Source organism: Leptospira tipperaryensis (genome assembly GCF_001729245.1).
GTDB lineage: Bacteria > Spirochaetota > Leptospiria > Leptospirales > Leptospiraceae > Leptospira > Leptospira tipperaryensis.
In genome coordinates, this window is sequence record NZ_CP015217.1 from 3,725,594 (window position 1) to 3,783,264 (window position 57,671).

Sequence of the window (57,671 nt, forward strand, 5' to 3'; positions counted from 1 at the left end):
GCGTCCTTTACGGTCTCAAAAGTCCGGATCTTTTTCGTAAAATACATAAGGTCCATCGTATCCCTTACTTCTTTTTTTATATTCGAAAAAACTAATTCTCCGGATTTCTCTTTTAGGAATTTAAGAATCGAGTTCAAAACTCCGATCCCTGCCGAAGCGATATAAGAAACTCCCGAGAAATCGCAGACGATCTGAATGGAACCGTTTCCGATCGAAGACTCCAATTTGAGCTTGAGATCCGGCGCCGTCTTTGCGTCAATCTCACCTTGAATCTGAAGAATCAAAAGATTCCCTTCTTTTTTTTCCTGAATAGTAAGTGTCGCCATTTTAAATTCCCTTTTTAATATCTTTCATTATATCTTTTTCACGTATGATGGCGTAGAGTCTTCGTTCCAATCCGTCGATTTCGTAATAATATTTTGAGTTCGGATCGCCTTCGAAAATATGCGCGTATTTCCTGATTCCTTGAATCGCCTTTTTGAGATTTCCCTCGAGAATTCCTTTTGTAATCAGATAGTAGAGTTCGATCGCCAAGGAATCCCTAAGATTTTCTTTAAAAAACTGATCTCGTTTTTCCAAAGCGCCAATCAGATTCTCCACCTCGGGCAAATTGTATTCCTCGGAATCGCTGAATTTTATAATATACGAAGATAATAATTTTTTACATTTGGGAAGATCGTTCGACTTCGTCGCCGTAAGAATCATATTGTAGAGACGATGCACTTCCGTGTTCAAATAAACTTTCTGTCGGTGTGTATCAAGTTTTACGGGTTCTAAAACGCTCTTCAATTCTTCGGGAGAAAAATTTTTGATCGAATCTTCAAAGAGTTTTTCACTTTTGGATCGATTGAGTTCCCTGAATTCCGCGAGAGGTTTTTCTATGACCGAAAAAAATTCCAAAGACTCTTTGCTTTCCGCAACCGCTTCTTGTTCTTGAATCTTTTCTAAAAAGAAAATACAACTGTCTCCGACTGCTGACAAATTCTCACCCAAGGAATGCGAAACCAAACGTTTGCAGTGTAATCCGATCGTATGTACGTAAGCCGGATCTTGAGAATCGGATTGTATCTTGTCGATGATCTTGCCCGAGGTTTGAGCAGAATGCGATTTTTCTCGCTCCCAACCCGCATACATCAACGGATCGATCAAATACTTTCGAAAATTCTTTTTTCCGGATAAGGCAAGAAGGCGAATCGTCTTGATAAATTCTAAAGCGAGGGGTGGAGGGATTGTGTTTCTTAGATTCGGCATGGGGAAGACGGGCGTTGGATGAATCGACGAAATTTTTCCTTAATTTCCGTTCGTACCGTTAGGTGTTAACGGTACGGAAGAATCCCGACTTATTTAAGAGAGTTCTGCAAATTGTAAAGTAAAAAGAAACCTCGTTGAGAAAATCAAACGATAGAATGAGAGGACATATTTCCGTTTCAATTTTATTAGAGAAATACGTCGAAACTCAACATATCAATTCCACGAGATATCCATCGGGATCCTTGAAGTAAATCGAACGAACCAAACCGTGATCCACTATTTCAGAAACTTCCATTTCCAATCGATGAAGTTCGTCCTTGGCTCGGTCAAAAGAATCCGGATCTACTCGAAAAGCGATATGATCCAAGAGATGTCTTGACGTATTCTCCTCTCCTTTTTTTAGACTCGATATCACCAGAGAAATATTATCTAATTTTAATGTTTTAATATTCTTTTGATCTGAGTCCTCGAGACTCATTCCGAAAAGCGTCCTGTAAAAAGCGACGCTCGTTTCCGGATTTTCGGAGGAGATTCCGATATGATCCAAGTATTGTAACTTCAACATCTTATCTTTCCTCTTTCGATCCTCTTCCTTCCATACGACGGCGAACTCTTTGTTTCCAACGTCTTCCCCTTCCATGTCCTCCTCCCCTGTGCCATCCGAATCCAGGTTTGATCAAGAGGTGAGACAATACGAGAAGCCCGCAAGCCTGCCAATAATCGATCGTAGTCAAACCGAAAATCGCGGGCATAAGCCAATTCCAGAGCTGCCAAACGAGAGCTCCGATACCGAAAACGATGATCGGTATAAAAAGGATTCTTCCTAAAAAGAAACCTTTTCTGCAATGGTGATGTTTCATTTCTGATTCCATATAAAATTCTATCCTTTAAAAATTTTCGAGGAATAAGGATTTTAAATCTTTGAGCCTTCGATTTAAGAATTCTTTTGCGTAAGTCTTTCGAGCCGAAAGAGTTCCTTCGGGAATTCCCGTTTCCAATGAAAGTTCTTGGAACGTCTTTCCTTCAAAAGAATTTTGAACAAAGGCAAATTTCTGATCCGCGGGAAGTTCATCGATCGCGATCGCTAATTCTTCCAAGAGCAGAGTTCTATAAAATTCTTTTTCCGGATTGGGAGCCGTATCGGGGAGATAAGAGTCCAACAAAAATTCTTCACCTAACGCGGATTGACGATACTGTCCGGATTTTCGTTTTCGATACCAATCCTTGACCTTATTTCTCAAAACTGCGTACGTGTAAGCGATAACGTTCTCTATCTCGCCGGCGGCGTTCATTTCACCGAGAGCGGATACGAAAGATTCTTGAAGCAGGTCTTCCGCTTCTTCCGGATCCGCGACGCGGTACCGTATCCAAGCGAGAATCTTCCTTCTTTCTCTGCGGTAGAATTGTTCCAATGAAGCCAAAGTTTTTCTTGATTCCTCGAAATCGAAGTCGTTTGAAACGGGAAATCCCTGGATTTTTTTAATCCGAAATCGGAATTTTTCAAAAAAATCGATTTTGTTTTATAAGGCTTATGACCGAAGGATTCTTATCAAAGTGGAAAAAATTTTACAAACTCGGTCCCATTCCTTTAGGATCGCAGATTTTCCAATTTAGGGTCTTCTATCAAAATCTCAGACTTTAAACCGAACAAAACATCGATTGATTCTCTTCAAATGAGGAAGTTTTTTTGAGAAAGTATTCCTTTCGAAAAGGCCTTTCTTTCTTGAGATTCGAATGAAAAAGGAAACTTCATTCGATAAATTGAATCACGTCTCCAAATCCCGAAGAATTTTCTTTTTCGTAAAAAACTGAGGATAAAAAAGAGTTTGTTCTCTCCGGTTTACGAAGAGAATTTTTGGACGGAACTCCGAACTCTTGAAGAAAGTTTCCTCCAAAAGAAAAAACAAAAGTCCCAGGATATCTGAAATCGGACTTCAAGTCCGCTGCAAGAAGAATTTCAGAAGAACCCCTTTGTCGGAACAACGACAAAGAAGAGAATTCAAACTCCGAGAACAGGCATTTCCGCCAAACCATCCCGAACGGTAAGAAGAGGTTTGTAACCAAGATCCTTTTTCGCGTTGTCGATTTTGATCGTGCAGTCTCTCGACATGATACTCGCGCTAAAACGGGTAAGAGGCGGCTCGTTTTGAATTCTAAAAAGTTTCCAAACTCCTTCTATGATTCTCGCGAGAGAACGAGCAAGCCAGCCCGGGATGGAACGATTTGGTGGAACGATCTTCTGAGTCAAAAGAAGAGAACTTAGAAAATTACGAAATTTGAATGTTTCATCGTCGGTAATAAAATAAGCTTTTCCACCTTGTCCTTTCGAAAGAGAAAGGTCGATCGCGTGAACTAAATTATAAATATGGGTAGTGTTCGTAAGTGCGTTTCCTTGATCGATCCAAGAAAAACTACCGTCGTTGATCATCTTTAAAAGAACGGGAAGTACGGTTTTATCACCGGGACCCCAGATCAAACGAGGTCGAAGAGAAAGAGTTTGCATCTCCGAAGAGTTGGCTTTGAGAACGAGTTTTTCAGCTTCTGCCTTTGTGCGAGAATAAGGAAAGGGAGAATTTTTTTCCGGATAAGGATACGATTCGTCGATATCAATCATCGCTTGTCCGTAAAAGAGAGCGGCCTCGGTTCCGATGAAGATAAATTTTTTGACGCCTGCTTTTTTAGCCGCCTCCAGAAGTTGCACCGTTCCTTCCACATTGACTTTCCAAAAATCTTCGAAAGGTCCCCATTGCTCCACATACGCGGCGCTGTGAATCACGACGTCGATCCCTTTCAAAGAATCCGGCTTCACGGAATTCAACTCAGAACGGATCGGTTCACCCCCCGCTTTTCGAATCACAGCGTCGGTCTTTTCCGAACGGGACATCGCCTTTACGGAATGATTTTTAGATAGAATGCGAGTTGCGGCCTCTCCTACAAAACCGGAAGCGCCTGTGATAAATAGATTCATTCTTTCTCCTCAAAATTAACTAGATAGATCGCTCTACCAACTGGATTCTAAAAGTAAAATCAGTCAAGAAAATTCTCTCAAATAGGAATCAATGTATTCAGAACCACTTCCAATTGCTTCCGAACGGCGTGTAAGGGCGCAATGCTACGATGAGCCCGACAAAGCACCAAGGCGCCTTCGACGGCCGCCAAAAGCAAGGTTGCTACGGATTCTACTCGAGTTTCTTCCAATCCCGATTTCAGAAGAACGTTTTGGAGAAGGTTTTGCCACTTGAAATATGTCTCCGAACAAACCTTCTGAATTCGATCATTCTCCGCGGCAACTTCGAGGACGACCGTCGCGATCGGACAACCTTTTTGAAATCCGGATTCTTCCAATTCCTGCGCGAGGTGATCGGTAAATTCCTGAAGCACTCCAAAAAGATCCGTGTGATGTGCGACGGCGGCTTCGATCTGTTTTTCGAGCCTTTCTCCCGCGCTCGAAATCGCCGCGGCAGTCAATTCTTCCTTTCCATTTGGAAAATGGTGATACAAAGAACCGCTCGGTGTGTCGCTTAACTTTAAAATGTCTTTCAACCCCGTCCCGTGATATCCCTTCTCTTGTAAAAGTTGGGCCGTAGTTTGGATCAATCGTTCCCTGGAGCTGAGTGGTTCCATTTGTTAACGATGCGAGTTGGTCGATTTTTCTGTCAAGGTGAGTTCGAATTCTTCAAATTCTCCCGCATCCAACGACCAATAGTTTTGGAATTCTCGTCCGGCATTTTTTCGAGTTTATCCGCCACTCGGGTCTGAAATTCGACGGATTTATTCTGACTCAGTTTAAACTTTCCTTCCAACTTCGTGACTTCGATTTGAAATGCAACGAGACCTTTGATCGTCCTTAAAAAGTAAGGATCTTCGAAATCCAATTTCCAGTCCGGCGAAGGTTTGATTTCGTAAGAAGCGACGAGTTGGGTAATTCTCTCCTGAGTTTGAAGATCATCCAAAAAACTTAGATTCCCCGCTACATGAACGGCAGCGTAATTCCAAGTCGGAACAACATGCGCTTCCCCGGTCCAGGCTGGAGAAACGTAACAATGGGCCCCCGGAAAGACGACCAAAACCGGTCCTTTGATTTTTTTCCAGTGATCGTTGGCGCGAGCGAAGTGCCCAAAAAGAAAAAGTTTTCCGGATTCATTCTTCTCGGGATGAAATACGAGATGACTCGCTTCCAAAGAAGCATCCGAACCGGAGGTAACAATTCCGAACGGATTTTCTCGGATAAAGGAGATCAATTTGTTTTCGTCTGTTTCTTCAAACGCTTTTGGAATATACATAAACTCAAAACTCCTTTATGCAAAAATCTAAATTGAGATTTTTTTTATTCTATAAGGATTAAGGATCGATCCTACTTTCATTTTCATTTTTTTAAAAATTAATTTAATCGATTCATAATACGATAAGAATCCGTTTTTCAAAATGAAAACATCTCTTCCGAGGTAAAATCCACCTTTGCGAGAACTCCTAAGAAAAGAATCCATAGAATACAGGAAGATCCGATTCTTCCAAAGAAGTTTTTCTCGAACCCAAGTGTACAATTGAGATTTTGGAAGCTGAAATTACGAGAGAAAATTCCTTGTACGAATTCGGAGATCTTGGCAAAAAAGCACTGAGAGAAGGAGAAGGTGCGAATTCGAGAACTTCTTGGGTCTAAGGAACAACCTGAAAGAGGCTCTTCTCGAGTCGTATCTTTAAACGTTGAAAAAAGGATGAGAAAAATTCTATTTCTTGTCTACGATCCATAAAAATGGAATCTTACACTTACGGTATTGAATGGAATTTGAAGTCACCACTCTTGTCTTATCCGGTCTGATCATTCTCAGTATCGGTCTTTTACGCATTTCTTCTAAGTTCGGACTCCCCTCTCTTCTTCTCTTTCTCATGATCGGAATGGCCGCCGGATCGGACGGTCCCGGAGGAATCGACTTTGACAATCCTCTCCTTGCAAGACAGGTCGGTTCGATAGCGCTCGCCTACATCCTCTTTTCCGGAGGATTGGAAACCGAATGGCTAAAGATCAAACCGGTTCTCTGGAAAGGAATTCTTCTCGGGAATTTGGGAGTTTTGATCACAGCCGCGGCGATGGGTTTCTTTTCGGTTTATGTTCTCGGATTTTCACCGATCATCGGATTCTTATTGGGCGCAGTTGTTTCTTCCACGGATGCGGCCGCGGTATTCAACGTACTTCGAACCAGAAATACGGGGATGAAAAAAGGACTGACCTCTCTTTTAGAACTCGAATCGGGAAGCAACGATCCGTTAGCCGTTCTTTTAACGGTGAGCATCTTGAGTCTTTTGGGGCCCAATCCTCCGCAAGCCGGAGAATTGGCGCTTCATATCTTCATGCAGTTTTCGATCGGAACCGGAGCCGGTCTTCTCTTCGGATATCTGATCTTCAAAGGACTCAATCGGATCAAGTTGGAATACGAAGGATTGTATCCCGTCTTGATCGCCGCTTCGGTGCTCTTTGTATATTCCGCGACGGAATTGATCGGAGGGAACCCGTTCTTAACCGTTTACATCGCGGGGCTTGTGTTAGGAAATCAATCCTTCGTACACAAACGAAGTAATCTCAGATTCTTAGATGGAATCGCTTGGTTGATGCAGATCATCATGTTCTTAACGTTAGGCTTGCTTGTATATCCGAGTAGAATACCTCCTCTGTTCGGAACTGGAATTCTATTCTCGCTCTTTCTTGTATTCTTCGCAAGACCGATGGCCGTTTTTATCTCACTCTTTCGATCGGGATACAATATAAGAGAAAAACTTCTAGTCTCTTGGATCGGACTTCGAGGCGCCGCTCCGATTATCTTGGCGACGTTTCCATTCGCGCAAGGAGTGGAAGGTTCGGAAAAAATCTTTCACCTCGTATTCTTTACCGTTTTGATTTCGCTTCTATTTCAGGGAACGAGCGTGCCCCAGGTTGTAAAATGGCTGGGACTCGACGCGCCATTGGAACAGAGGGCCTCTTATCCGTTTGAATTTGAAAATCGGGAGCAGAGCGATTCCAATCTTTTGGAATTTATCGTTCCTTACGGATCGAGCGTCGTAGGAAAGTTTGTCTATTCCTTAAACTTTCCCGAAAATTCTTTGATCACGTTGATCTATCGGGGCGACGGTCATATAGTTCCAACAGGAAAAACTAAATTAGAAGAAGGTGATGTTCTTCTGATTCTAACTCCGAAAGGAAGCGAAGAAAAAATTCGAGAAATTCTTTCCAAGATCGAAACCGTCTCTTAATTTTTTTCGGGCGGCTCCTGCTCGAATTGTCCGAAAAAGACGGGATCGGATTTTAACAGTCGCAGGAACGAGCTTGTTCCGCGCTTCGGCTAACGCCTACGGTCGTCTCTTACGAGACGACTGCTTCGCACGCTTCACATCTCTGCCGCGTTGGTCTCACTCCAAAAAAAGGAACACCCACGGAAAAGAAACCACTCAAAATGCTCGCCATTCGAATTGGAAGCGAACTGGAAGTCCGAATGCAAAGAAAATTTCAGAAAAGCATTCCTTGTTTTGTGGGAACTATGACAAAACCAAAAATACTACAAAGGCAAAAATCATTTCTCCAGATGATCTTTTAGGATTTTCAGAGAATGATCCCATCCCGAATTCGAATGTTCAAAGGAAGTTTCCGTAGGAAAATTTTCCTGTGTTAACGAAAGAGTCGTCGAAGTTCCGTCCACGCTCAACTCCATCGTGATCACGGAATAATTTTCCGGAATATCGGGAATCCCCGAGAAAGTGCTCCAATAGTTATACTGAAAAACCTTTTCTTTTTCAAACTTCAAAATCGTTCCGTGATCCCGATAGGTTTGATTTTCCCAAATTCCCGTAAAAACGATCGGACTTCCGACCTTCCAATCGGAAATCGCCTGTGTTCCGTAAAGATAAAGCTTGATCACTTCCGGATCGATCATCGCGCTCCAGACTTTAGAGATAGGGGCTTGAATGGAAATATTTTTCTTGAGCACTAATTTTGGATTCATCTTTTCCTCTGAACAAATTGAGAATTCTTTATAACATAAAATCGATGGAAAGAATTGTAAAAACGCGACTCATTCAAAATTTTTAGAAACTTTAAGAAATGATCAAAACAAAACTCGTTCCGATAACTTTCTTTCCTATCTTGACGGAACCAAACCGTCGGTGATTCTTGGAAAGAATCCGATCGAATCCCTATGTGTAACAAATTTGCGCAATCCTCCCGATGGTCCAAGGCAAACTCATTTCGCTTTGCAAAATCAATAAACGAAGCACCCGATCGATATAACGTTTCCTTTACGGAAGGCGCATTGATCATCTTAAAACCCGGAATCGATTATACGGTAGAAGACGCGATGTTCTGGCTGGTTCCTTCTTGGTCTTCCAGTTTAAAAAATGCATTCGAATTCACTACGTTCAATGCAAAATCCGAAACCATCTTCGAACTCAAATCCTTTCGGGAATCGATCCTCCACAGTCGTTGTATCATACCCTGCGACGCGATTTACGAATCGAAAGGACCATCCGGAAACAAACAACCCTACGCGATCCGAATGAAAGACGACGAACCGTTCGGCATGGCGGGAATCTATTCTCGTTGGAAAGATCCGCAAACTCAAGAATCGCTTCAGACTTTTTCCATCATCACAACTCCGGCGAACGAACTCTTTGCGCTCTATCATGATAAAAAGAGAATGCCCGTATTACTTCCGCCTGAGAGTTACGAAGCTTGGCTCGATGAAAAAATAAACACGAAAGAATCCATTTCCCGATTCTTTCAAACGTTTCCTTCCGAAAAGATGAGAGCGTATCCCGTTTCCAAACAAATTCATTCCCGTAACAATCGACTTCAAGGAGAACGTTGTCTCGAAGACATTTCTTCCTTAGAAAAATCGGAAAGTCTTTTTTAAAAAACAATCTGTCTCGGATGGGCAGATTTTTTATTCGCGGTTCTTCTTTTCCTGAAGTTGATTCTTACGATAAAGCGCCGGTGAAAATCCGGTTGCTTTCAAAAATTGAGAGTTGAACGCCGACTTCGAATTAAAACCGACTTCAAAGCCGATATCCAAAACTCCCTTGTGAGGTTCTTCGATCAAAAGTTTGCAAGCTTCCTTTACTCGATAATGATTTATGAGTTCGTAAAAACTCATCCGGTGAACTTCGTTGAGATAACGAGAAGTCTGATGTAAACTCAAGCCCAAACCCGCCGCGAGATCGACCAAACGTAATTCTCCGTCTCGATAAAAAGATTTTTTTTCCATAAGATCGTTCAATCGAACGTTCGCCTGTTCGATCTCCTCCGAAAGAAGAATCGTATTCTGATACTTCGAATTCTGAATCGCGACGCTCATCTCATTGAAGAATCCCGGATGATTTTCGCGAAGAACAAATAACAAAAGAATGATTCCACTGATACAACCGGCTCCTGTTTTAAAAAGAATTTCATCTTTGAAAAAGAAACCGGTTCCGATCAGTACGTTCGCAAAAACGGGTAAAAGAAGAATCGCCCAGACCAACTTCAATTCATAGATCTCGTATTTGCTCGATATTTGACGATAGACTCGAAGACATAAAATAGAATAGAATGAAACTTGAATACACGCGATAAAAGTCGCGAGATGAATCCAATCCCATTGAAATCGTAAAGAACTTTGAACGATAAGTTCCCTGAGCTTATCCGATTCTTGAAAAAAATATAAAATCTCGAATAGAAAAAACAAAAGCGCCGGAACAAAATGAAACCAATACTGAAAAACGATTTTTTTTAAAACAACGTTTCCATCCGAAATTTTTTGAAGATGTGATTTTACATAAACATAAACGAGCGGACCGACCAAAGTGATACTCGTAAACAAAAGAAAAAATACGTAAGGGATCGCAAGAATCTCCGGTTCAAAATACCAAGAGTATCGAAGCAAAATACTTCCGGTGAGACAAAGAATCGCAACGAGAGTTGTATTGACCTCGGTCTTCTTTACAAATTCTAAGATTGAATAAAAGAAGGCGTTGCCCGCTCCGAAATAAACGAAGTAGGTCAAACTCGAATTCAAAAATTCCATAATGTAGTTCGACTCCTCATTTTAAAATCCAGTTCCGATCTTCGCTTTCCAAAAGGACCTATCCGATAAGATCGAACAGCCCGACCGATCGGTAAGGTCGACTCCGATTCTTTCTTGTGATATTCTCGACTTCATGAACCGTCAAACACATCCACTTGCCGTATTACAATTGAAAGGAACCCAAGAAGAAATGGGACGTCAATTCGGAGAAATTATGAAGAGCATCGGACAATACGAACCGATCTTTGATTATTATCCGGTTATGGCTCGCAATCTACTTTTAGGAAGTTTACCGAGAAATCGACGCAACGTTCTTACCAAAGGATTCTTATCCATTTGTCTTAAACTCGCACAAAATCAAATGAGAAAACACAGGCCTCTTGATTTTTCTAAACGGACAATCGCGGCGCTTCAAGCAACGGGTCAAAGTCCGAAGATCGAAAAGGATCTTTTTACGATGGACGCGTTTCAAAACTCCGTCGGACTTTTAGGAATGATTCAGATGTTACCCGAACTCGCTCATATCGGAGAATATGGAAAAACACAATTGGTTCCGGCGTGTACGAGCGCGGTCGTGTGGGGAAATCAGAGTAAGGATAGAATGTTGTATCACGCCCGGAACTTTGATTTTCCGGGAGTCGACGTATGGGATCTCAGACCGATCGTAGTATTTTGCAATCCTGCAAGAGGACTTCGTTATGGTTACGTGACTTGCAGAGGAGCCGACGCTCCGGGCATCACAGCATTCAACGAATCCGGTCTCACTCTTTCTTTTCATACTAGGTTTCATAAAAAGGTCGGCTTTAGCGGATTAGGCGTAATCGACTTCGGACACAAGATTATCTCGGAAGCGTCTAACATTCATGAGGCGGTTGAAATCGCACGCAAACATAAGATCGATTCTACTTGGGGAGCGATTATAACCAATTATCGAGAAAAAGGACCAAAGGCAGCGATCATAGAAACCAACTTCGGAACTATGGACGTAGTCTATTCTCATCCTGGATCCGAATCTTTTGTAAATACCAATCACTATCTAAGTCCGAAATTACAAGAGGGAGAGATCTTGGCTTCTCCCGTATTTTACAATCATAGCCTGAGCCGTTATAAAAGAGCACAACAGATTCTCGCCGATCAAACTTCGAGAGGAACTACCGTGGAAGATCTGCAAGAATTGTTAAGCGACACGATCGATCCGAACAGCGGGGAATCGAGAATCATGGGATCAACGATTCGTCAGATCACTTCGGTAAAGTCAGTCGTGATGAGTCCGGAAGCTCAAAAAATTTATGTGTCCACCGGCTGCGCTCCCACGGGAGACGGACCTTATTTAGAAATTCCGATCGTTTGGTCTGAAACACCCGGATACAAAATTATAGATCCAAAAGAAAATTCAAAATCGAAAAAGAAAACTTCACAATCTAAGAACCGTTCCGCGATTCAACACTACAAAGAAGCGATGTTGATCAACGACAATCCGAAACTCGGCGGAGTGATCGAAATCTTAGATCATTTGGAAAAGGCGAAACAACTTACCAAAAAAGATCCCACGATCTCGTTTCTCCAAGCGATTCTCAAATTGGAAACGGGACAATGGAAGGAAGCTTCCGATCTTTTGGAAGAATCTTCGAAGTTAGAATCGGGTTCCTGTCGAAAAGCGCAAGCCCAACTCTGGTTGGCCAGAACTCAATCGGCACTCGGTAACAAAAAATCAGCTGCCTATTTTTACGATCAAGTCAAGAATACTTCGAACGCAGTCGATGGAATGATTTGGAAAAAGAAAGTCGCTTTGGATAAAGGATCGTATCCGAAGAGAAAACTTCGTCAGGTTACGCCTAACTTTCTTTTGGTGGACGTGAACGAATTGTAGAGATGAACTCGAAATTTTGACTTCATTTAAAAGAGCGAAAGAACCGCTTAATCCTTTCTTTTCGCTCTATATTAGAATATTTGAAAGATACTGAACAGAAGAAGAATCAATCCGAGAAGAAAGCCGAAACTCCCCAATATAAAATAACCAAAACCCAAGATTCTAGCAAGAAAGGACGGGATTTCAGTTTCGTAGATCCCAGGAATCACCGATTGTTTAGCCCTTCCCGTAATCATTACAGGCAAACCAAATTTTGTGGCGAACCAAACTCCCCCGCTTAAAATCGTCAAAGAAACTATCGGCACAAAAAATTCAGAATGTTCTTTAAAATAGTCACTAAGGATAGGAATAAACAAACAAGCCAATAGAATGCCCATACTTGTTATGGCAAAAATGGTCGAAATATCTCCGATCTTTTGAATGACGTCTAACTTTCTTTTTAAAAATGAAATCATAATTCTTGAATGATTCTAACAACAGACGATTTGAAAACGATTGCATCCTTTTTAAAAGAATCGTAAAGAAAGATTTTTTAGTCCGAGGCAGGTCAAACCCGAACCCCACCTCGAATTTAAAAAAGGATTTAAGAACATTTACAGATCGGAAACAAAAATTGTTTGATTAAGGATCTTGAAGGATACGACTCCGGATTGAATAGACCAACGGATTGAGAATCCATTTTTCTCTTCGGAAAAAAGTAAGATCCAAAAACTTGATCCCAAATTGAAAGCGCTCCGGAGCTATAATTGTTATTACCTTCGGATGGAATTTGAGAATGATGCCAACGATGCAATTCATTCATATTAATGATTTTATTTAGAAATCCCAAACGAAAATCGATATTCATGTGGTTAAAGATCGATACAAAGTTATTCAACAAACCGACGATTAGCACCGCTTCCGCGCTCATCCCCAAAAAAACAGAAGGTAACAATAAACCCGCCGTATTCCAGATCGTGTTAATCGGATGAGAACGAAAGGCATTCATCCAATACAATCTTTTTGGAGAATGGTGAATGGAATGCGCTCTCCAAAGAAAACCGTCTCCAACGTGTGCGAATCGATGAAGCCAATAAGGAATGAGACCGGACAAAAACATTCCGAGAATGACTTGGAATGACAAAGACTTACTTTGCATATTGGGAGAAACGATCCCATAGTAATTCATAAGTTGGATCGTAATTAAAGTGATAAGGCTTCCCGTCAAAGGCGCTAAGATCGGTTGGATTAAAAAGAAAACCACATCCGATCCTAAATCCGAATCTTTCAAGTTCCACTTTTTTTCAAAGGGGATAAATCGTTCCAAAAGAACTCCCAAAAAGGCAAAAAAGGAAAGAAACCCATATCCGATCCAAACGTTTCCCGGGTTCTGAAAAAGAATCCAAACAAACGCAAAAAATAAAATCGGAAAACCAAGTCGTTTAACAACGGTTTTTAGATTCAACATTTAACTACACTCCCAAATATCTGAATTTAACGATATGAATAATAAAAAAATCAACAACAACCGCGGAGATATCCGGTCAGTTTCGTTAAGTGTTCCAAAATCTTTTCGCGGTTCGGCTTATAATAGACTTCCTTTCCCGATTTCCGCCGAATCAAAATCCCGCCCTTTTTCAACTGATTCAAATGTGCGGAAATCGTAGATTGTCCTAAACCGGAAACTTCGACCAATTCTCCCACAGTTTTTTCTTTACCATCGGTAAAGGATAAAAGCAAACTTTGGCGAGTCTCGCTGGCTAAAGCGGATAAGAATTCTTGAACTTCGGAATCCAATCCTTGATTTTTTTTCATATCTATATATCCGATATTAACGATATGTTCTATTTTATCAATTCAAAAATTTTGAAAAATCTAAAATATTTTGCCTGCACTCGCGAAAATGGACCTCTTTTAAAAATTCCTTTCTTACTTTTTTAGCAAGAATCGGGTTTCAGAAGCTCGATCGATGAACTATAATTTTCCAATGAAAAACAAGGCACACGTTCTCAAATCCCTTCCGGGAGTTGGGATCCATTCTAAGATCGAAAGAGTAGACTGGTCCAACGTTGCACAAAAACTAAATGAAAAAGGATTCGCGGTCGTTTCAAAATTTATTTCCGCTTCCGATTGTAAAAGCTTAATTCGACTTTACGATCAATCCGAATTGTATCGCAAAACCGTTATCATGGAAAGATATAGATTCGGATTGGGAGAATATAAATATTTCGATTACCCTTTGCCGGATTCCATACAAACCTTACGAGAAAACATCTATTCTTACCTGGCGCCAATAGCAAACTCTTGGATGGATTTATTGCAGATCGAAAAAAAGTTTCCCGAAAAATTTTCAGAACTCCAAAAACTCTGCCGTGAAAACAAACAGACAAAGCCAACTGCGTTGATCTTAAAATATGGAGTCGGCGGATTCAATACTTTACACCAAGACCTTTACGGAGAAGTTTACTTTCCGATACAAGCGGCTATCTTTCTCAATCAACCCGATCAAGACTACGAAGGAGGAGAGTTTGTGATGACACAAACCGTTCCAAGAGCTCAATCCAAAGCGATCGTCTTAAAACCGAAACAGGGAGATATGATTTTTTTCACGACGAACTTCAGGCCGATGTTGGGAAGCAAAGGTTATTATCGAGTTCAAATGAAACACGGCGTGAGTGAAATTGATTCCGGCGAACGCTATACTCTGGGAATCATATTTCACGACGCAACGAGCTAATGGGATGATTCTTCATATAGAAATCGATGAAAAAAATCTGATAAAGGAAATCAGAAATCGTAATATTCTATTCGGAGGTAATCTTAGATTGAGAATTTACGGAAAACTTCATTGCAGTTCCGGAAAAAGAATGAAGAAAGAAAATCGAGTCTTTTTCAATTCAAAACAGGAAGCCGAAAAAAATAGATTCCGTCCCTGCGGACATTGTATGAAGGAAGAATATCGGATTTGGAAGAAACAATTCCTTTGAATCCAGTATTGGATTGAAAGGAAAAAAGAAAATATAGATTCTTCTTCATAAACATTAAAGAAAAAAGGAGATGCAAGCAAATTGCTGAGTATAAACCTCTCAAAAAAGGAAATTCAAGTCTTCAAATAAAAATAAACCGTAAGTATATAATAAAAAACTAAAATAATGGGTCATCGATAATTCTCCGACCCAAAATGAAGTTCGTCTGCAAATCCTTTGATTATTTTTTCAGGATTTGAGCGTTTGCAAGATCTTGCAAAAGTCTCCAACCGGAATCGGTTTTGATCCATTGTTGATTTACCACAAAAGTCATTTCACTGGATTTCATGGACAACGTTGCATAGGCAAGATTTCCTTCGCTCTTTAGAGCAGTGATCTTTAACGTCCTCGGTTTTCCGCCGATTTTTCCTTCTTTCAAAGCGCCAAGATATCCTTCCCGATTCATTTCCCAGGGCTGATTTGCGTTTCCGACAAAAGCGTAAAGACGAAAGTCCTTATGCAAAATATTCTCCAATTTATTTACGTTTCTCTCGTCGCCCGCTGTTACGAACTCCTGAATCAACGTTTTTAAGGACGTTTCCTCGTTATTAGCAAAAAGCGCCGTCGTCACAAAAAAGGTGATTAAAAACTTTACAACCTTCATACATTCTCCTTCAAATAAACTTACTCAAAACATGTTGCCATAGCAACCTTTTTGATAAACTTTACCATTAGCTAACCCATATAGTTTCCATGGCAACTATTTTTCATAAAAATTTACCGAATCGAAGCAGTCGCTTGAATTTCAATCATAAGCTCTTTTCTCGCGAGCGCCTCTACCCCGACCACGGTCGAAGCCGGCTTATGTCCTGAATTAAAATTCTTCGCTGCAATCTTTGAGTAGGCGCTCAGTTTCACCGGATCGATCCCTACGATAAAGACCTCAAGACGAAGAACATCGTCCAAGCTTGCGCCTTCCGATTTGAGCAAGAGTTTTAGATTTTCAAAAATCAGAGTCGTCTGCGTTTCAAAATTGTCAGGTTCCGGAAGTCGTCTTTTCTGATCCCAGGCGACGATCCCCGAAAGATAAATGGTTCTTGGGGAGTATGTAACGATTCCTTGAGAAAATCCGAACTCCGACGTGCTGTAAACTTCGGATGAACGGACGGCTCTATTTGACAAAGGGGACGCGAAACCGCAGCCCAACAAACAAGAACAGAACGATATCATCCAGAGGAGAAGTCGATGATTGAATATTTTTTCTACTTTTTGTTTAATCATAAAAATGGAACTATAAATTCGCAAGGAGGTTCTTCTCCAAGATTCCGATGATTCTCTCGAAGTCCTTGAAATCCTTGGAACTTAAACCTGCGTATATTTTATTTCGTTCTTCCCCTACTATACTCACCATCCTTTCGTGAGTTGCGCTTCCTTTCTTCGTAAGATGGAGACGTAAAATTCGATTATCGGTCGAATCGTTTACTCTTCTGATCCAACCTTTTTGTTCCATCTTCTCCACCATTCTTGAGATGTTCGGTTTATCTCCGAAGAGATCGTCGGTCAAATCACCCTGAGTCAATCCTTCGCTATGAGCGATTTTATTTAGCAGAAACCATTGTTCCTGACTGATATCGATGTCGTTCCGTTGGCAAAGTCTTTGAAAATGCAATCGAAACAAACGATTGGATCGGACGATTAAAAACCCATAGGCATCTTTTACTAAAACCATATAGTAAAAGATGCCTCCGTTAGTTACTAAGGCAACTATTTTTTAATTCGATTCGTTTGAATACCGAAATGGCATTTCTAATTCCGGCCCTATTGAAAATTCTACCCAAATTCCCTTAGCCTTTTAGAACCAACGTGGCATTCTCTTTCGAAACCCCGATCGTAGCGATCATACCTGAGTTAAATTTCAGATAGTCCGATTCGATTCCATCGCTGAAGATAACTCCGCCGACAGGCATCAAAGATTCCACGGTCAGAGGAAATTTATTTGTAAGAACTCCTGCGGTGATTCCGATTTGTGTTCGAACGCTTTGAAAGGGTTCTCGAACCGCAAACAAAAGCTGATCTTCTTTGAGAGCGGGGCGTTTGAGTGTTAACTCCTTTTCGAAAAGCCCTGTAACTCCATAAGCCATATTGAATATAGAACTGAGCCAACCTGTGCTTCCTGAAGGAGTAGAAACGATGATTCCGCTGGAAGATTGTTCTTCCGAGTTTTGATCGTAAGAAATTTTGTAACGAGCCGAAGTATGGGAAGAAGGTCCGATAAAAAGATCGTTGAACGCGAGAAGCCTCTGTCCGTCGTTTAGCTTTGCTTCCGCAAAGCTTACGGTCTTGGAAGAAAAATGACCGCTCATCACATTCTCCACTCCGGAAATAAAATTGTGAGGATTAAATGGAAGTAAAACCCCATCGTATCTTTCCGCATCCGGATTGACCGCGACGATAGGAACTCCCTTCGAGTATTTGGCGGTATTGGCTACGAGGCCGTCTTGTCCGATCGTAACGATTAGATTCTTTTCGGAGAAAAGAAAAGAAGGAACAAAAATCCTTTCTACAATTTTATATTTAATCGTATTGGAAAGTTTCTTTTGAATTACATCGAGGGATTGATGAAAGATCTCGTGTTCGATTTCGTATTCTTCGAACTTTCCGCCCAATCTTTCGATATAAAACTTGGCCTGTTGTTTCGTATTGAATCTTTCAACAAGAGCCTCGAGCCTAGTTTTATTTTTTACAATGATCGCATACTCAACGCTCATTTTTTAGAATCTTTTTTCTCCTGAAGAAGATTCTCTAAAAGATCCGGACTGATATTGAGGTTACCGATCTTTTCGGCGTTTTCGGCGAGTTGTCTGAAAGCGAGAGCGATATTGAAGCGTGGGTCCGGATTGTTATTCAAAGCGACTAACGTTCTCCAGTCGATGTCTCGAAACGGTTTTAAGGTAGTTTCAGTGACAAACCCCTGGGTCTCCGCTTCCTTTCTTTGGTTCGCCGTTTTCGTATCGATAAATTTTTTCCTTTGTTCTTCGACCGCGATATCGGCTTGAACCTGCATTTCGCGGAGTTTTCTTTTGTTATCCGCTTCCATGATCTTCGCTTCCATCTGCTTTTCAGAAATTTGTTTTTTCTTTTCTTCTACCGCAATCTCAGTATTCAATTCGCTTTCTTTGATTTTGCGCTCTTGTTCTACCGCGAAGTTTCTTCTTTCGTAGATCGCTTGATCCGCTTCTTGTTGAAGCTTTTCTCTCGTTTCGGTTTCGAGCGCTCGTTCCATTTCGGGATTGGGACGAATTGCAAGAATGTTTACGTTGAGAATTTCAATTCCCAAAGTGGAGATAGCAGGAGAAGTTTGGAGTCCTTGAAGAATCTGGGTTTCAATCGTCTTTGCGGAACGAATCGAATCCTTTAGTCCGATCCCGTGGATGTATGAAGAAGTGGAAGTCTGCGCGTAATTGATGATTCTCTGATTGAGTTTTTCGATTTCATTCTTTTTATAAGTTCCCGTTGCATCGACTGTAAAATCGAGAAGTTCGGATAGAGCCTTAGGATTCGAAATCTTATAGGTGATCTGCCCTTGAATCGAAACCGTCTGATAGTCGTTTGTGGATTCGTTGAATATAAAAGGTAAATCGTTGCTTCCGAGAGGAATCGCGGAAATCGAACTCGTGGGTGCGAAATAAAAAAAGGAAAGCCCTCTTCCTTCTTTCGAAACCTTTCCGTTCTTATAAAGAATTACGTGCGTCATCGAATCGAATTGTATATAGTTCATTCCAAACATGGTTCTTATGCTCCCGCTCTTGACCTGAATTCTTTGAAAAGCCGGTCAAGTCTTTGCATCATTCATAGGGCAAGATTCTTATCAAATCATTTTGCGGAAACAAGAGAGTTGAATTTCGGAATTTGGTATCGATTCTTTCGATTCTCGAACGAAATTCTCAGGAAAAAAGATCTTTTGTTTTTGAATAATTTATTGACTTTTCTAAAAATTTAAACAGACTATTCCACTCTTTTATCTTTAAGGAGAAAAACGCAAATGTTTCGAATCGTTTCAAGGCTTTTCATCGTTGCTTTCGTGTTCGGTTTTATCTCAACTGCGAGCGCGCAGATCAGTCAAATCAACCCATCCTCTATCAGCGGCAAATACAAAGTTGCCGGAACCAACCCTGACGGTTCCTCTTACGGTGGATCTGTTACGATCACTCAATCGAATGGAGAATATCTTTTCACTTGGACCGTCGCCGGGCAAACGTTTACGGGAACAGGATCTTTAGATGGAAGTACTCTTACGGTTGATTGGGGACAAACCGACCCGGTCATATACGAAGTGAAGAATGGCGGACGTCTCTTAGAAGGAACGTGGGCCGGTGGAAGCGCCACGGAGACTTTAAGAAAATAATAATATACGAATATATCCTGTTGCAGAATGATCGGGTTTCGATTGATTCTGCAACCGTTGTTTTTTATCTTCTGTTCCGATCCCTTAAATAAACTTCTTCCATTCGATTTCATCCTTTTTAAGTTTCCTTTTTTTGACACCGAGAAGTAACTCCTTGTAAATTTTTGATATTACAAACTCTTCAGAAGGTTCGCCCTTCAAAGGACAAACTTTTTTTAGAGCCGTTTTCGATTGTTCCGACAAAGTATCTTCGTAGTATTTCGCTTGAAACCGGACTTCAAGTCCGAAAAAGAGGACGCTTCGGCGATTTTCGTTTTAAAAAAACAGACGGATAACATTTAGTTTTATTTAAAACTAAATCGATTCTTCGGAAACAAAGAACCTTGGAAACAGAACCTATCGTTCTAAATTCATTTGATTTTCTTTTTTCACTTTGAATGATGAGTTCTCATGAGCAAAGAATTCAAAGCAAAAGATCCTAACTATCTAGATCGAGTTCACAAAATTTTTCATCAGGCCAACTTTATCAATCTCCTCGAAATCCAAATCGATTCGGTCGCTCCGGGAGAATTGAATAGTTTTGTCGAAATCAAGGACAAACACCTCCAACAGAACGGTTATGTTCACGCAGGTGTGATCTCTACCCTCGCCGATCACTCCGCAGGAGGCGCGGCGGGAACGTTAGTCGGCGAGAAACAAGTCGTATTGACGCTGGAATTTAAGATCAATCTTTTAAGAACCGGAATCGGAAACCGACTTCGTTGTGAGGCGAAGGTCTTTTATCACGGAGCCACGGTGATCGTCGTCAATTCGGACGTTTACGCAATTCATAGAAATCGTGAAAAACATATCGCAAGGGCGACGGTTACGATGATGGCGGTGGTGGGAAGTCAGTATAGCGGAGGTTAGGCGATTTTATTCTTTGGAGTTGCATTGTGCAAGATTGATATTTTCCCAGTGCCACCATCTCCAATTGGACGCGATCGGATCGGCGTTTAAATCTTCCGTTACGTCTACAAAAGAAGGTTTTCCTTTGAGAGATTCGAAATACCACTGAAACCGATGCCCTCGCTTAGCGTAGAAAAGTTGCGGACATTCCTGAATTCCATTCATTCCCAAAGATCGATAACGATTCGAATTCGAGTCCTTCATTTCCAAACGATCGGAATAAGAACAAATCGTATTTGAAACAATATAACGAAAATTGAATACGGTTCGATTCTTCTCAAGGCAGACACTTTCCAGAACGACGGAATCTCCGTATTGTTTTTCAACGGGACAACAGTTTGAATTTTTGTTTTTGATTTTTGCTTCTCTCTGGATCGGACGCGATTGAATTCCGGCGAAAAGAAACGTTGTAAATAAAGTTACGATTAGGCTTGTACAAAAAAAGAATATGAATTTCATTCTTCTTGGATCGGCAAAATCCTCTGCCAAACAAACGCTCGACAGAGGTCTTTGTGTTAGGCCGGAACTGCTTGTTTCGAAGCTCTTTCCAACTTGAACAGATTCGCGTTTGCGGTCGCGAGGCTGTCTAAGTTATACGCCTGAGAAAGGGTCTTTCTCTTTTCGAGTTCTTTTCCACTCAATACTTTCAGAGATCTCTCTAAAAGCATTCCGCAGATAAATCGTGCAGCGACTTCCACGACTTCAAACGCCAAAGAATCTTTTACGTTTCCGTCTTGAATCGATTTGTATGCAGTAACCGCATTTTCCAAATCGCTCCAAACTTTTTTAAGATCTTCGGACGCGGAGAATTTTGCGAGTTCCGATTCTCCATATTGTCTGAGCTGTCCTGCAGGAGACATCCCGGATACAACTCCTCCGATCGCCGCGACAACTTGAAGCTGCGTGGTTCCTTCGTAGATTGTCGTGATTCGACTGTCTCTGTAAATTCTTGCGACGTCGTAATCTTCCGTATAACCGCTTCCACCGTGAATCTGAAGCGCGTCCGATGAAATCGACACACATCCTTCCGATGCGTAGTATTTGCTGAGTGGAGTGAAAAGGTCGGCGAGTTTTTCCCAGCGACGAATGTTCTCGTCTTGATTGGCGTCTCTTTCCGTCTTGCCTTCTATTTTGATCAGATGTTCTTTCGGCCAGTGATAAAGATCGATCGCCTTTCCGGTTTCGACGATAAGAACTCTCGTTGCGAGAATTTCTCTTTCCATTCGATCCAACATTTTTTTCACCGCGGGAATTTGTTCGATCGCCTTTCCGAATTGAATTCTTTCGGATGCGTATTTCTTCGCTTCGAAATATGCCGCGCTTGCGATTCCTAAAGATTGAGTCGCGATCGTAAGACGCGCCGCGTTCATCATTCCCATAGAATACTTCACAAGACCGTATCCGGTTTTTCCGATCAATTCTCCTGGAGAATTTTCAAAGACAACTTCGCAAGTCGGAGAACAATGAAGTCCCATCTTGTGTTCGACTCCGGCAACGTGAACGTCGCTTCCTTTTACTAAAAAGAAAGAAAGACCTCTTGCGCCGCTTTCGGGCGTTCCCGTTCTCGCTAACGTAAGAATTACGGAAGGAGCGTTAACATAACCGCAAGCGTGTGTAATAAAACGTTTTGCTCCGGTGATTCTCCAGACTCCGTTTGCGTCCTGAACGGCCCTTGTTTGCACGTTAGGAAGATCGGATCCGTAGTTAGGTTCGGTCAAAGCCATCGCCGCGCTGTATTTTCCTGCGGCAATTTCGGGAATCCACTTCTCGCACATCTCCGGTGACGCATAACGTTCCATGATTTCCACGATATTGATGTTTCCGTAGGCAAGACAGAAAGCGGCATCGGCCCGAGCCGCAATCTCGCACATAAAGGACTGAACCGTTGCGGGCAAACCCATTCCACCGTATTTTCTGCTGATGGAAATCGGCATAAGACCTGCGTCTCGCAGAGTATTATAACATTCTTCTTGCGCCTTAGGGAATGTCACCTTTCCGTTCTCATATTTGAGTCCGATCTGATCCATTTCCTTACTTCTGGGAGCTACAAATTCTCCCATAATTTCTCCTAAGGATTCCAATATGGACTTATAGTATTCTTTGGCTTCCTCTACGTTCGAAGGCGCGTATGCTAGTCGTTCATTTCCGGTCTTTTTGTATTCTTCTGCGTCTTCGAAGTTATGTTCGAATGCGTGGACAATTTCATCCCAGTCGATCAACTCATCAAATACGAGTTTGAGATCTTCGTTGTCCTGAAAGTAATTACTGATGATCATGGGGATTCTTACCTCTCAAGTATGCCCAATAGTTAAAACCATTGAGAGGAGATGTCAAGCGTACAAACGAAACTAACCCCCGGTCTTATCCTCTTCTCTCGATTTTTTTAATTTCGGGAGCTCTCCGATCGCAACTCCATACCAAATCGTATTGAGAGAATGTTGATAATACGCTTTTCGATACGCAATTTCGGAATCCAAAAAGGAAGTCTCGGAAACAAGCAACTCGAGTCGGGAAGTCGATTTAAAACTGAAGGCCCTTCTATGACTGCTTAGATTGGATTCGGCGGAATTTCGAGCCTTGGAATATAAATTCAACAAACGAGCCGAGTTCAGAGAACTTTCATAGGCCTTACGAATTTCATCGGTCGCAATTCTTTTGGCTTGAGACAACTGCAATTCTGCCTGCCTGACAGCCGACTCAGCCTGTTTGACCCCGGCCGTGATCGTTCCTGCGGATAACAAAGGAACGTTGATCGAAAGTTGCATCGTGATGTCTTTGTTGGGGGTCGTATTGTGTTCCGGGATCGTATAATAGTTGTTTAACGTTACCGAAGGAAGATGCCCGCCCCAAGCTTTTTTGAGATTGAGTTCCGCCATTTTTAGATTTTCTTTGGCCGCGATGACGTCGTATCGTTTTGCGATTCTTTCTTCCGGAAGAAGATTTTGAGGAATCGAGATCACTTCCTTTGGAATAGCAAGTCGCAGACCACCTTCTCCGGCGCCGACAAGGCTTTCCAGGGCCATCTCGCTCTGTTTGAGCTGATATCGAAAGTCTTCTAAAGAAGCCTCGGACCGGGAGAAATCCGCTTCGGATCCGCTCAGATCTCCTCGAGTAATTCTTCCCAAGGAAAAGAGCCTTCTTCTTTCCTGACTCGTCTTTCGAACAAGATCCGTTTTCTTTTCTTCCAATTGAATGATTTCTTTTAACTGAAGAACATTATAATATGCTTGTGCGATTTCAAGATACAATCTTCCGGATTCGTAACGGGCTTCGTTCATTCTCACTTTTGTAAGAGCTCCCGCCGCCTTATAAGTCGTGTATTGGCTCACTCCGTTTAAGATCGGAATCGAAAGCAAAAGCCTTGTTCCCGGTCCGACCGTCGGCGGCAAACTACTGGAAGAATTTCCTGTGTAAGGACTCGGCTCTGTGTAGTAAGGATTGAATTGGTGATTCGGCCCCGGAACTCTGTAGAATTTATTATAAACCAAGGACAAGGACGGAAAAAAGGAAGCAAAGGCCGCAGCCTTTTGAGAATCCGCTTGTTGAATCGCTTCTTCTTTGAGCGCGATCCTCTCCGTTCTTTCCACTGCAAACGCGTATAAATCTTCTATGCTCAGTTCTTGTTCCGGAGTGATCGTTCTGATCTTTTCGGTTGTGACGCCGCTGACTTCTTCCAGCCGAGGTTCCACAATTCCATCGTTGGTTCGAATCGCAGAATCATCGGTACAATTCAGAACCGAAAACAAAAAACAAAATACGATCGGAAAGGAAAAAATTCTTTTGGGAACAACGTCGCTTGGATTCGAAGAATTTTCAAAGATCGTTTTGAAAAAATAACGCGTCGCGGAAGCGGGCTTTCGAACTGAAACCGAAAAAGGCATTGTATATTCTTTTTTTATAATATTTCTTCGAATCATTTTTTTGTTTTTTTATTTTTTGCGATCGGTTCTGGAAAAAGAATCAATTTTTCCTCGGCCATTTCTTCCTTTTCTTTTTCACCCAGATAATACGCCGCGGGAACTACCAAAAGCGTGATCAGAGTCGAAAGAGTCATCCCACCCAAAATTGTGACTGCCATCGGAATACGAGTTTCGGCGCCGGGTCCGAGCGCCAGAGCCGGAGGAATCGCGGCGGCGATCGAACTAAAGGAAGTCATGAGCACCGGTCGTAGACGAATCGGACAACCTTCTTTGATCGCCTCTTTGATACTCTTTCCTTCCGAACGAACGTGATTTACAAACTCGACAAGAAGAATCGAATTTTTCTTTACCAAACCCAAAAGAAGAATGAGCCCGATAAAACTGTACATATTAAACGACTGACCGAAGACATAAAGAGCGACTAACGCACCAGTAAAACTAAAAGGCATCGCGAGAAGAATATAGAGGGGTTGTTTCAAACTATTAAACTGACTCGCGAGGATCATGTAAGAAAGGAGAATTCCGAATAACAACGCAAGCGTAAGGCTGTTTCCAGACTCCTTGGCCGTTTTTGCGGAACCAGTTACGGAAACGGAATATCCGTCCGGAAGAATTTCCTTTGCGATCTCGAGGGCTTTTTCGGTCGAAGCGTTTTGTCCGAGCGCCGGGGCCGGATTTCCAAAAACACGAATTGCCCTTTCTCGGTTGATGCGGGTAATCGTCTTCAAGGCTTCCTTTTCCTGAATGCTCAAAATTTCTTTTAGTTTTACAAATTCTCCGAACGTGTTTCGAACTCCGATTTCGGAAATGACCGAAGCGGTTTCACCTTTGTCTTTTTGAATTTTTACTCTTACGTCGTAGCTTCTTCCGTTTTCAGTAAAACGACTCACGTTCTTTCCACCCATCAAAGTTCCTACGGTGTTTCCTACGTTCGCCATACTGACTCCGCGGAGAGCGGCGGCTTCTCGATTGGTAACGAGTCTAAGTTCTTTCTGACCGGCGACGTAATCCGTATCCACGTCCAAGACCGCCTTACTTTCTTTCAGTCGATCCAAGATCTGAACGGAATAAGCTGACAACTTCTGCCAATCGGGACCGGTTAACACGAGTTCGACGGGATAACCTCTTCCGGCGGAGAATCCCCTTTGTGAAAGATCCTGCACGGAAAACGTAGCTTCCGGTACGAGCCCTTTCAGGTCTTTGCGAAGAATTCCAAACAAAGCCGATTGAGTCATCTCTCTTCCTGTTTTAGGATTTTTAGGTCGATGACCCATCTCTTTCATCGTAACAAAGAACATAGCGGTATTGGATTCGGTTCCGCCGAAACCTCCGATATTGGACATGTATTTTTCAATCTCTTTCCTACCGATCAAATACTGTTCCACCTTTCTCATCGCGTCATCCGTTCTTTGTAGGGAAGAACCCAAGGGTAAACGAGCTCGAATGATAAAACGGCCCATGTCCTGAGCAGGTATAAATTCCTTTTTCAGAAGAAAGAAAAAACCTAAGGACATTAAAAACAAAGCGGTCGATCCGTAGACAACCGTCTTAGGATGTTTTAATACGAAGTCGATGGATCTCGAATAAAGTCCCGTACTGTAATCTAAGAATCTTTCGATCTGAGGATCTAATTTTTTAAAAAACGAAACTCGATCGATCCACAGATTCCATTTTTCTTTTGTGGTCACGGAAAAAGGATTATACCGGGAAAGTTTCGATTCTTGATTCTTCTTATCTTCGGCATACAAAGAAGAACGCATCGGAGTAAAACTCAACGCCTCGAAAAGGGAAAGAAGAACGGCGACCGAAATCGTAACGCCGAATTCTAAAAAGTATCTTCCGATAATTCCCTTCATAAAGGCGACGGGAAGAAAGATAGCAACGACGGCTAACGTAGCCGCCAAGGCGGCGAAACGGATCTCGGAAGCTCCTTCCAATGAAGCGGCAAACCAGGATTTCCCCATTTCCCGATGTCGCGTAATATTTTCCAAAACCATAATGGCATCGTCGACGACGATCCCCGTTGCCAACGAAAGGCCGAGCATCGTAAACGTATTGATCGTAAAACCCGCAAAGTATAAGAATAAAAAGGTTCCGATCACGGAAGTCGGAATCGCAAGTAGAACGTTCCCGGTGCTCTTCCAATTTCCTAAAAAGAGACGACATACAAATCCGGTAAGAATGGCCGAAAAAAGAAGAGTAAATTCCAACTCGTTCACGCTGTCTCGAATATAACCCGTGTTATCGTTTGAAATCGTTAGATCGTAACCCTTCGGCAATCTGGGTTTTAATTCTTTGACCTTGGCCTTAACGAGATCGCCTACTTGAACCGCGTTGGCGCCTTTGAGTTTTTTGATTCCGATTCCGACCGCAGAAATTCCGTTGAATCGGGAAATTCTTCTTACTTCGCCTAACCCGTCTTCAACGATTGCAATGTCTTTCAGACGAATCGATCGAAACAGAGGAGAGCCGCTTCTAGAATTCAATAGTATCGTACCGAACTGATCGGCGGTAGGAACCTCTCCAACCGCGCGGAGACTGATCTCGCTCGTTCGATTCTCAAGCTTGCCGGAAGGAACTTCTAAGTTTTGTTCTTTGAGAGTATTGACGATATCGTCTACTGCGATTTCATTTCTGGAAAGTTTAGCCGGATCCAGATATACGTTGATTGTACGATCGACATAACCGCCGAGAATGATTTCTCCAACCCCTGAAATTTTTTGAAATTTATCCTTCAAAAAATCCTTCACAACGAGCATCTTCTCTTGTTCGGTCTTATCCACTGCGGTGAGTGAAACCCAGATGATCGGGGTATCGTCCGGATTCGATTTTGTGATCACCGCGGGATCTAAGTTTTCAGGAAGTTTGTTCGAGACCTGCGCCAACTTTGTTTGTATTTCCTGAACGGCGACATCAACGTCTCTTGTGAGTTCCAACTCTACGGTAATGGTCGCGGATCCATCGGAAGAAATGGAACGTACTTCCGTAACTCCTTCCACCGACATGAGAGCTTCTTCGATCGGATCTACGACGTCCGTTTCCATCACGGGCGCGTTCGCACCGACGAGTGTAAGAGAAACGTTGACCACCGGAAAGTCCACGTCCGGCATTTGAGACAAACCCATTCTTGAAAATCCGATCGATCCAAAAAGAATGATCGCGGCCATCATCATCCACGAGAAAATCGGGTTTCGTATCGATACTTCGGAAAGCAAGCAGAACCTCTTTTTGAGTTCGTTCGAAAGAAGATTCCAAAACGAACTTCAATTTAAAACTTTTATTATACGGAAACTTCAACGGGAAGAATTTGGAGGCTTCCGCTATTGAAACGAACCCGTCCGATAGGATATTGGTTCGACCGGACTTTTGCGATCAGGATCCTAAATTTTAAACAATTCTAACGTGCTTAAGGCGGAGATCCCTCGTATTTTACTGATTATTACACAGACTCGAAATTAAAAATACATATTTACTTTAAAATTGTTGAATCGTCATATTTCTCTTGCTCTGTATGAAAGTACATCATTCCAATCGGACGCTCATTCTCGGCGGACATAGTTATCCAAGTTAAACACTGTTCACAAAATGTGAAAAATATTTAGTAAATAATTATTAAACTTCTTTCCATTCGAATATTTCGTCTGATAATTTGCAGCCGACGTCTTCGCCTTCTCCCAAAAAGGCGAACCTTTCGTTACCTTTTATGAAAAAGAACGATATTCTTTTCAATGATCCATTTGAAAACGCAAGAGGCGGAGAACCATCCTCCGGCTTTTTTAAAAGAAGCCTGATCGATAAAAAACAAAAGTTGAGTATACGAACTCGTATTTCGATCATCCTTTCGGTTCTTCTTTTTATCGGAGCTCTTCTCGTAACGACGATCAATTCGATTGTCGCTTATCAAAGATTAAAACAAGAAGCCGAAGCCGGAGCCCGTCTCGCCTCCGAAAAATATACGAGAGAAATATCACAGTTTCTGAATGTAGGATTAGGGGCCGTCCGAAGTTTCAAGGCCGTTTTGGAAGAAACCAGACCCGGCCGTTCCATGTTCGTGTCCGCGCTCGCAAGGTTTTTGCATATACAACCCGACTACTTCGGGGTCTGGGCGGTATTCGAACCTCAGGCATTCGACGGTCTTGATTCTCAATATAAATATACAAAAGGACACGACGCTTCCGGAAGATTCGTTCCTTACATAAACCGCGCCCTCGACGAAGAAAAATTAGTATATGAGAATTGTGTAAACTACGAGGACGTCGGACCAAAAGGATTCTATTATTCAGTTCCAAGACAAACTCGAAAAGAATTTCTGACCGAACCTACGAGTTATATCGTATCCGGAAAACCGACTCTTATGGTATCCATAGTCGCACCCGTATTTAGAAATTCTAATTTTGCGGGAGTGGTAGGAGTGGATGTAACGATCGAAAGAATGCAGACGAAGATCGGCTCCATTCGACCGTTTAGAAATCAAGGTTATCTCGCCTTTCTCTCTCCCGAGGGTTCATACGCCGCAAACGGAAAAAATCCGGAAACCGTAGGAATGTTGATTTCGGAAGATATCGAACGAAAAAGAATAACCGATGAAATCGCCTCCGGAAAACCCTTCATGGAAGAAAAAGAAGGATATACACACTACTATTATCCGGTGTTATTAGGAGATTCTCCAAAACCATGGGCCGTTCGAGTATCTATTCCTAATTCATTATATTATGGAGATCTAATTTATATCTGGATCATTTCTCTCGTTTCCACGTTTGCCATTCTTAGTTTAATCCTAATCACTCTTCGTTTTTCTTTTGATCGATACGTATTAAGAGGACTTTCCAAAGCGATCGCGTATTCGGAAGAAATCGCAAAAGGGAATCTTTCCGCGAGGGCCTATTACCCTAGAGAAGACGAGATCGGAGCGCTTTTAACCGCGATGGACAAAATGCGCGAAGACCTTTCCATGTATCTCGAAGAAAGAATCGTAACCCAAGCGGCTCTGCGAGAAAGCGATGAAATTCGAAAAAGAAACGAACTCATTGAAGTTCAAAAAGCGCATCTGGAAGACGCACTCGAGAATCTAAGAAAAGCACAAAATCAACTTTTACATTCCGTCAGGATGGCGACACTTGGACAACTCTCCGCGGGAATTAGTCACGAACTCAACAATCCTTTAGGCGCCATCAAAGCTTCCAATCAAACCCTTCTCGCTTCCGTACCTAAAATGAGATCCATGCTACCGATGGTACATTCCATTCTTTCTTCGGCCACACCGGAAGAAAGAATGTTGTATATTCAATTTATTGATACTTGTAGAAATGGTGACACAGGAATTGCAGGTTTAGAAATCAGAAGAAGAAGAAAGACAATCAGCAAAACATTGCACGAATGGGGAATTCCAAAACCGGATGCCCTCGCAGATACGATCGCCGATATGGGAATCGAAAACGTAAACGAAGCTTTCAGACCGCTCTTCCAGATGACGGATCGAGAAACTCTTTTAGAATATATCTACTTGGAAGAAATTTATTTCCGAAACTCGGACACGATTCAAGTTTCGGTCGATAGAGCCTCCAAGATTCTTTTCGAACTTAGAAATTATTCGGAGGCGGGAGTTGAAACTTCTTCCAAGAAGGTTCATATAAAGGAAACACTCGATACTGTGTTTACGGTATATCAACACTACATCCGAAGAGGTGTGGATCTTGTCTTCGATATCGAAGAAGTTCCCCCCGTGCTTTGTGTAAGGGAGGAAATCGTACAGATCTGGACCCATCTAATCTACAACGCGCTCCAGGCGATGCAGTTCAAAGGAAAACTTACGGTAAGACTTTTTCAAAACGATCGGGAAGTTGTGGTGGAAATCGAAGACGATGGACCGGGAATTCCGGAAGAGATCGGAGAGAAAATTTTCGAGCCTTTCTTCACGACCAAAGGAGCCGGAGAAGGAAGTGGACTCGGGCTCGATCTGGTGCGGAAACTTCTTCTCAAAAATAAAGGAAGAATGGAGTGGTCGAGCGTTCCGGGAAAAACGATCTTTCGAGTATTTTTAGAATTAGATTAGAATTTTAGAATTTACTTATACCGTCCGAGCAAATTATTTCAAATCTTTATTTTGAATTCGAAGAATTCAATTCTTGCAGACAGGGGACGCAGAGACAGTCCACGTAATTTTCCTGAATGATCTTTTTGGCTTCGGGAGAAAGATTCACGGAAAAACAAGCACAGGAATCAATCGCCGCGCCGCACTCGAATCGACTTCCGCATCGAGGACAAGGCTTGTGCACAACTTCCGATTTTATAGAATCCATTTCAGACACAGATCAATCAAATCAGAAGCGCGGGTTTTGTCCATTCTCAAAATACCGGCGGGAAACGAAGTTCAAACAATCAGGGAATAATAAAAGAATTCTTCATCCTTAATAAAACCAAGAGATTCGTAGAGCTTCTGGGCGTTCTTATTATTGTGAGCGGTGGAAAGAGAAACATACTTTGCGTCCATACTTCTCGCGAGTGAGACGGCTCTTTCGATCAGAGCTTTTGCAACGCCTTGTTTTCTGTATTCGGGTCGAACAAAAAGATCGTTCAAAATCCAAGTTCGTTTCATAGAAAGAGAAGTAAAAGAAGGATACAACTGAGTAAACCCGCAGTAGTTTTTTTCATCGTCGTCCACCGCGACATAGATCTTGGATTCTCCTTTTAAAATTCTTTCTTCTAAGAATTTAGAAGCCCCGGAAAGATCCGATTCTTTCTCATAAAATTGCCGATATTCGTCAAAAAGCCGAGAGACCGGATTCAGATCAGTGATTGCAACTTCTCTAATATTCCACATTTGTATTTCCATTTTTAATTTTTAAAGCCAGAATCTTCTTATCGAAAAAAGATATTTGATTTCAAAAATCGACTCAGGGAGCGCTCGCTTCGATTCTTGAACTTACAAAATTTCGAATTCGCAGAGAAAGATCAATTCACAAACGTTTTCCATTTTCCTGAAAGTTTTCCCTTTCTGATGAGATGAATTTCTCCCAATTCGGACATGACCTTTTCGCTCTGCGTAGGTCTGAAAAATACGAAATCGTTTGGAAAAAGCCCCGTTTGAAAGGAGCCGTTCAAAATTCCCTGATTTGTGCTCGTTCCAAAAAGAGAATTGTCCTGAAGTCCGGAAGGAGATTCTTTCTTAGCCGAAAATGCTCCGCCATAAGTAAAGTAAGTGAGTTCTTGATTGGGATCCCAGAAAGGAAATAGGAACGAAAGCGATTCCAAAAAAGGGATCTTTGTACCTTCGAGTCTTTTCAAAATCGGAGCCGCGATAAATACCGCCGGCGAATGTTCATCCAAACTTACTACGTCAAAGTCTGTCGGCTTTACGAGCGCGGATCCGACGGAAACGTCGTTCACGATACCGTTTCCAAATTTCTGATAAAACCGATAGGTTTTACTTCCGCCGCCGTTCTGAATGATTTCTTTTTGAAAGAATTCCGGATATTTCTCTTTCGAAAACTTAATAAAAGTGGAATATACTTTCAAAGAATCTTTTAACGATTCTTGAATCGCTTCCGTCTTGTCGCCGAAGATCACGGGAACCGAGGCTACGTGCGGTTCGTATCCCATAAAACCGGAAAACTCGATATGTTTAGGATTGGTTTTTATCAATTCCAAAGAAGAAAGAAGCGCCGACGGTTCCGGAAAACCTCCCCTATGAAGACCGATATCAATTTCTAAATTGATAGAGAGTTTTAGATTCTCCATTTTTGAAAACTGAAGGTATTCGTTTAATCTTTCCGGAGTATCCACGAGCCAGTGAATCTTTTGAAAATCGGAAACGTTTGTTTTAGATCTAATATCTTTGAGAGCGTTGATTGGCATCGGCTTCCCTAGAAGAATATCAAAATTCTTAAACTCCGAATCTCCCAGCAGCATAACAAGATCTCCGGAATGAAAGACCATCAGTCGATCACTTCCCGTAGAACTAACAATGTAACGAAGCAAATCCAAAGACGGAAGAGACTTCACGACGATTCGATAGTGCAAAGGAGGTGTCAGATTTTGTTTGAGAATTCTTAGATTCTCATCCAAACGATCGAGATCGAGCAAGACCACCGGTTTACCGGGACCGTTATTTTTCAATTCTTCATTGAGAATTTGAAAGTAAGGATTGAACGGCTTTCCCAAATCCTTGGGTTTGATAAAAAAGATAAAGAGTAAAAGGAGAAACGCGCTCCAAAGAAGGATCAACTTGGTTTTTGTAAATTTCATTCTTGCATCCCGTAAACGAGATTACTCAATAAGAATGAACATTGCTTACAAGTCTTTTCTCAGAAAAATAAAAAGAGAAAGAGAATCAAAGAACCACTCCGTCGAGAATCGAAGAAAGAGAAGATTCCAAGATCGTGTCGAGAGAACGTTCCTGGAAAACTTGCGGAGGAATCTGTTTCCCGTTTGTCAAAACCGCAAACCCGTGTACGAGACTCCAAAGAGTAAAAGAAAAACCAAGAGTGTCTCCACTTTTAAAAACCCCTCTGTTTTGTCCGTCTTCAATGATTTTATAAAGTCCCATAAAGGATTCCTTACTGATCGTCTGAAGTTCTTCCGGAACTTCAGACTCGCAAGCGAGAGTTCCGCCAAACATGAGTTCGGTTCTCCGAGGATGTTTTAGAGCCAGTTTCACATAACGTGATCCTGAAGAACGTAGTCTTTCGATCGGCTCGTCGCTACTTTCCCAAGCAAGACGCATCTCCTCCGCCAAATCGCTAAAACCGCGAATCGCAAGAATAAAAAGAAGATCGATCTTTCTCGGAAAATGTCTGTAAGGCGCCGCGTGGCTGACGCCGAGGTCGGCGGCGATATCGCGAAGACTCAAACCCTCGATTCCCTTTTTTTCCAGAATTTCCTCGGATTTGAGGATAATCGCTTTTTTGAGGTCTCCGTGGTGGTAAGACTCGGGAGTTTGTTTTTCCAAAACTTTCTTTTTAGAGGGTATCTTTTTTTTCATAACATGTTGTCGGTGACTACATTTATATGTTGACAGAATCAACATCGATGTTTACAGTGAAAACATACAAGTAAAAGGGGTCAATACCCTTTTTAGAGGTTTTATGAGAATCATAAACAAACTCTTTCATCAATCGAAAACGAATCCGCCTCTCTTTTGGAACGGGATAATAGTCGCGCTCAGCCTTTTTATTCTCCTTCCCGCGTTATTTATCGACCAAAGACTCGTGACCAACGCGCCGATCTGGCTAAAACCCGTCAAGTTTGCGGTTTCGACTTCCGTATATTCGTTCACACTCGTTTGGATTCTTCAATACATCCAAGGCAATGAAAAAACGATTCAAAAACTTTCCTGGGTGATTACGATCATGTTGATCATAGAAAACGTTGCGATTTACGGACAAGCGTTTCGAGGAGAACCCAGTCATTTCAACATAACGTCACCTTTAAACGGGATGATTTTCAGTATAATGGGGACCTCTATTACTATTTTATGGATTGCTCATATAGTAATCGGATTTTATTTGATTCGTCAGAAGTTGGAAAACAGAGCTTTGTTAGAATCTTTTCGTTGGGGAATGGGAATCGCCGCGCTGGGAATGATTCTTGGATTTTTTATGACTGTCCCAAGACCGGAACAAATCGAAGCGATGAAATTAGGAATTTTAAAGGCGAACGGAGGACATACTTTCGGTGGGGACGATGGCGGTCCCGGCTTGCCGATATTAGGATGGAGCACAATTGCGGGCGATATGAGGATTCCGCACTTCATAGGAATCCACGCGATGCAGATGATACCGATGCTCGCTTTGATTCTGGGAAGTTTGCATATTGCCGAAACGAATATAGTAAGATCGATTCGAAATTTTTCCGTCTTCTTAACGGGATTGATTCTGATCTTAACAGTGCAGGCTCTTAACGGAGAAAGCATACTATATCCTTCTCTTAAAATACAAATCGGATTTTATGTTTGTGGAATTGGAATGTTCGGAAGTTTGATCCTTCCGATTCTATCTAAAAAAAATATCAAGACGTCGATAAAAGGAGCTTAATCGTGGAACTATCGTTACTATTTCAAATCGTAAACAACACAGCACTCGCAGGATGGATTCTATTGATCGTTCTTCCAAACTGGAGATACACAAGATTGATTACAACTGGAATACTCGGGACCCTTTTATTCGGGGGAATATATTCCGTTTTAATAATATCCGGTTTCGGAAAAACACAAGGAAACTTCCGATCCTTGGAAGGAGTAACTCTCCTTTTTCAAAATCCTACCGTATTGGTAGCGGGTTGGATCCACTATCTTGCCTTTGATCTTTTTATAGGAACCTGGGAGAGCGCCAACTCTCAAAAATTAGGAATCTCACGTTGGCTCGTAATTCCCTGCCAGATAGCTACGCTTATGTTCGGACCTTTTGGACTTCTCAGTTATCTGTTATTAAGAGCGATTCTTAGAAAACCGATTCTATTGGAACAACCATTCGACTAAGAATTTTGGCCGCGCCGCTGCGCTATATTACGAATAAACACGTTATCCGAAATTGCGCAGGGCCGCGCTCTCCGCTCCGGTCAACAAATTGATATGCTGAAGAAAAAGAATTTATTTTCTCAGACAATTTGTTGACCCCGCATCGATCGCTCGCGGACGAAAAGAGAAAATCTACTTTATAAAAATATAAAATAGAATTCTATTTTAACCCGATAAAAACGTCGATTTGAGAGGATTCAGGATTGGAAGCCCTTTGATCATAAACTTCAAAATCGGATTGAAAGGCCCTTTTTGATTTCAGATCGGGGCTGGACCAAATTTTTTGCCAAACCGCGACCGCTACTGCAACAAGAGGACCGGTTTCGCTCGTAAACTTAGAATAACTTCCTTTTGGAATTTTCCGTAAGTCCATTCCAGCCGGAATCGAACTTATATCCGTAACCTCGACTCCGATCAGAATCCGGTATTTTCCCGTTTCATCCGATTCGTAATCCGTATAAACCGCAAGGATGTTTGCGGGTTCTTTTTTATTCGGAATCTTTTCCAAGATCCCTTCCGCAAAAAATCGATTCCAGAGCCCGGGAATTTTTCCGTTGCCGGACATTTCATCCTGGTTTTTGGTTACTTCCGAAATTCCGACGATTTGTATTTCATTTTTCGAAACGATGTCTAAACTCATTTATCTCCGTAATTCTTTAACGCCTTTTTAAGCAACTCGATGGCAACGAGTCATTTAAAAAAGGAAAAGAAGTTTTTTCTTTTTGATGAATCGATTGTAAAAGATTTGAATTCTTTTCTCTTGATCTTTTGTGCTTTTTTAAGCTCAGGAGAAAAGAATCATCAGCGTTTTTTCAAAACGTTCTTTAAGATTTCTTTTGTTTGAGGATGTGTAATCACTTGATAGTGAGAGGTTTCCAAAAGACAAAAAACTCTCGCTTCCGGATTTGGTTTTTTACGATACACCTTGTCGCTTAACAAAGTAAGGCTCGGCTTTTCAACGATCCCGTCTCCGATCCAAGAGGACCATTTGGATTCTTCTTCCGTAACAAGACTATAGATCTGAGTCGCGTCGATCTCATCCAATTCTCCGAAATAGGAATCATTTACATATCTCTGAATCTGCTTGTTTTGAACCCAGTCCTCGTCTCGAATGATTCCGTGAGAAAGATCCTTGATCGCGTCGCTTCTTTGATTTCCAATAAAACCGATGATGCTCACGGGAAGAATCGGAAGAGATTCAGCTCCCAACCCGAGCCAAAAACCGATCTTTTCGATATAAGATCCTCCATCCGGAGAATTGATTACAAGAGCGTGTCTTATTTTTTTTCCGAAGTCGCCATTCTTCTGCTTAGCCTGATAGAGAGCGCTTCTAAAAATCAACCCGCCTTGGCTGTAAGCAATGACGTCTAACGTTTTATCTTTAAGTTCCGAAGAGCTCAATAATTGTTCCATAAGCTCCAACATCGCTTTTGCGTTTGTGGAAAGATGAATCCCCGGATTAAATCGAAGATAGATCGGATAGTATCCGGATTCTTTCATCGTTTCGGAAATCGGAACCTCACCCTTTGCGTTCCAAAGTCCTTCGTCGCAAAACAATCCCGGAATACAAAGGATCAGATGAGGAAGTTCGGATTTTTTCCAGCCCTCGACGACTTCTTGATAACCGACATCCGCTCCGTCGATACGAAACGAGGCTTTGATATGCGAAGTGGTGACCATCCCTGCGAAGGATTCTCCAACGATACTGGAAACTGGAATATTTTCAAAAAGAGTACGTTTTACAACTACGTCCGCCATCTCAAGCGCGTCTAACGCTTGGTGCATCGCCTTTGCAGTGGAAGTAAGCGCCTGCGAAAGTCCCTGTTCCGTTTTTTCACCGGCGTTTTTAAGAGACTCTCCCGACTTGGAAAGAAATTCCGCGAAGCTCGTATCCTGTATCAAAGGAATGTCTGAGAGTTGGGAAAGTTGTTTCGAAGACCAATCGAAGGATTCAGTCAAGATGGAACGAACTCCTTCCAAAGTTCCTACAGAAGTATCTTTCGCAAGTTTCACCAATAGTTTACTCAGATCCATAGCTGGCTTCGTAGGTTTATAAGTCATTTCCGCTTCTCCTTCCATCGCCCGCGCAGTATAACCCGTAATTCTTCTTTGGTCAATGGATAAAATTTAAGAATTCGAATTCTATCGCAGACGAAGTCGCTTGATCTTGAAGTCGTTTTGGTTTCTATGGTGTCATGCGACTCTTGCTCATTCAACCTCCGGTTGAAGACTTTTATGATACGGATATCCGATTACAACCCATCGGTCTTTGTTATCTCAAAGGAGCCGTTCAAAAATTCTTACCCGATGTGGAAGTAATCATTCGTGATTTTCACAGGGGCAACGGAAGCAAACTCGCGGGAAGAAGAACTCTTCCCATTCCCAAAGAACTCAAATACTTAAAAGAATATTATCCGGTCGCGGATAAAAGTCCATTCTCCACTTTTTTTGAATACTTCCGTTTTGGAGCATCTTACGAAGACATCGCCAAGGAAGTAAGATCGATTCAACCGGATCTTATAGGAATCTCTTCCTTGTTTTCTCCTTACTATCGCGAAGCTTTGAAGACCGCGGCAGCGATCAAAGAAACGATCGACGTTCCGATTCTTATGGGCGGCTCTCACGTTTCGGCTTGTCCGGAGCTGATGCTTTCCGATGTAAACGTAGACTTTATCATCCGCGGTGAAGGAGAAAAACCGATCTGCGACTTTTTAAAGGAATTCAAAACCGAAAAACGTTATGCTACCATTGCTTCTCTCGGTTGGAAAGAAAACGGAAAGATGATACTCAATCCGATCGGGGAAAATTTTTCGATTCAAGAACTCCCGCCTCCGGATCTTTCTTCACTTTCAAAGGAACACTATCTTTTTGAGGGAAAGCCGATGCGTTTTATAATCACCTCGAGAAGTTGTCCTCATCGTTGTAGTTTTTGTTCGGTACATACTACATTTGGAACCAAGTATAGAAGAAACACTGTGGAAAATGTTTTAAACGAAATCAAAGATTCTTACAAACTCGGTTATCGAGTATTTGATTTTGAGGACGACAATCTTACATTTTTCAAACCGGAGATGAAACAACTCTGCGAAGAATTGATTCAAACCTTTCCCAAAAAAGACGTTCAATTTGTAGCGATGAACGGAATCTCTTATATCAGCTTGGATTCCGAACTTTTGGTTCTGATGAAGGAAGCTGGTTTTACAAACCTAAATCTTGCGTTAGTCAGCTCGGACAAGCTCGTAAGAGAAACCACCAAAAGACCGCATACGATCGAAAAGTATCTTCAAATCGTACAAGAAGGTTTTGCACTCGGCTTTCACATCACGTCTTATCAGATCCTCGGTCTTCCGATGGAAACCTTGGATTCTATGATTCAAACCCTTCAGTTCAACGCGGAACAACCGGTGCTCATGGGCGCTTCTCTTTTTTATCTCACTCCCAATTCTCCGATCGCGGCGGGCTTTCCCGAAAGAAACGAGTCCGATGTATTTTTATCCAGATTGACTTCGATGGCGATTCCCTCCGAACATTTTGAAAGAGAGGACATCTATTCCCTTTTTATCGTAACTCGAATTTTAAACTTTTTAAAGAGCGCACCGATTCCAAAAGACGAAATGGTTTCTCTTACCGATGCTCTTTCGATCTTAGAAAAATCGGGAGTTCGTTCTTTGATCGGAGTTAAGCTTTTTCAAAAACTCTTCCAAGAAAAAATTCTCTATGCTTCCACAAGTCGGGAAGAAGTTCCTTTAGAAAAATTTCGTCATTCGATATTGGAAATGGTTTTCAACGGCTTAGAAAGAATCACAACACTTTCCGGCGGAAAGATTCTTCTTCCCAATTGGAAACAAACGGAATCTTCGTTTCATACAAATTCCAATTTTCATTCAAGTTCGTTTTAAAAAATTCTAAAATACTCGGCTCTCTTTGTCTTCAAAAAGATTTTGAATCTTTGTACAAATCGGAATTCTTTACTACATTCTTCTTTGTATCATTTTTAGAATCTCGTAAATCCTTGACAGATTTTTAAAATGCGTTAATGATCCTTCGTTGATTCTTAAACTTTTATGAATATTCTGTTTCTATTTTTATTTTCATTTACGATCTTTGGATCCTATCTCGGGGTATTGCTCTGTTTCGGACAGCTTGTCTTGTCAAGAAAGACCGCGCTCAATCGATTGTTGGCGACGTTATTTTTAGGATTGGCTTGTTTGCAAGTCAGCGTCCTTTGTGTCACAACAAACGCTGAAGAATCGTTCCCATATCTCGTCCTTCTTTATCTGCCCGTTTTAGGAACGATAGGGCCCGTTCTCTATGGAATCCATAAAATCATACAGGACCCGAATTTTGAAAAAACCAAGTTTGGATTAAAAGAAAAACACTGGATTCTTCCCGGAATCCTTTGGTTATTCTACGCCGCGAGTTTCTTTGTTCCTAACATAACGATTCAAGAAGGAATTCGATCTTTTCTAAAAAACAGAGGAGCTTCTGATTGGATCTGTCTTTTCCCTCTGGGAATTCTGGTCGTATATCTTTTGGCGATTCTTATGGAGAGTAGAATGCTCTTTCAAAAGGAAATTCTTCGTAACGAGTGGACCGCGCGGGTTCTACTCTATATACTTTTTGCTACTACGATCAATCATTCCACAGCGGCTCTATTCTTATTTCATAAAAATGGAATATTCCTTCAGATGAGTTCCTCTTTGATGGCTCTCAGCCTTTGTATATCCTATCTTATCGGAAGAAAGTATCCTCAATATTTTCAAAACCTTCAAAGTGTAGCCAGAGAAAGCGCAAGAAAATATGCACGTTCTCTCTTGCAGGGATTGGATCTGAACGTAATTCGGGAGAATCTTCTCATCAGTTTGGAAAAGGAAAAAATATTTCGAGACGAGGATCTCACCTTATCAGCATTAGCGGAAGAACTCGCGCTTACGCCGCATCAACTTTCAGAATTCATCAATCAAGAGATGGGAAAAAATTTCGCGGCCCTCGTAAACGATTATAGAATCCAAGATGCTTGTGAACTTTTGATAAACGAACCTGAAAGATCGATCTTAGACATCGCGTATGAAGTCGGATTTCGAAGCAAAACTTCGTTTCACCGTTCTTTTCTAAAGGGAATCGGACTTCCTCCTTCCGAATATAGGGAGCAAAATACGAAAAAGCTTTTTTAATTTTAGAATCTAGGTTAGAATTTTCTAAGAGACCGGACCCGGTTTATAAACTGGGACGACGGATCCGACGAGCCAAGTTAGCATAAAGCCGAATTCGCAAAACTCGAAAGAAGGTGAATCATGAATGCTGAATTGAAAGTTGTAAAACCCTATGAGATTCTTTCCGAAAAGGATCGAACTAAAAAGATCATCCAGTGGATTCGTTTTTGGGATACAAAGATTCGAAATCGATTCCCGTTTCTTACAAAACACCAAGATACAATCGGTTTAGGAATCACTCTTGGATCCGCGTCGCTGATGATTCTTTTCGCAGGTCTTTATATCTCCGGGCAGATTCCATTCTGGCTATGCATCGCGTCTAACGCGATCTTTGCGTCCTTTCTTCACGAGATCGAACACGATCTTATCCACAATCTCTACTTCAAAGGAAATTCTAAGATTCAAAACTTTATGTTCTGGGTGGTTTGGCTTTTTCGGGCCAATACCGTAAATCCTTGGTTTCGTCGAGAGATTCATCTATTACATCATAAGGTTTCCGGAAATAAGGAAGACGTGGAAGAAAGAATGATCGGAAACGGAATGGCATTCGGCTTGCGAAGACTATTTACGATGATCGACGGAAACATGGCTTTGATTCTTCAGGGAAGAAACGTTGGAAAAGACGCTTATTCCTATCTTCGGAAAATTACGGCTCCTCGAATTATCGGACCTTACAGAGAAATATTTTTTATACTCTGGTATCTTTTTCTAATGCTAAATACATTCTATTTTTTGAATCTGATTACGGGACTTCCTTTCGGAAAACTTACCTTTTTAAATCCGGCATTTTCGGTTCTAAACACAATTGCGGTCGTATACCTCGTTCCAAATTGGATTCGTCAGACTTCAATTCAGATCGTTTCCTCCAATATGCATTATTACGGAGACGTTCCCAACGTTTACAACCAAACTCAGGTTCTAAATTCTTGGCTCGTCTTACCGTTTCATCTTTTCTGTTTTAATTTCGGAGCGACTCACGGAATCCATCACTTCGTGGTCAATCAACCCTTTTACTTAAGACAACTTACTTCGTTTTACGTTCTTCCAGCGATGAAACGTTATGGAATTCGCTTTAACGATTTCAAAAGTATGCTCCGAGGAAATTCTAAAAATCGAATCGAAAATCTTTCCGAATTTCCCAAATCGGTGGATTTCAAACCTCAAACATAAAATAAAGACGATCGATGCACATTCAGAACGACGTAAACCCTCACGAAAAAAAACAAGAGCGACCTCTCGACAAAGCCGAATCTACTTTTTGGCTTTTGGATCGGGTTTCTTCCATGAACTTCGCGGTAATCGCTGAGGGCGACGGCGACTTGAATCTGGATACGATTCAAAGAGCTCTCAACGTAGTGCAGACCAAACATCCGCTCGCAAACGTTAAAGTGGAATTAGGCAACGAGTTCCGCCTTACTTTCAAAACCGTTTCCGAAAAAAGAATTCCTCTCAAAATTCTCAAATTGGAAAACGAGATTTGGAGAAATCAATTAGCGGAAGAAATCATGATTCCTTTTTCGGAGGGTGAATCCCCTTTGATCCGAGCCGTGTTTTTTTCTTCCGTCTCCGGAAATTGGGTGTTGAGCGTGATCTTTCATCACAGCATCGCTGACGGAAGATCCGGGGCTCTGTTTCTTACGGAAGTATTGAAAGAAGCTGGAAATAATTTAGAAAATTCGAATATTCTAAATTCTAATAAATTACCGGATTCGGTTCTTTCTTTGTTGAAAGTCAAAAAGGAAATTTCGGAAGTACTCAAAAAACCAAACCCTTCCGAAGAAATTACGATTCGGATTTCCTCCCTGCCGACCTTTTCCAAGAAGAATCAAGAAACAAATCCCGTTTTAACGGGCTTTCAATTGACGAAAGAAGAATTACAAAACCTTCTTGTTCTCTGTAAACAAAAAGAAACTACATTGCACGGCCTTATCGGTGCAGCACAACTGATCGCATTATATTCTTTGTTTGAAACTACGGATCCGATTCTTCTCAATCTTTCTAATCCCGCGGATTTAAAACCGAATCTATCGCAAGAAGTCGCGAGTGAAACATTAGGGCTTTATATTACTCTTCTTACGTTAGGAATTGTCATTCAGAACCATTCGGATCCGTGGACGATCGCAAAGGAAATTTCCACCGGACTCAGGGCTCAGATTAGAAACGGAAACAATGACATTTCTTTTTACGAACTCATTCCTCCGGCCAATCAGATTTTGAGTAAACCGAACGGGATAAAAGTTCTTTCGACTCTTCTCCAAAGATTTCCGCAAGCGAGCGTTCTGAGCAACGTAGGAATTTTACCGGATTTGCCTAAGTTTTATAATTTCAGCGTGTCCAATCTTTCGTTTACGGTTCATCCTTCGCTGTCTCAATCCGTATTCGTTTCCGCGTCGACGTATCAAGGAAAACTTACGATTCTTCTCAATTACGATTCAAATCGATGGACGCCCGGAAAATTCGAAGTTTTTAAGAATCATTTCGAGAGAATTCTTAGAGAGATAAAAGTTTAAAATATAATTAGAATATTCTTCTTTTTTAAAGTATCCGCTATAGCGTCTCGATGTGTTCTGACCAGTGATCCAAACAAGCTTTGAGTTGAATCAAATCCAGAGGTTTAATCAGACAATCGTTCATTCCCAATGTGACGTATCTTTCCTTGCTGCTTCCGATCGCGTCCGCGGTCAGGGCAACGATGATCGGAAGTTCCGCATTTTCTTTTCGAGAACGAATCCATCCCGTTGCCTCGATACCGTCCACTTCGGGCATGTGGATGTCCATAAGAACGATATCAAAAATATCCAATTGCATCCTTTCGATCACTTCGCGACCGTTGTGAACGACGACCGGATCGTAGCCGAGTTTTTTTAATGCCCTTTCGATCAATAGGCAATTGGTCTCGTTGTCTTCCGCGACAAGGATACGCATTCTTTTCGGAACAACATTCGAATAGACTTCGTCCACTCCTCTCGTTTTTTCGGGTTCCAAAATCGTTTCCATTTCGGATTGGGACGCAATGTCATACACGATCGAAAACGTAAATTTAGAACCCATTCCTTCTTTGCTTTCCAGAGATAAGGTTCCGCCTTGCAATTCGATCAATTGTTTTGTAATGCTCAATCCCAAACCCGAACCGCCGAACTTCCTCGCAGTGGAAGAATCGCTCTGGGAGAATGCGTCAAAAACTTGTTTCTGTTTATCTTGAGGAATTCCGATTCCCGTATCGGAAACTATAAATTCGATGGAAACCTTGTCCTCGGCAATTTTTCTCTGCGATACTTTCAGAACCACATTTCCTTGGTTCGTAAACTTGATTCCGTTACCCGCGAGATTCCAGAGAATTTGTCTGAGCCTCAGCTGATCTCCGGAAACAAATTCTTGAATATCGTATTTACCTTCCAGATTGAATTCGATTTGTTTTCGTCTTGCGAGCGGATAAAAAAGATCGTGGATTTCGTCCAAGACCGAACGAATCGAAAACACTTCCTTATCTAAGACGATTTTACCGGCTTCTATCTTTGAAAAATCAAGAATGTCGTTGATGATTTGTAAAAGCGACTTCGCGGATCCGGAAAGAATTTTTGTATATTCTTTTTGCTCTTCGCTCTGTTTCGTTGTCCCCAACAACTGCACCATACCGAGAACTCCGTTCATCGGAGTTCTGATTTCATGGCTCATGTTTGCAAGAAAACTACTCTTTACCTTGGAAGCTTTTTCGGCCATTTCCTTTGCTTGGATCAGTTCCCATTCGGTCTCTCTTCTCTGTTGAATTTCTTTTTTGAGAAGAATTATATTCTTATGAATTTCTGTTTGAAGACCCTCTTTGAGTTTAAATTCCAATTCTTTAATTCTTTGTACGAGCATGATGGAAAATAGAATCGACTGAGAAATAAACGCCAATTTTAGAATGTGAAGAGATACAAAGTTGATAGGAATCGCTCCGGAGGCGCTCAAATTCATTATGATTCCGGCGGTCGGGAAAATCAGATGAATAAACAGAATGATCTTTGCGGACTTGAAACCTTCTTGAATTCTTAAAAAACAAAAATAAACTATGATTAGATTGTTTATAAGAATCCAGTAATATGAAAATTGATTTAGTTGAACCGGAGCAAGGATCGAAGCCGGAATCAAAGCCACGTTTACGATCGAATAAACGATAGTAACCACTTTGGCTCGTTTGCTTTTCTTTTCCGGATATAAAAATTCTAAAGAAAATAAAAACAAGAATAAGCTGGCGGCGTAGACCAGGATCAAAGTGACCGTAAGATAATATTTTCCGTATTCCGGTTTAAACAGGTTTAAAAATAATCCGTCCCAAGACGTTAGATACACCGTAAAGAAAGCTATCATCAAAAAATAATATAGATAAGATCGAGTTCTGAAGAAAAAGTAAAGGGAGAGATTGTATAAACTCATCGCAATCCCGAAACCAAGAGTCAGACCGACTATTACCAATCGAAATTGTTTTGTGAGACCGAATTTTTTTTCGGATTCGAGAACAAGAGGAATCCTAAGCGGAGTTCCGCTTCGAATCCGAACCGCGATCTGAATCGTTTCTCCGGGTCTCAGATAAAAATCCAGAGAAGGAAAATTTTCCTCATAGATTCGATTTGCTCCGGCTAAAATTTCGCGCGTCTTGAGTTCGTGTCCGTATTTGTAGTGAATGTCCACTTCTTCCAAATAGGGGTTGTAGACCTCGAATTCTCCGTTGAATTCCTTTCCGGTGTCATTTTCCAGAGGAATATAAAACCAAACGGTGTCCTTCGAAAATCCCAACGAGAACATATCCGAGGGAATATTCTGAAAATCTAATCCTGGATCTTGTGCGAAAAGTTTTTCTTTAAAGTCTTCCTTGCTTGCATCTTTAAAGTAATGCACGAAGGATCGAAAGTTGCCGAGATTTTGAAGTTGAGATACTTTTCCGTTCTCCAGAGCGGAAGGCTCCCCGGACAAAGTAGAATTGAGCAGCAGGGCCGCGCCGAAGAGTAGGAAGAATCTCATTTTGAAAGTAAAAGACACGATTAGAAACAGGTAATTTTGATATATATTCTCGTATCCGTTCTATGAGTAAAAAGGTTTTTTCGTTAGAAATTCTTTTTACTCATATTCGTATCAAGAGACGATCGATTTTAGAAGATTCCGGCGGTTTCGAGTTCGGTATCTTCCCATTTCAATTTCAAAATTAGGTCTTGAGATATAGGAATCGGATTCTTTGACTTCAATTTGTTAAACTTTACAATCCGAGAATTTTAGAATTCGACTCCGATGATCTTATCGATCATACCGTATTCCAGCGCTTCCTTTGCTGAAAACCAAGAATCTCGATCCGTGTCTTTTACCATCTTTTCCAGAGGCTGTCCCGTAGCCTTTGCCATGATTTCGTTTAACAAATCCTTTTCCCTTTTAACGGACTCGGCAAAAATTCGAATATCTTCAGCCGGCCCTTTGAATTCTCCCATAACGTGGGGTTGATGGATCAAAATTTTACTGTGGGGATATGCTGAACGATTTCCCTTGTCGCCGGAAAGAAGTAAAACCGCGCCGAATGACATCGCCATTCCTAAACAGACGGTATAAACCGGATTATGGACGCTTTTCATTACGTCCAAAATCGCCAAACCGGCGTAAGTCGATCCACCCGGAGAATGAATGAATAACGTGACGGGTCTTGTCGGATCGACCGCTTCCAGATATAAGAATCGATCGATCAGATATCTCGCAGAGTTATCGTTTACTTCGCCCCAGAGAAAAACTTTTCTTTGTTCCAGATATACATTTTCGATCTGTCCGTTCGGATAGAATTGAGTCGCTTCCAAATTCTTCTCCTATGCAGCAAACGCAAGCGTCAAACGGGCTTCCGGCCGAAACGTCTCGCCGATTCCGTCTCTGAGAATATTTTTCAAATGGAGATGTCTTTTTTTGATAAAAGAAAGAGTTTTCCCTTCCGACTTTGAAATTTCGTCTAACGTAAAATTTTTGTAGTAATAAAGTTCGATCAACTTTTGATCCGCCGGATCCAATTTTTTAACGTTTTTAAGAATCGTTTCATAACATTCTTTTTCTAAAAAAGTGGAATGCAACTCTTTCGAGTTTTGATCGATCCGATTCGGATCCACAAAAACCAAAGTCTGACTTTCCTTCTTTCTCAAAATACGATCTCCGTGTTTGATCAACACCCTCTTGAGCAGGGAAGGAAACGCAGCCGGAGTAGTGATCTTTTCGAGATTTCGATAAAGATCCCAAAAAGATTCCTGAACCACGTCTTGAGAAAGATCCTCGTCTTTAAGAATCTTCGACGCAAATTTCACCGCAAAACGAGAAAACCGTTTTTGTAAAACGTTCCAAGCTCGCAGATCTCCGGACTTAGCCTTGTCCAAAAGTTCGATATAGGATTTGTCTTTCATACAATCTAATGTCCCGGCGATGGCCTATTTGGTTCTTAAAAAACGATCATTCTCCGAGGATTTTTTAAAAAAAGGATTTTTCTTCGATCTAAAAATCCTCGGAGAAACGAGAATCTACTTTCTTCCCTTATCCTTTAGCCTGCTCCTCAAAGCCTTGGCCATTTCTTTGTCCTTTTGTTTTCTTTTCTGAGCCTCGATAGGATCCGTTTGAACCTTGTAAGCCTGCAATTCTTTCAGAAGTTTTCGATAGGACGCATAACGTTCCTCCTGAATTTTTCCCTCTACGATCGCTGCTTGAACGGCACAACCCGGTTCTTCTCGATGTGAACAGTCTCGGAAACGACATTCTAAGGCAGCGGAAGCGATCTCGGGAAAGATGAGTTCGATCTCGTTCTCGTCTCCTCCCGAAAAAAGACCAACTTCTCGAATCCCGGGATTGTCCATCAAAATCCCGCCCTGGGGCAAGAGAAAGAGTTCTCGGTGAGTCGTGGTATGTCTTCCCGTTCCATCACTGGTTTTAACCGAGTTCGTTTTCTGAACCTCGGCGCCTAACAAAGAATTGATGATCGTGGACTTACCGGCTCCCGAAGAACCCAAGAACGCGATCGTCTTTCCGGGTCGGACAAATTCCATCAGAGTTTGTGTTTGCGAAAAGTCCAAAGCCGAGATCAGAATCACCGGAACGTCTCCCGCGATTTTTTGAATCTCTAAAAATCTGCTCTCAGGATCCGGACAAAGATCGCGCTTGTTCAAAACGATTGCGACTTCGGCGCCGCTCATCTTAGCCAAGAAGAGATAACGTTCGATTCTTCTTGGACTGTAGTCGTTGTCGAGGCCCATGATCACGAGAAGCAAATCGATGTTAGAAGCGATTGCCTGTGATTGATTCCGTTTCCCGGGATTGGATCTTTTTAATAACGTTTTTCTCGGAAGAATTTGTTCGATGATACAGAGATCGTCTCCTTCGATTTCTCGAACAAGAATCCAATCTCCCGTAACAAGAGATTCTCCGGTGGATAACAAAGCGCCGGATGAGATCCCGCGACGTTCTCCGAGATATGTTAGAATTTTAGAATATTCTCCATAAACCGATAGAACCCGTGCGGGAATAAGATCGACTGAGGATTCCGAGGGAAATAATTCCGGATTCCAGCCGTACGAGGCGAGTAGTGAATTTGATTGTGACATACGATTCCTTCTGATTTTGAAATAAATATGGAACTCCCTACCCTTTTTCAGGATTACGTGGAGTTAGAATTTCAGAATGGAATCAAACAATCATATTCAGTTTTACGAATCTTAGTATCGATAATTCCCGCGTAGAATGTCAATCAAAGAATGGTCGAGTGAGAGAACTGAATTAGAAAAACGTAAATCTCGATTCTCCTTTGAAAAGAAGCTTCCGATCCGCCGGTATTTTCCTATAAATTCCGTTTAAGACATCGAATCTCAACATCAAGGGAATCTCTCTTTTTCGCGAGTATCCGGCCGGTTTGTCAAAATATTATCGATTCTTAGCTAGTTCTTTCACTATTTTTCTTGCAATATTTTCCTTTTTTGGAAATATTTTGCCAATTTAACCCAGGCAAAAACATTGATTAAAAAAATTTCACAATCCATAGAAAAGATCAAAGGTCAATACGATACGATCGTTATCGGTTCCGGTTACGGCGGTGCAATCGCCGCGTCCCGTCTCTCCAGAGCGGGAATTGAAGTCTGTCTTTTAGAAAGGGGAAAAGAGATTCGGCCCGGAGAATTTCCAAATAAGGAAATCCATGCCTTTGAAGAAGTACAGGCAAACTACGAAGATAAACATATCGGCCACCAAAACGGACTCTATGATTTTCATTTTAATAAGGATATCAACGTTCTTGTGGGTTGCGGTTTAGGCGGCACTTCGCTTATCAATGCAAACGTAAGTCTTCGAGCCGTTCCGGAAGTTTTTCAGGACGTTTGTTGGCCCGCGAATATCCGCAAAGAGGCAAAGGATCACGGATTGGATCCTTACTATTCCAGAGCCGAGGAAATGCTTCGCCCGAATATAGTTCCCAAATCCCCCAAACTCCCAAAACAAGAAGCGCTCAAAACTTCCGCTGCTTATATCGGAAAAGATTTTTATCCGACTCCGATCAACGTCACCTTCGAATCCAAGATCAATCACGTCGGAGTTCAACAAGACGCTTGTACAAACTGCGGTGACTGTGTTACGGGTTGTAACGTTTCTTCCAAAAACACGACGTTGATGAATTATCTTCCAGACGCCGCCAACTTTGGCGCTCAGATCTTTACCGAAGTCAAAGTCAATTATCTCGAAAAAAAAGACGGATATTGGCTGGTTCACTTCATTCCTCTCGGACTCGATCGTGAAAAATTCAGCAAGGACGAACTTTTTATCCGAGCAAACACGATCATTCTTTCGGCGGGAGCCTTGGGTTCTACTGAAATTCTTCTTCGATCCAAAGAGAAAGGTCTTAGCCTTTCCGATGCGGTCGGAGTTCGCTTTAGCGGGAACGGTGATATGTTAGGTTTTTCTTATAATGGAACCGCCAAGATCAACGGGATCGGCTTTGGAAATAAAAAACAAAATGGAAACGGTGCGGTCGGTCCTTGTATTACGGGAGTGATCGATACTCGAAAGGGCGCTAAACTAGAAGACGGAATGATTATCGAAGAAGGATCGATCCCGGGCGCGATCCGCGGTCAACTGCCTGCGATCTTTGCGCTTGGTTCCAAATTTACCGGAGTCAAAACCAAAAAGGGTTTTGTTACTTGGATTCTTGAAAAGATTAGAATTTTCGTAAGTTTCATTCTCGGTCCGTTTCACGGAGCCGTTCGTAACACGCAGACTTATCTAGTTATGGCGCACGACGGAAATGACGGAAAGATGTTTTTAAAAGACGATCGTCTTCGTATTTCTTGGCCGAACGTCGGTAAAAAACCGATCTTCGAAAAGATCAGCAACATCTTAAAAGAATCCACGATTCCTCTCAAAGGAACCTATATTAAGAATCCCGTATGGAACAAATTGACGGATCAAGATTTGATTTCAGTCCATCCTTTAGGCGGATGTCCGATGGGAGAAGACGCGGCTTCTTCGGTCGTAAACGAAAACTGTCAGGTCTTTTCCGGAAAGAGCGGAGCTGTGACACACAACGGACTTTATGTAATGGACGGTTCCGTAATCCCTCGATCCTTAGGAGTCAACCCGCTTCTTACGATCTGCGCGATCTCGGAAAGAGCCTGCGAAAAACTCGTTTCTGAAAAAGGACGTAAGATCGACTACAGCCTTCCTTCTCATCCGAAAAATACGGACGTGATTGACGAATCCGTTTTAGGAATCGAATTCACCGAATGTATGAAGGGATTCTATTCCACTCAATCGAAAGAAGACTACGAACGGGGATTTCAGATCGGCCAGGACGAAAAAACTTCTTTCGAATTCTTGCTCACGATTCGTAGCAACAATCTGGAGAAGATGGTCGCCGATATTGAACACAAGGCTACGTTATTCGGAACCGTAAGAGCTCCTTTTATTTCCAAGGACGTCATCACGGTTACCAACGGAGATTTCCTACTCTTTGTCAACAGAGAAGATCGTATCGAAACCAGAAACATGGTTTATAAGATGATTCTTCAAACCGAAGAATCGAAACGTTATCTTTTTGTGGGAGCCAAGTGGGTTCAGAACGACGGACTCACAAATATCTGGAGAGATACGAGCACACTTTTTGTAACGATCTACGACGGAGAAACGGAAACATCTCCGGTTTACGCAAAAGGAATTCTCCACATTCTTCCCGAAGACTTTGCAAAACAGATGACCACTATGAAAGTCATCAACTCCAAATCGATCGCGGATACGGTTAAGGGAATGGCGAAATTCGGCGCCTTCTTTACGGGAGCTCTTTACGACGTTTACGGCGGCGTTGCGAGTGCGATCGTTCCATGGGACAAGGACGCGCGCCCAAGAACCAAAAGACCTCTTCGTGTTTCAGCGCCGGAAACTTATTTCTTCAAAGCGGACGACGGAGCGGACCTGAGACTTTTGAGATACAAAGGAGGAAACAAGGGCCCGGTTCTTTTATCTCCAGGTCTTGGAGTTTCCAGTTTGATCTTTAGCATCGATACGATCGACACAAATCTTCTCGAATATCTTTTTGAAAACAAATACGACGTTTGGATGTTCGATTACAGAACCTCGATCGCACTTCCTTCGGCTCCTCTTCCAAACACGGGGGACGTGATCGCGACGAAGGATTATCCCGCCGCGGTAAACAAGGTTCGCGAACTCACCGGAGTCGATAAGATTCAAGTGGTGGCGCATTGTTTCGGAGCGACGACGTTTACGATGGCCTTACTCGCGGGAATAGAAGGAGTTCGTTCCGTCGTGCTTTCCCAGGTTTCAGCCGATGTCGAAGTTCCGACCTCGATGGATATCAAAGTTGGATTGCACACCGCAGAAATGATGGATCTGGTCGGAATCAAGGATCTGACGGCTTATACGACGGATCACGCGGATTGGCTAAACAAATTTTTCAACTCGGCTCTCGCTCTCCAGCCTCAGTCTTTCTTTTCACACGACGTAAACCCGGTGAGCAGAAGAATCTCGTTTCTCTATGGAAGTTTATACAAATTAGATAATTTGAATGAAGAGACTTACAGATACGGCCTCGGAGAAATGTTCGGAGTCGCGAATATCAAAGCCTTTGAACATCTTTCCAAGATGATTCGCGCGCATAAGGTTGTGAATGCGGAAGGAGGAGACGCTTACGTTCCGCACATAGACCGGTTGAATCTTCCGATCACATTCATTCATGGCTCGGAAAATCAGTGTTATCTTCCGGAGAGTACGGAAAAAACCTACCAGACTTTGATCAATCGTTTCAATCCGTCCCAGTATGCGCGTCACGTGATACCGGGTTACGGACATATCGATTGTATCTTTGGAAAAAACGCCCACAAAGACGTATTCCCGTTTATACTTCAGGCTTTGAAAAAATACTGAAGACGAAAGGAAATATTAGAATTTTTTAAATCTCTTTTACGGAAGGAAGAATGTCAAACAGCAACGTGCAACAATACGACGCAGTCGTGATCGGATCCGGATTCGGCGGTTCCATAAGCGCCTTACGTCTTTCGGAAAAAGGCCAAAAAGTTTTAGTTTTAGAACGTGGTAAAAAATATACTCCGGGAATGTTCCCCAGAGACGTTCAGAATGTGAACAACCTACTTTGGCGTTATCCAAAAAAGAAAAAGTCCTTAGGACTTTACGAACTGAATTTTTTCAGCGGCCTTGGAACCGTAACCGCTTCCGGTCTCGGAGGCGGATCTTTGATCTACGCGAACATTCACATTCGTCCTGATGACGCGGTCTTTCAAGATCCGAGATGGCCTGCGCCTTTCAATCGAAAATATTTGGATCCGTATTACGATAAGGTCGCTTCCAAACTCGACGTAAAACCCGTTCCGGCGGAATGGGATCTTCCGAAAAGAAATAAGTTCAAAGCGGCCGCGGACCTAAACCGACATCCTTACTTTGATCCGGACGAAGCGGTGAGCTGGTTAAAACCGGCGAGGCCGAATCAAGCAGTTTGTCAACGTTGTGCGGAATGCGAATTCGGATGTAACCACGGAGCCAAGAATACATTAGATTATAATTATATTGCCGACGCTCAAAAAAACGGAGCCGTGTTTCAAACGGATTCTTTAGCCTCGCATATCGCCCCCGATCCAAAAGGCGGTTATATCGTTTATTATGAAAACACGGTAACGGGCGAAAAATATTCCGTCTACGGCAAGAGAGTTGTTGTTTCTGCTGGAACCTTAGGAACCAACCGAATCCTTCTAAACAGCAGAGACTATTACAAAACATTGCCGAATCTGAGCAAACAACTCGGAAAAGGTTATTCCGGAAACGGAGACTTTTTGGGTGGAATCGAATCCAGTAAAACCGATCTCAAACCTTGGGACGGACCGGACGTGACAACGGTGATCAATTACTTTCCGAACGGATTTCAATATACGATGGCAGCTCCTACGTTTAACGAACCCGTGATGACGGTTCTTGCTTCGTTAGGAATCGCAAAACCAAATTGGTTCTTAAGAATGATCGGTCCTCTTTTTTGGAAAAGTCTGAAATGGATTCTTCCCTTAATCTTTAAAAAGGGATGGATCTCAAAACCTTTACCTCCGGGCGCTCCCGGTGCGGGAGATCCGACTTATATGACGAACCTCTTTGCGATAGGAAGAGACAACGCAAATGGAAGAATCGTTCGTTGCGGAAAAGACATAGACGTAAAATGGAATTACTCAAAAGAGAATCAAACTCTCATCCAAAATATGACGGCTTCCATGCAACAAGTTGGAGACGCATACGGTGGACAATTTGGTCCTCTCGCGACCTTTCTCTTATTCAACCGAATTCTATCCGTACATTCCATGGGCGGTTGTCATTTGGGGGCCAACCCGGATAAGGGAGTGGTTTCCGAAAACGGAGAAGTCTTCGGTTATAAGAATTTATTTATCGCCGACGGATCCGTGATTCCTTCTTCCATAGGGTTCCACCCCGTGATGACCATTTCCGCAGTGGCGGAACATACGGCTGCGTCGATTTGCTCCAATCTATAAGGATTTCGAAACTGCAATATCGATATATAATTCGAATAAAAGAATCCCTTAAGATTCTAATATAACAATTGACACAGAATTAATGTATTCTAAAATTCTAATTTAGAAATATTGATATTACTATCTGAGAAATAATACCAAGGCGGAAATGATCGCGAAATTCCCTTTGGTATTATTTAGATAAAAAATCAAACGAAACCCAATATATAAAAACAAAAGTCGATTCAACCCGTAAAAGCCGATTTTTGAGATATCAACCTACCATCTAGTTCAATACAAAAGAAAAAAGGAACTCACGTAAATGCAACAAAATCAACTTTATATCGATCTTGGATTGTCTGAAGATAAATACAGTCAGGAAGTAATCGCGGGACAACAGGTCTACACGAGTAGTTTTTTAAGAATCTATGATTTAGTAGTTTTGCATATCATCAGTCGATGGTTCTGGCGTTGTCCTCCGCAGAACATGGTCCAACTCTACAATAAACATCTAAGCGCCAATCACCTGGATATCGGAGTAGGAACGGGTTATCTTCTTCAAAAGGCAAAATTCCCGGTGGTAAAACCGAAAATTTCCGTGATGGACTTAAACGCAAACAGCCTCATGGAAGCCCGAAAACGTCTGTCGGATCTCGCCGGAGAATTCAACGCGTATCGAGCCAATATTCTCGAGCCGATCAACACAAAGGAGAAATTCGATTCTATCGGATTGAGTTTTTTGTTTCATTGTGTTCCGGGTGCGATCCGGGAAAAAGCATCGACCGCATTTAAGAATCTTCTTAAAATCCGAAACCCTGACGGAGTGATCTTCGGGTCGACCGCTCTACACGACCTTGGACAAACCCATTATCTTTCTCGAAGAGGAATGAAAAATCTAAATCGAAGAGGAGTTTTTCATAACACACAAGACACCTTTTCCGACTTAGAAGCGGCCCTCAAAGAGAACTTTAAGGACTATGAATTGTATGTTATCGGTGCGATCGCATTCTTCGCGGGAAAAAAGGCGAAGTAAAAGAAGAATCAGCTTGAAACCGGACTTGGATAAGTCCGGCGACGAGTTCAATTTCCGCAAAATCAATACATTCAATAAATTGAATTTTCTTTCGACTTAAAGGAAGATTCAGTAGATCGGATTCGCTTCCAATCGTTTCAGATCCGTCTTCGCCTCAAGTTCCTGAAAAATTCCCTTTGCCATCGAAATACGTTCTTGGTCTTTGAGAAGTTGGCCGATTTCATACAGAGCGGTAGCATATTCCCAGCGATTGAGCGTATTGGAAAGAAAGAATTCAGCTTCTTTGAAGATAGATTCAGCTTTTTTAATATTCCCTGAATAAAATTTTAATTTTCCTTTGAGGACCAATGCGGGGCCGTAAAGATAAGGTAAGGACTTACCCAATTTTAATCCATTCTTTAAACCGTATTGAATGATTTTGGTCAAACTTTTATCGCCGGTTTCTCTTTGTGCATAAAGCGCGGCTTCCGCGAGATAGACGTTTCCGATTTGAAGTTGAGGAAACTTTACTTCACATCTCAAAAATCCTTCGTAACTTCGTTTCGACCAATACGCGGCTTTTTCAGCCCATCCTTCGTAGATCGTAAGTTTGAGAAGTTTATTGATCGTGGAAAGTTCGTTCATCACGTCGTTTTCTCCGGCCGCTCTTTCCGCCTCGAACATCAATCTCTTTTCCAAATCCAACGGATCGACTTCTCCGAGAAGATATCCGAAATACGGAGACCAGATTCGCGTCCATCGCAACTGAAGTTGCGCTCCTAAATCGCTCGCCAATTCACCGATATCATCAAAGTATTTTTTAGCGGTTCTAAAATCGGATTGGAAATAATATAGAAATCCGCCGGAAGAAAGCGCGGAAAGTAGATCCCATTTTTCACCGACTTGTCTATAGATCGCGACCGAATCGTGAAGATACGGAAGACCTAAGTCGGGACGATTTTGCATCATGTAGTAGATCCCGTGAACCAAAAAGCCGATCGCCCTTGCATAAGGATCTCCGGTTTTTTCAGCGAGTCCCATTCCTTTGCTTAAAAAATGTTTCGAAGGCCCGAAAAGATTCAATCCGAAGAATACCTGACCTAACGCACATTCGGCGAGCGACTGGCGGACCGGATCGTCGAATCTTTGAGTCGCGTTGTACTGAGTAAATACGGACCAACCGAATTTTTTGATGTCCTTCATGATATATAACTTAGCGAGAGTCACTAAAATGATACATCTCAGTCGTAGTCTTTCGGCTTTATTCGTGGACGTATAAGAGGAACCAAAAAGAGAAAATCTAAGAACAAAAGGAATTTGTAATACGATTTTAAATATCGTATCCGGCCTGCTTCCCGGCGCTCGAATTCCCGTAAAACGAAGCGCGGTTTCCAGGGTTTCCATCGCTCGCGCGATATCATCCTGTTCTTGATAAACCTGACCCAAACCGGTATAAGAACGTACCTGATTTAAAGTGGATTTGTCTTCCAGACATTCCTGAAAGAGCGCTTCGGCGTTAGAATATTCCCCAAGCTGACGGTGTACGTGGGCCAACTCTTGTTTGATCTCGTAATAAAGATCGCTCTTATTCTTTCCGGCCTGAGCGATCATTTCCAAAACTTGACGATAGTGATAGATCGCATCTCGGTTTGCATATCTGCTTCTTGCTTTACGAGCGGCCATCAAAGAATATTTGGAAGCCTTTTCGTAATCGGCGCATTGCTGATAGTGAAACGCAAGAATGTCGGCCATCTCCACTACGTTATCTTCATTCTCTTCTTCTATAAAGGACGCGATTCGTTTGTGCAAATCCTCTCGCGTAGAATGTAGAAGTGTATTGTACACGATGTCTCTGATTACTATATGTTTGAAAATATACGTAAGCGGATCCGTTATCTCCAGAGGAGTTAGATCCAATCCTTCCAAACTCTGAAGAATATTTTGAATCTCCGAACGGAATTCTACGGGTAGAAGATGATTTAAGGTCTGCACGTTGATCAAACGGCCGATCACGGAAGCGGTCTTTAATACGATCTTCTCCCTTTCTTGTAAACGATCCACACGCGCCAGCAAAACGTCGTTGAGAGTGTTGGGGATTTGAATGTCTCTTGTGGTTTCCGAAGGAGAAAGAGTTCCATTCTCCAATTTTTTCAAAGTTCCCTCTTCGATCAAATTGTGAACGATAGATTCGAGAAAGAACGGGTTTCCGCTGGATCGATTTAGGATCTGATCCAAAAAATCTTCCTGGGTCGTATCCATTTTGAATTTATGAACGAGAAAATCTCTTGCTTCTTCGGGTTTGAATTCTTTCAAACGAATGAGTTCCTCGTTCGGAGCGACGGATTCTTCCGCAAACTGTCCTTCGGGCCGGGAAACCAAAATCAACATCGCCTTCATCGAAGGAAGTCTCGACGCCAATTTTTCCAAAAGACGGCTGGAGAGTTCGTCGATCCAGTGAACGTCTTCGAAAATCAACAAGAGAGGTTTTCGCTCCGCGCGTTCTTGCAAAAGAGAAATGATAATTTCGAAAAGTCTTTCGTTCTTTTGTTTTCTATCGATCTCGCGAGTCAAAGGATCTTCTTCTACAGGAACTCCCATCAAAGCGACTAGCGCTTTCGCCCAGGCGATATCAAACGAATTCAATTTTTCTAATGCACTTTCCGCCTTAGAAACTCGGGTTTCGATAGAGTCGTCTTCAAAGATTCCCAAAAATAAACTAAGCAATTCTTTCCAGGGATAGAATGGGGTAAACTTTTCATAAGGATAACTATAGCCGATGAGGATTTCGACTTCTCTATCATACGCCTGATCGATAAAAGTATTGGTCAATCTGGACTTTCCCAACCCTGCGTCTGCGATGACTCGACATACGACACCACCTTTTTGCATCGAAGTATCGAGCATCTTGTGAAGACGATCGATCTCCTCTTTTCTACCGATCATCGGATCTCTGTATTGAATGAGTAGGCCCGGAATATTTTTTTGTTCACCGGTAAGTTGAAAAACCTTCTTAACGCCGCTTACTCCCTTGAGTTCGATATCCCCGATTTCATGAAAGGTAAAATTCTTACCTAATTTATTTTTGGTTTGTGAATCGATTAGAATTCCAGTTTGTCCAGAGAACGTGGAAAGGCGAGCCGCGATATTCATCATCTCGCCGATCGCGGTAAAATCCTTTCTAAAAGGAGCGCCCAAATCTCCGCAATAGGCCATTCCCGTGGAAATTCCGATTTGAAGATTTTTGGCAGCCGGAAAATTGGAAGCCCCTTCCGTAAGTCGTAACGCAAAACGTGCGGCCAGAGCTTCCTTATTTTCCAAAGCCGCCGGAGCTCCGAAAAGAATCAAAAAGAGCGCGCCCTTATCGGATAAATCGATGAGAACAAAAGTGCCCGTACAAGCGGCTACGATACCTTGTACATATATGAAAAAATCGTTAAAACTTTTAGAATCGGTGCTGGATTCCAATGGAGAATCTATATGAACAAACGCCGCGGCGACTTCTCGATAATCGCCGGAAAACGCCCTGTGAACGTTCGT

Annotated in this window: 50 protein-coding genes (2 of these 50 running past the window's edge); 17 read left to right on the plus strand and 33 right to left on the minus strand. The window is 42.1% G+C overall.

What is annotated here, in order from left to right:
* The 8 genes from A0128_RS17550 to A0128_RS17590 all read right to left on the minus strand — a co-directional run.
* On the minus strand, positions 1-326 hold the 5' portion of the coding sequence (locus tag A0128_RS17550; RefSeq protein ID WP_069608691.1) for an STAS domain-containing protein. 16 nt of this gene lie to the left of the window's left edge; the window shows 326 of its 342 coding nt (coding positions 1-326); the start codon lies at positions 324-326; the stop codon falls past the left edge of the window.
* 1 nt (position 327) lies between these two features.
* Positions 328-1,251, minus strand: a complete 924-nt coding sequence (locus A0128_RS17555) for a hypothetical protein (RefSeq protein ID WP_069608692.1) — start codon at positions 1,249-1,251, stop codon at positions 328-330.
* Positions 1,252-1,456: 205 nt separating this feature from the next.
* Entirely contained in the window at positions 1,457-1,816 is a 360-nt protein-coding gene (locus tag A0128_RS17560; protein ID WP_069608693.1) for a VOC family protein, read from the minus strand.
* 1 nt (position 1,817) lies between these two features.
* On the minus strand, positions 1,818-2,123 hold the full coding sequence (locus A0128_RS17565) for a hypothetical protein (protein ID WP_069608694.1): 306 nt from the start codon (positions 2,121-2,123) through the stop codon (positions 1,818-1,820).
* Positions 2,124-2,138: 15 nt separating this feature from the next.
* Entirely contained in the window at positions 2,139-2,672 is a 534-nt protein-coding gene (locus tag A0128_RS17570; RefSeq protein WP_069608695.1) for an RNA polymerase sigma factor, read from the minus strand.
* A 578-nt stretch (positions 2,673-3,250) separates the two neighbouring features.
* Positions 3,251-4,219, minus strand: coding sequence for an NAD-dependent epimerase/dehydratase family protein (locus A0128_RS17580; RefSeq protein ID WP_069608697.1), 969 nt, complete (start codon positions 4,217-4,219; stop codon positions 3,251-3,253).
* A 77-nt stretch (positions 4,220-4,296) separates the two neighbouring features.
* Positions 4,297-4,875 (minus strand): TetR/AcrR family transcriptional regulator, encoded by a 579-nt coding sequence (locus A0128_RS17585; RefSeq protein ID WP_069608698.1) that lies wholly within the window; start codon positions 4,873-4,875, stop codon positions 4,297-4,299.
* Between the two features lie 32 nt (positions 4,876-4,907).
* A complete protein-coding gene (locus tag A0128_RS17590; protein WP_069608699.1) occupies positions 4,908-5,534 on the minus strand; it encodes an FMN-binding negative transcriptional regulator in 627 nt (208 codons plus the stop codon).
* Positions 5,535-6,030: 496 nt separating this feature from the next.
* On the opposite strand from A0128_RS17590, the gene A0128_RS17600 reads away from it, so the two are divergent.
* The gene (locus A0128_RS17600; protein WP_069608701.1) at positions 6,031-7,497 is read left to right on the plus strand and encodes a potassium/proton antiporter; all 1,467 of its coding nucleotides are present in this window, start codon (positions 6,031-6,033) and stop codon (positions 7,495-7,497) included.
* Positions 7,498-7,814: 317 nt separating this feature from the next.
* Here A0128_RS17600 and A0128_RS17605 read toward each other — a convergent pair whose 3' ends face one another.
* Positions 7,815-8,243: an SRPBCC family protein gene (locus tag A0128_RS17605; protein ID WP_069608702.1), complete on the minus strand. Its 429-nt coding sequence runs from the start codon at positions 8,241-8,243 to the stop codon at positions 7,815-7,817.
* Between the two features lie 192 nt (positions 8,244-8,435).
* On the opposite strand from A0128_RS17605, the gene A0128_RS17610 reads away from it, so the two are divergent.
* Positions 8,436-9,149, plus strand: coding sequence for an SOS response-associated peptidase (locus A0128_RS17610; protein ID WP_069608703.1), 714 nt, complete (start codon positions 8,436-8,438; stop codon positions 9,147-9,149).
* 30 nt (positions 9,150-9,179) lie between these two features.
* Here the strand turns inward: A0128_RS17610 and A0128_RS17615 are convergent, their stop codons facing one another.
* The gene (locus A0128_RS17615; RefSeq protein WP_069608704.1) at positions 9,180-10,298 is read right to left on the minus strand and encodes a helix-turn-helix domain-containing protein; all 1,119 of its coding nucleotides are present in this window, start codon (positions 10,296-10,298) and stop codon (positions 9,180-9,182) included.
* 133 nt (positions 10,299-10,431) lie between these two features.
* On the opposite strand from A0128_RS17615, the gene A0128_RS17620 reads away from it, so the two are divergent.
* Entirely contained in the window at positions 10,432-12,168 is a 1,737-nt protein-coding gene (locus A0128_RS17620; RefSeq protein ID WP_069608705.1) for a C45 family peptidase, read from the plus strand.
* A 71-nt stretch (positions 12,169-12,239) separates the two neighbouring features.
* On the opposite strand, the gene A0128_RS17625 is transcribed toward A0128_RS17620, so the two are convergent.
* The 3 genes from A0128_RS17625 to A0128_RS17635 form a co-directional block, all read right to left on the minus strand.
* Positions 12,240-12,623 (minus strand): hypothetical protein, encoded by a 384-nt coding sequence (locus A0128_RS17625; RefSeq protein ID WP_069608706.1) that lies wholly within the window; start codon positions 12,621-12,623, stop codon positions 12,240-12,242.
* Positions 12,624-12,751: 128 nt separating this feature from the next.
* Complete coding sequence (locus A0128_RS17630; protein WP_069608707.1) at positions 12,752-13,615, minus strand: sterol desaturase family protein; 864 nt, start codon at positions 13,613-13,615, stop codon at positions 12,752-12,754.
* A 50-nt stretch (positions 13,616-13,665) separates the two neighbouring features.
* Positions 13,666-13,962, minus strand: coding sequence for an ArsR/SmtB family transcription factor (locus tag A0128_RS17635; protein ID WP_069608708.1), 297 nt, complete (start codon positions 13,960-13,962; stop codon positions 13,666-13,668).
* A gap of 154 nt (positions 13,963-14,116) precedes the next feature.
* Between A0128_RS17635 and A0128_RS17640 the strand changes: the two genes are divergently transcribed.
* A complete protein-coding gene (locus A0128_RS17640) occupies positions 14,117-14,884 on the plus strand; it encodes a 2OG-Fe(II) oxygenase (protein ID WP_245667172.1) in 768 nt (255 codons plus the stop codon).
* A 4-nt stretch (positions 14,885-14,888) separates the two neighbouring features.
* Positions 14,889-15,134: an Ada metal-binding domain-containing protein gene (locus tag A0128_RS22580; protein WP_069608709.1), complete on the plus strand. Its 246-nt coding sequence runs from the start codon at positions 14,889-14,891 to the stop codon at positions 15,132-15,134.
* 220 nt (positions 15,135-15,354) lie between these two features.
* On the opposite strand, the gene A0128_RS17650 is transcribed toward A0128_RS22580, so the two are convergent.
* The 5 genes from A0128_RS17650 to A0128_RS17670 form a co-directional block, all read right to left on the minus strand.
* Complete coding sequence (locus tag A0128_RS17650; RefSeq protein ID WP_069608710.1) at positions 15,355-15,777, minus strand: nuclear transport factor 2 family protein; 423 nt, start codon at positions 15,775-15,777, stop codon at positions 15,355-15,357.
* Positions 15,778-15,890: 113 nt separating this feature from the next.
* Positions 15,891-16,295: a RidA family protein gene (locus A0128_RS17655; RefSeq protein ID WP_162274117.1), complete on the minus strand. Its 405-nt coding sequence runs from the start codon at positions 16,293-16,295 to the stop codon at positions 15,891-15,893.
* 109 nt (positions 16,296-16,404) lie between these two features.
* Positions 16,405-16,842: a MarR family winged helix-turn-helix transcriptional regulator gene (locus A0128_RS17660; RefSeq protein WP_069608712.1), complete on the minus strand. Its 438-nt coding sequence runs from the start codon at positions 16,840-16,842 to the stop codon at positions 16,405-16,407.
* A gap of 115 nt (positions 16,843-16,957) precedes the next feature.
* On the minus strand, positions 16,958-17,881 hold the full coding sequence (locus A0128_RS17665; protein ID WP_069608713.1) for an NAD(+)/NADH kinase: 924 nt from the start codon (positions 17,879-17,881) through the stop codon (positions 16,958-16,960).
* Positions 17,878-18,891 (minus strand): SPFH domain-containing protein, encoded by a 1,014-nt coding sequence (locus tag A0128_RS17670; RefSeq protein WP_245667173.1) that lies wholly within the window; start codon positions 18,889-18,891, stop codon positions 17,878-17,880. Before A0128_RS17670 ends, A0128_RS17665 begins: the two co-directional genes overlap by 4 nt.
* 264 nt (positions 18,892-19,155) lie before the next feature.
* Between A0128_RS17670 and lfb1 the strand changes: the two genes are divergently transcribed.
* Positions 19,156-19,518, plus strand: a complete 363-nt coding sequence (gene lfb1 / locus A0128_RS17675; protein WP_069608715.1) for an LIC10280 family protein — start codon at positions 19,156-19,158, stop codon at positions 19,516-19,518.
* Between the two features lie 450 nt (positions 19,519-19,968).
* Positions 19,969-20,427 carry a PaaI family thioesterase gene (locus A0128_RS17680; protein ID WP_069608716.1) on the plus strand — a complete coding sequence of 153 codons (459 nt, stop codon included), beginning with the start codon at positions 19,969-19,971 and terminating at the stop codon, positions 20,425-20,427.
* A gap of 6 nt (positions 20,428-20,433) precedes the next feature.
* Here A0128_RS17680 and A0128_RS17685 read toward each other — a convergent pair whose 3' ends face one another.
* The 4 genes from A0128_RS17685 to A0128_RS17700 all read right to left on the minus strand — a co-directional run bounded on the left by A0128_RS17685 (position 20,434) and on the right by A0128_RS17700 (position 27,601).
* Entirely contained in the window at positions 20,434-20,955 is a 522-nt protein-coding gene (locus A0128_RS17685) for a hypothetical protein (RefSeq protein ID WP_069608717.1), read from the minus strand.
* A 26-nt stretch (positions 20,956-20,981) separates the two neighbouring features.
* Positions 20,982-22,742 carry an acyl-CoA dehydrogenase family protein gene (locus A0128_RS17690; RefSeq protein WP_069608718.1) on the minus strand — a complete coding sequence of 587 codons (1,761 nt, stop codon included), beginning with the start codon at positions 22,740-22,742 and terminating at the stop codon, positions 20,982-20,984.
* 72 nt (positions 22,743-22,814) lie between these two features.
* Positions 22,815-24,242: a TolC family protein gene (locus A0128_RS17695; protein WP_069609382.1), complete on the minus strand. Its 1,428-nt coding sequence runs from the start codon at positions 24,240-24,242 to the stop codon at positions 22,815-22,817.
* 137 nt (positions 24,243-24,379) lie between these two features.
* Positions 24,380-27,601 carry an efflux RND transporter permease subunit gene (locus A0128_RS17700; protein WP_083244171.1) on the minus strand — a complete coding sequence of 1,074 codons (3,222 nt, stop codon included), beginning with the start codon at positions 27,599-27,601 and terminating at the stop codon, positions 24,380-24,382.
* A 488-nt stretch (positions 27,602-28,089) separates the two neighbouring features.
* Between A0128_RS17700 and A0128_RS17705 the strand changes: the two genes are divergently transcribed.
* A complete protein-coding gene (locus A0128_RS17705; protein WP_156781873.1) occupies positions 28,090-30,438 on the plus strand; it encodes an ATP-binding protein in 2,349 nt (782 codons plus the stop codon).
* Between the two features lie 46 nt (positions 30,439-30,484).
* Here A0128_RS17705 and A0128_RS17710 read toward each other — a convergent pair whose 3' ends face one another.
* The 4 genes from A0128_RS17710 to A0128_RS17725 all read right to left on the minus strand — a co-directional run bounded on the left by A0128_RS17710 (position 30,485) and on the right by A0128_RS17725 (position 33,366).
* Positions 30,485-30,685, minus strand: a complete 201-nt coding sequence (locus A0128_RS17710) for a cysteine-rich CWC family protein (protein WP_156781874.1) — start codon at positions 30,683-30,685, stop codon at positions 30,485-30,487.
* Positions 30,686-30,756: 71 nt separating this feature from the next.
* A complete protein-coding gene (locus tag A0128_RS17715) occupies positions 30,757-31,218 on the minus strand; it encodes a GNAT family N-acetyltransferase (RefSeq protein ID WP_083244172.1) in 462 nt (153 codons plus the stop codon).
* 119 nt (positions 31,219-31,337) lie between these two features.
* Positions 31,338-32,630, minus strand: a complete 1,293-nt coding sequence (locus A0128_RS17720) for an alanine racemase (RefSeq protein WP_069608723.1) — start codon at positions 32,628-32,630, stop codon at positions 31,338-31,340.
* Between the two features lie 85 nt (positions 32,631-32,715).
* Positions 32,716-33,366: a TetR/AcrR family transcriptional regulator gene (locus A0128_RS17725; RefSeq protein WP_162274118.1), complete on the minus strand. Its 651-nt coding sequence runs from the start codon at positions 33,364-33,366 to the stop codon at positions 32,716-32,718.
* Between the two features lie 103 nt (positions 33,367-33,469).
* Between A0128_RS17725 and A0128_RS17730 the strand changes: the two genes are divergently transcribed.
* Both A0128_RS17730 and A0128_RS17735 read left to right on the plus strand, forming a co-directional pair.
* On the plus strand, positions 33,470-34,417 hold the full coding sequence (locus A0128_RS17730; protein ID WP_069608724.1) for a hypothetical protein: 948 nt from the start codon (positions 33,470-33,472) through the stop codon (positions 34,415-34,417).
* 2 nt (positions 34,418-34,419) lie between these two features.
* On the plus strand, positions 34,420-34,860 hold the full coding sequence (locus A0128_RS17735; protein WP_069608725.1) for an ABA4-like family protein: 441 nt from the start codon (positions 34,420-34,422) through the stop codon (positions 34,858-34,860).
* Between the two features lie 199 nt (positions 34,861-35,059).
* Here the strand turns inward: A0128_RS17735 and A0128_RS17740 are convergent, their stop codons facing one another.
* Entirely contained in the window at positions 35,060-35,539 is a 480-nt protein-coding gene (locus A0128_RS17740; protein WP_069608726.1) for a GyrI-like domain-containing protein, read from the minus strand.
* Between the two features lie 161 nt (positions 35,540-35,700).
* Positions 35,701-36,960 (minus strand): esterase/lipase family protein, encoded by a 1,260-nt coding sequence (locus A0128_RS17745; protein WP_069609384.1) that lies wholly within the window; start codon positions 36,958-36,960, stop codon positions 35,701-35,703.
* Between the two features lie 134 nt (positions 36,961-37,094).
* On the opposite strand from A0128_RS17745, the gene A0128_RS17750 reads away from it, so the two are divergent.
* The 4 genes from A0128_RS17750 to A0128_RS17765 all read left to right on the plus strand — a co-directional run bounded on the left by A0128_RS17750 (position 37,095) and on the right by A0128_RS17765 (position 42,622).
* The gene (locus A0128_RS17750; protein ID WP_069608727.1) at positions 37,095-38,798 is read left to right on the plus strand and encodes a B12-binding domain-containing radical SAM protein; all 1,704 of its coding nucleotides are present in this window, start codon (positions 37,095-37,097) and stop codon (positions 38,796-38,798) included.
* Positions 38,799-39,047: 249 nt separating this feature from the next.
* The gene (locus A0128_RS17755; protein ID WP_245667174.1) at positions 39,048-40,073 is read left to right on the plus strand and encodes a helix-turn-helix domain-containing protein; all 1,026 of its coding nucleotides are present in this window, start codon (positions 39,048-39,050) and stop codon (positions 40,071-40,073) included.
* Positions 40,074-40,193: 120 nt separating this feature from the next.
* Positions 40,194-41,282 (plus strand): fatty acid desaturase, encoded by a 1,089-nt coding sequence (locus A0128_RS17760; RefSeq protein ID WP_069608729.1) that lies wholly within the window; start codon positions 40,194-40,196, stop codon positions 41,280-41,282.
* A 14-nt stretch (positions 41,283-41,296) separates the two neighbouring features.
* Complete coding sequence (locus A0128_RS17765) at positions 41,297-42,622, plus strand: phthiocerol/phthiodiolone dimycocerosyl transferase family protein (protein WP_069608730.1); 1,326 nt, start codon at positions 41,297-41,299, stop codon at positions 42,620-42,622.
* A gap of 37 nt (positions 42,623-42,659) precedes the next feature.
* Here A0128_RS17765 and A0128_RS17770 read toward each other — a convergent pair whose 3' ends face one another.
* From A0128_RS17770 to rsgA, 4 genes are all read right to left on the minus strand, one after another.
* A complete protein-coding gene (locus A0128_RS17770; RefSeq protein ID WP_069609385.1) occupies positions 42,660-45,113 on the minus strand; it encodes a hybrid sensor histidine kinase/response regulator in 2,454 nt (817 codons plus the stop codon).
* Positions 45,114-45,361: 248 nt separating this feature from the next.
* On the minus strand, positions 45,362-45,928 hold the full coding sequence (locus A0128_RS17775; protein WP_069608731.1) for a ClpP family protease: 567 nt from the start codon (positions 45,926-45,928) through the stop codon (positions 45,362-45,364).
* Between the two features lie 9 nt (positions 45,929-45,937).
* Positions 45,938-46,516: an RNA polymerase sigma factor gene (locus A0128_RS17780; RefSeq protein ID WP_069608732.1), complete on the minus strand. Its 579-nt coding sequence runs from the start codon at positions 46,514-46,516 to the stop codon at positions 45,938-45,940.
* Positions 46,517-46,630: 114 nt separating this feature from the next.
* Positions 46,631-47,704: a ribosome small subunit-dependent GTPase A gene (gene rsgA / locus A0128_RS17785; protein ID WP_069608733.1), complete on the minus strand. Its 1,074-nt coding sequence runs from the start codon at positions 47,702-47,704 to the stop codon at positions 46,631-46,633.
* A 406-nt stretch (positions 47,705-48,110) separates the two neighbouring features.
* Between rsgA and A0128_RS17790 the strand changes: the two genes are divergently transcribed.
* The 3 genes from A0128_RS17790 (at position 48,111) to A0128_RS17800 (ending at position 54,155) form a co-directional block, all read left to right on the plus strand.
* Positions 48,111-51,521, plus strand: a complete 3,411-nt coding sequence (locus tag A0128_RS17790; RefSeq protein WP_069608734.1) for an alpha/beta fold hydrolase — start codon at positions 48,111-48,113, stop codon at positions 51,519-51,521.
* 50 nt (positions 51,522-51,571) lie between these two features.
* Positions 51,572-53,143, plus strand: a complete 1,572-nt coding sequence (locus tag A0128_RS17795; RefSeq protein WP_069608735.1) for a GMC oxidoreductase — start codon at positions 51,572-51,574, stop codon at positions 53,141-53,143.
* 301 nt (positions 53,144-53,444) lie between these two features.
* The gene (locus A0128_RS17800) at positions 53,445-54,155 is read left to right on the plus strand and encodes a class I SAM-dependent methyltransferase (RefSeq protein ID WP_069608736.1); all 711 of its coding nucleotides are present in this window, start codon (positions 53,445-53,447) and stop codon (positions 54,153-54,155) included.
* A 108-nt stretch (positions 54,156-54,263) separates the two neighbouring features.
* On the opposite strand, the gene A0128_RS17805 is transcribed toward A0128_RS17800, so the two are convergent.
* On the minus strand, positions 54,264-57,671 hold the 3' portion of the coding sequence (locus A0128_RS17805) for an adenylate/guanylate cyclase domain-containing protein (RefSeq protein ID WP_069608737.1). 783 nt of this gene lie beyond the right edge of the window; only the last 3,408 of its 4,191 coding nucleotides appear in the window; its start codon lies beyond the right edge, outside the window; the stop codon is at positions 54,264-54,266.

Coding starts and splice junctions, on each gene's coding strand:
- A0128_RS17555 (WP_069608692.1), bottom strand. CDS start 1,251: ATGCCGAATCTAAGAAACACAATCCCTCCACCCCTCGCTTTAGAATTT.
- A0128_RS17560 (WP_069608693.1), bottom strand. CDS start 1,816: ATGTTGAAGTTACAATACTTGGATCATATCGGAATCTCCTCCGAAAAT.
- A0128_RS17565 (WP_069608694.1), bottom strand. CDS start 2,123: ATGGAATCAGAAATGAAACATCACCATTGCAGAAAAGGTTTCTTTTTA.
- A0128_RS17580 (WP_069608697.1), bottom strand. CDS start 4,219: ATGAATCTATTTATCACAGGCGCTTCCGGTTTTGTAGGAGAGGCCGCA.
- A0128_RS17585 (WP_069608698.1), bottom strand. CDS start 4,875: ATGGAACCACTCAGCTCCAGGGAACGATTGATCCAAACTACGGCCCAA.
- A0128_RS17590 (WP_069608699.1), bottom strand. CDS start 5,534: ATGTATATTCCAAAAGCGTTTGAAGAAACAGACGAAAACAAATTGATC.
- A0128_RS17600 (WP_069608701.1), top strand. CDS start 6,031: ATGGAATTTGAAGTCACCACTCTTGTCTTATCCGGTCTGATCATTCTC.
- A0128_RS17605 (WP_069608702.1), bottom strand. CDS start 8,243: ATGAATCCAAAATTAGTGCTCAAGAAAAATATTTCCATTCAAGCCCCT.
- A0128_RS17610 (WP_069608703.1), top strand. CDS start 8,436: ATGTGTAACAAATTTGCGCAATCCTCCCGATGGTCCAAGGCAAACTCA.
- A0128_RS17615 (WP_069608704.1), bottom strand. CDS start 10,298: ATGGAATTTTTGAATTCGAGTTTGACCTACTTCGTTTATTTCGGAGCG.
- A0128_RS17620 (WP_069608705.1), top strand. CDS start 10,432: ATGAACCGTCAAACACATCCACTTGCCGTATTACAATTGAAAGGAACC.
- A0128_RS17625 (WP_069608706.1), bottom strand. CDS start 12,623: ATGATTTCATTTTTAAAAAGAAAGTTAGACGTCATTCAAAAGATCGGA.
- A0128_RS17630 (WP_069608707.1), bottom strand. CDS start 13,615: ATGTTGAATCTAAAAACCGTTGTTAAACGACTTGGTTTTCCGATTTTA.
- A0128_RS17635 (WP_069608708.1), bottom strand. CDS start 13,962: ATGAAAAAAAATCAAGGATTGGATTCCGAAGTTCAAGAATTCTTATCC.
- A0128_RS17640 (WP_245667172.1), top strand. CDS start 14,117: ATGAACTATAATTTTCCAATGAAAAACAAGGCACACGTTCTCAAATCC.
- A0128_RS22580 (WP_069608709.1), top strand. CDS start 14,889: ATGATTCTTCATATAGAAATCGATGAAAAAAATCTGATAAAGGAAATC.
- A0128_RS17650 (WP_069608710.1), bottom strand. CDS start 15,777: ATGAAGGTTGTAAAGTTTTTAATCACCTTTTTTGTGACGACGGCGCTT.
- A0128_RS17660 (WP_069608712.1), bottom strand. CDS start 16,842: ATGGTTTTAGTAAAAGATGCCTATGGGTTTTTAATCGTCCGATCCAAT.
- A0128_RS17665 (WP_069608713.1), bottom strand. CDS start 17,881: ATGAGCGTTGAGTATGCGATCATTGTAAAAAATAAAACTAGGCTCGAG.
- A0128_RS17670 (WP_245667173.1), bottom strand. CDS start 18,891: ATGAACTATATACAATTCGATTCGATGACGCACGTAATTCTTTATAAG.
- lfb1 (WP_069608715.1), top strand. CDS start 19,156: ATGTTTCGAATCGTTTCAAGGCTTTTCATCGTTGCTTTCGTGTTCGGT.
- A0128_RS17680 (WP_069608716.1), top strand. CDS start 19,969: ATGAGCAAAGAATTCAAAGCAAAAGATCCTAACTATCTAGATCGAGTT.
- A0128_RS17690 (WP_069608718.1), bottom strand. CDS start 22,742: ATGATCATCAGTAATTACTTTCAGGACAACGAAGATCTCAAACTCGTA.
- A0128_RS17705 (WP_156781873.1), top strand. CDS start 28,090: ATGAAAAAGAACGATATTCTTTTCAATGATCCATTTGAAAACGCAAGA.
- A0128_RS17710 (WP_156781874.1), bottom strand. CDS start 30,685: ATGGATTCTATAAAATCGGAAGTTGTGCACAAGCCTTGTCCTCGATGC.
- A0128_RS17715 (WP_083244172.1), bottom strand. CDS start 31,218: ATGGAAATACAAATGTGGAATATTAGAGAAGTTGCAATCACTGATCTG.
- A0128_RS17720 (WP_069608723.1), bottom strand. CDS start 32,630: ATGAAATTTACAAAAACCAAGTTGATCCTTCTTTGGAGCGCGTTTCTC.
- A0128_RS17725 (WP_162274118.1), bottom strand. CDS start 33,366: ATGAAAAAAAAGATACCCTCTAAAAAGAAAGTTTTGGAAAAACAAACT.
- A0128_RS17730 (WP_069608724.1), top strand. CDS start 33,470: ATGAGAATCATAAACAAACTCTTTCATCAATCGAAAACGAATCCGCCT.
- A0128_RS17740 (WP_069608726.1), bottom strand. CDS start 35,539: ATGAGTTTAGACATCGTTTCGAAAAATGAAATACAAATCGTCGGAATT.
- A0128_RS17745 (WP_069609384.1), bottom strand. CDS start 36,960: ATGACTTATAAACCTACGAAGCCAGCTATGGATCTGAGTAAACTATTG.
- A0128_RS17750 (WP_069608727.1), top strand. CDS start 37,095: ATGCGACTCTTGCTCATTCAACCTCCGGTTGAAGACTTTTATGATACG.
- A0128_RS17760 (WP_069608729.1), top strand. CDS start 40,194: ATGAATGCTGAATTGAAAGTTGTAAAACCCTATGAGATTCTTTCCGAA.
- A0128_RS17765 (WP_069608730.1), top strand. CDS start 41,297: ATGCACATTCAGAACGACGTAAACCCTCACGAAAAAAAACAAGAGCGA.
- A0128_RS17770 (WP_069609385.1), bottom strand. CDS start 45,113: ATGAGATTCTTCCTACTCTTCGGCGCGGCCCTGCTGCTCAATTCTACT.
- A0128_RS17780 (WP_069608732.1), bottom strand. CDS start 46,516: ATGAAAGACAAATCCTATATCGAACTTTTGGACAAGGCTAAGTCCGGA.
- rsgA (WP_069608733.1), bottom strand. CDS start 47,704: ATGTCACAATCAAATTCACTACTCGCCTCGTACGGCTGGAATCCGGAA.
- A0128_RS17795 (WP_069608735.1), top strand. CDS start 51,572: ATGTCAAACAGCAACGTGCAACAATACGACGCAGTCGTGATCGGATCC.
- A0128_RS17800 (WP_069608736.1), top strand. CDS start 53,445: ATGCAACAAAATCAACTTTATATCGATCTTGGATTGTCTGAAGATAAA.